This window comes from Faecalicatena contorta (genome assembly GCF_022835095.1).
Taxonomy (GTDB): Bacteria; Bacillota; Clostridia; order Lachnospirales; family Lachnospiraceae; genus Faecalicatena; species Faecalicatena contorta.
Genome location: NZ_BQNQ01000001.1, coordinates 1 through 57,671 on the forward strand (window position 1 = coordinate 1; position 57,671 = coordinate 57,671).

49 protein-coding genes, 8 tRNA genes and 3 rRNA genes (1 of these 60 running past the window's edge) are annotated in these 57,671 nt (G+C 42.9%); 55 read left to right on the plus strand and 5 right to left on the minus strand.

The genetic code is table 11. From position 1 onward, the window contains the following. The first annotated feature begins 100 nt into the window (after positions 1-100). The 28 genes from dnaA (at position 101) to MWG26_RS00140 (ending at position 25,912) form a co-directional block, all read left to right on the plus strand. On the plus strand, positions 101-1,471 hold the full coding sequence (gene dnaA / locus MWG26_RS00005; protein ID WP_025653884.1) for a chromosomal replication initiator protein DnaA: 1,371 nt from the start codon (positions 101-103) through the stop codon (positions 1,469-1,471). A 287-nt stretch (positions 1,472-1,758) separates the two neighbouring features. Beyond that, positions 1,759-2,865: a DNA polymerase III subunit beta gene (dnaN, locus tag MWG26_RS00010; protein WP_025653885.1), complete on the plus strand. Its 1,107-nt coding sequence runs from the start codon at positions 1,759-1,761 to the stop codon at positions 2,863-2,865. A gap of 150 nt (positions 2,866-3,015) precedes the next feature. Next, positions 3,016-3,231 (plus strand): RNA-binding S4 domain-containing protein, encoded by a 216-nt coding sequence (locus tag MWG26_RS00015; RefSeq protein ID WP_025653886.1) that lies wholly within the window; start codon positions 3,016-3,018, stop codon positions 3,229-3,231. A gap of 187 nt (positions 3,232-3,418) precedes the next feature. Continuing rightward, positions 3,419-4,504, plus strand: a complete 1,086-nt coding sequence (gene recF / locus MWG26_RS00020) for a DNA replication/repair protein RecF (protein ID WP_025653887.1) — start codon at positions 3,419-3,421, stop codon at positions 4,502-4,504. An 11-nt stretch (positions 4,505-4,515) separates the two neighbouring features. Continuing rightward, positions 4,516-6,453 carry a DNA topoisomerase (ATP-hydrolyzing) subunit B gene (gene gyrB / locus MWG26_RS00025; protein WP_025653888.1) on the plus strand — a complete coding sequence of 646 codons (1,938 nt, stop codon included), beginning with the start codon at positions 4,516-4,518 and terminating at the stop codon, positions 6,451-6,453. 109 nt (positions 6,454-6,562) lie between these two features. Next, a complete protein-coding gene (gyrA, locus tag MWG26_RS00030) occupies positions 6,563-9,064 on the plus strand; it encodes a DNA gyrase subunit A (protein ID WP_025653889.1) in 2,502 nt (833 codons plus the stop codon). A gap of 859 nt (positions 9,065-9,923) precedes the next feature. Beyond that, positions 9,924-10,424, plus strand: coding sequence for a hypothetical protein (locus MWG26_RS00035; RefSeq protein WP_025653891.1), 501 nt, complete (start codon positions 9,924-9,926; stop codon positions 10,422-10,424). A 242-nt stretch (positions 10,425-10,666) separates the two neighbouring features. Next, on the plus strand, positions 10,667-11,854 hold the full coding sequence (locus MWG26_RS00040; protein ID WP_025653892.1) for an iron-containing alcohol dehydrogenase: 1,188 nt from the start codon (positions 10,667-10,669) through the stop codon (positions 11,852-11,854). Positions 11,855-12,384: 530 nt separating this feature from the next. Continuing rightward, positions 12,385-12,837 carry a DUF2975 domain-containing protein gene (locus tag MWG26_RS00045; RefSeq protein WP_025653893.1) on the plus strand — a complete coding sequence of 151 codons (453 nt, stop codon included), beginning with the start codon at positions 12,385-12,387 and terminating at the stop codon, positions 12,835-12,837. Between the two features lie 26 nt (positions 12,838-12,863). Further along, positions 12,864-13,076: a helix-turn-helix domain-containing protein gene (locus MWG26_RS00050; RefSeq protein ID WP_025653894.1), complete on the plus strand. Its 213-nt coding sequence runs from the start codon at positions 12,864-12,866 to the stop codon at positions 13,074-13,076. 59 nt (positions 13,077-13,135) lie between these two features. Further along, entirely contained in the window at positions 13,136-14,581 is a 1,446-nt protein-coding gene (locus tag MWG26_RS00055) for a DUF4153 domain-containing protein (RefSeq protein WP_117440544.1), read from the plus strand. A gap of 265 nt (positions 14,582-14,846) precedes the next feature. After that, the gene (locus MWG26_RS00060) at positions 14,847-15,692 is read left to right on the plus strand and encodes a fumarate hydratase (protein ID WP_025653896.1); all 846 of its coding nucleotides are present in this window, start codon (positions 14,847-14,849) and stop codon (positions 15,690-15,692) included. Between the two features lie 68 nt (positions 15,693-15,760). Next, the gene (locus tag MWG26_RS00065; protein WP_025653897.1) at positions 15,761-16,315 is read left to right on the plus strand and encodes a Fe-S-containing hydro-lyase; all 555 of its coding nucleotides are present in this window, start codon (positions 15,761-15,763) and stop codon (positions 16,313-16,315) included. 57 nt (positions 16,316-16,372) lie between these two features. Continuing rightward, positions 16,373-17,089 carry a lysophospholipid acyltransferase family protein gene (locus tag MWG26_RS00070; RefSeq protein ID WP_025653898.1) on the plus strand — a complete coding sequence of 239 codons (717 nt, stop codon included), beginning with the start codon at positions 16,373-16,375 and terminating at the stop codon, positions 17,087-17,089. Between the two features lie 123 nt (positions 17,090-17,212). Beyond that, a tRNA-Ser gene (locus tag MWG26_RS00075) sits at positions 17,213-17,300 on the plus strand. Positions 17,301-17,690: 390 nt separating this feature from the next. Beyond that, a 16S ribosomal RNA gene (locus MWG26_RS00080) occupies positions 17,691-19,223 on the plus strand. Positions 19,224-19,310: 87 nt separating this feature from the next. Next, positions 19,311-19,428 (plus strand): 5S ribosomal RNA (gene rrf / locus MWG26_RS00085). 142 nt (positions 19,429-19,570) lie between these two features. After that, on the plus strand, positions 19,571-19,723 hold the full coding sequence (locus MWG26_RS00090) for a hypothetical protein (RefSeq protein ID WP_244062677.1): 153 nt from the start codon (positions 19,571-19,573) through the stop codon (positions 19,721-19,723). 180 nt (positions 19,724-19,903) lie between these two features. Further along, positions 19,904-22,800, plus strand: a 23S ribosomal RNA gene (locus MWG26_RS00095). Together the 16S, 23S and 5S rRNA genes with 8 tRNA genes alongside form the textbook arrangement of a ribosomal RNA operon. A 68-nt stretch (positions 22,801-22,868) precedes the next feature. Next, positions 22,869-22,942: transfer RNA gene (locus MWG26_RS00100), tRNA-Asp, on the plus strand. Positions 22,943-22,993: 51 nt separating this feature from the next. Next, positions 22,994-23,066 (plus strand) — tRNA-Val (locus MWG26_RS00105). 12 nt (positions 23,067-23,078) lie between these two features. Then, positions 23,079-23,160 (plus strand) — tRNA-Tyr (locus tag MWG26_RS00110). A gap of 125 nt (positions 23,161-23,285) precedes the next feature. Continuing rightward, positions 23,286-23,358: transfer RNA gene (locus MWG26_RS00115), tRNA-Thr, on the plus strand. A gap of 32 nt (positions 23,359-23,390) precedes the next feature. Continuing rightward, positions 23,391-23,464 (plus strand) — tRNA-Met (locus tag MWG26_RS00120). 21 nt (positions 23,465-23,485) lie between these two features. Beyond that, positions 23,486-23,558 (plus strand) — tRNA-Phe (locus MWG26_RS00125). Between the two features lie 33 nt (positions 23,559-23,591). Continuing rightward, positions 23,592-23,664: transfer RNA gene (locus MWG26_RS00130), tRNA-Lys, on the plus strand. A gap of 231 nt (positions 23,665-23,895) precedes the next feature. Beyond that, positions 23,896-25,326: an aminotransferase class I/II-fold pyridoxal phosphate-dependent enzyme gene (locus MWG26_RS00135; RefSeq protein WP_025653899.1), complete on the plus strand. Its 1,431-nt coding sequence runs from the start codon at positions 23,896-23,898 to the stop codon at positions 25,324-25,326. Continuing rightward, entirely contained in the window at positions 25,319-25,912 is a 594-nt protein-coding gene (locus tag MWG26_RS00140) for a nucleoside/nucleotide kinase family protein (protein ID WP_025653900.1), read from the plus strand. Before MWG26_RS00135 ends, MWG26_RS00140 begins: the two co-directional genes overlap by 8 nt. 28 nt (positions 25,913-25,940) lie before the next feature. On the opposite strand, the gene MWG26_RS00145 is transcribed toward MWG26_RS00140, so the two are convergent. After that, entirely contained in the window at positions 25,941-26,096 is a 156-nt protein-coding gene (locus MWG26_RS00145; RefSeq protein ID WP_025653901.1) for a hypothetical protein, read from the minus strand. A gap of 447 nt (positions 26,097-26,543) precedes the next feature. On the opposite strand from MWG26_RS00145, the gene holB reads away from it, so the two are divergent. The 4 genes from holB to rsmI all read left to right on the plus strand — a co-directional run bounded on the left by holB (position 26,544) and on the right by rsmI (position 30,050). After that, positions 26,544-27,539, plus strand: coding sequence for a DNA polymerase III subunit delta' (gene holB, locus MWG26_RS00150; RefSeq protein WP_025653902.1), 996 nt, complete (start codon positions 26,544-26,546; stop codon positions 27,537-27,539). A 4-nt stretch (positions 27,540-27,543) separates the two neighbouring features. Beyond that, positions 27,544-28,449, plus strand: coding sequence for a PSP1 domain-containing protein (locus MWG26_RS00155; protein WP_025653903.1), 906 nt, complete (start codon positions 27,544-27,546; stop codon positions 28,447-28,449). Further along, positions 28,439-29,134: a tRNA1(Val) (adenine(37)-N6)-methyltransferase gene (locus MWG26_RS00160; protein ID WP_025653904.1), complete on the plus strand. Its 696-nt coding sequence runs from the start codon at positions 28,439-28,441 to the stop codon at positions 29,132-29,134. Before MWG26_RS00155 ends, MWG26_RS00160 begins: the two co-directional genes overlap by 11 nt. 76 nt (positions 29,135-29,210) lie before the next feature. Beyond that, positions 29,211-30,050 carry a 16S rRNA (cytidine(1402)-2'-O)-methyltransferase gene (gene rsmI, locus MWG26_RS00165; protein ID WP_044926031.1) on the plus strand — a complete coding sequence of 280 codons (840 nt, stop codon included), beginning with the start codon at positions 29,211-29,213 and terminating at the stop codon, positions 30,048-30,050. A gap of 527 nt (positions 30,051-30,577) precedes the next feature. On the opposite strand, the gene MWG26_RS00170 is transcribed toward rsmI, so the two are convergent. Together MWG26_RS00170 and MWG26_RS00175 are read right to left on the minus strand one after the other, a co-directional pair. After that, positions 30,578-31,363: an SDR family NAD(P)-dependent oxidoreductase gene (locus tag MWG26_RS00170; RefSeq protein ID WP_117441060.1), complete on the minus strand. Its 786-nt coding sequence runs from the start codon at positions 31,361-31,363 to the stop codon at positions 30,578-30,580. Between the two features lie 52 nt (positions 31,364-31,415). Next, positions 31,416-32,216 (minus strand): GntR family transcriptional regulator, encoded by an 801-nt coding sequence (locus MWG26_RS00175; protein ID WP_081732978.1) that lies wholly within the window; start codon positions 32,214-32,216, stop codon positions 31,416-31,418. Between the two features lie 364 nt (positions 32,217-32,580). On the opposite strand from MWG26_RS00175, the gene MWG26_RS00180 reads away from it, so the two are divergent. The 22 genes from MWG26_RS00180 to MWG26_RS00285 all read left to right on the plus strand — a co-directional run bounded on the left by MWG26_RS00180 (position 32,581) and on the right by MWG26_RS00285 (position 54,844). After that, complete coding sequence (locus tag MWG26_RS00180) at positions 32,581-33,936, plus strand: MFS transporter (RefSeq protein WP_025653907.1); 1,356 nt, start codon at positions 32,581-32,583, stop codon at positions 33,934-33,936. Between the two features lie 40 nt (positions 33,937-33,976). Next, positions 33,977-34,987, plus strand: coding sequence for a zinc-dependent alcohol dehydrogenase (locus MWG26_RS00185; protein ID WP_025653908.1), 1,011 nt, complete (start codon positions 33,977-33,979; stop codon positions 34,985-34,987). 20 nt (positions 34,988-35,007) lie between these two features. Further along, the gene (locus MWG26_RS00190; protein WP_025653909.1) at positions 35,008-35,835 is read left to right on the plus strand and encodes a transketolase; all 828 of its coding nucleotides are present in this window, start codon (positions 35,008-35,010) and stop codon (positions 35,833-35,835) included. Between the two features lie 5 nt (positions 35,836-35,840). Then, a complete protein-coding gene (locus MWG26_RS00195; RefSeq protein WP_025653910.1) occupies positions 35,841-36,782 on the plus strand; it encodes a transketolase family protein in 942 nt (313 codons plus the stop codon). A gap of 88 nt (positions 36,783-36,870) precedes the next feature. Beyond that, complete coding sequence (locus MWG26_RS00200; protein ID WP_025653911.1) at positions 36,871-38,211, plus strand: MFS transporter; 1,341 nt, start codon at positions 36,871-36,873, stop codon at positions 38,209-38,211. 3 nt (positions 38,212-38,214) lie between these two features. Then, positions 38,215-38,586, plus strand: coding sequence for a RidA family protein (locus MWG26_RS00205; protein WP_025653912.1), 372 nt, complete (start codon positions 38,215-38,217; stop codon positions 38,584-38,586). 60 nt (positions 38,587-38,646) lie between these two features. Continuing rightward, positions 38,647-39,279 (plus strand): dihydroxyacetone kinase subunit DhaL, encoded by a 633-nt coding sequence (dhaL, locus tag MWG26_RS00210; RefSeq protein ID WP_025653913.1) that lies wholly within the window; start codon positions 38,647-38,649, stop codon positions 39,277-39,279. A 13-nt stretch (positions 39,280-39,292) separates the two neighbouring features. Continuing rightward, positions 39,293-40,285 carry a dihydroxyacetone kinase subunit DhaK gene (gene dhaK / locus MWG26_RS00215; protein ID WP_025653914.1) on the plus strand — a complete coding sequence of 331 codons (993 nt, stop codon included), beginning with the start codon at positions 39,293-39,295 and terminating at the stop codon, positions 40,283-40,285. A gap of 19 nt (positions 40,286-40,304) precedes the next feature. After that, positions 40,305-40,745: an RpiB/LacA/LacB family sugar-phosphate isomerase gene (locus tag MWG26_RS00220; RefSeq protein ID WP_025653915.1), complete on the plus strand. Its 441-nt coding sequence runs from the start codon at positions 40,305-40,307 to the stop codon at positions 40,743-40,745. Then, positions 40,745-41,614, plus strand: a complete 870-nt coding sequence (locus MWG26_RS00225; protein ID WP_025653916.1) for a transketolase — start codon at positions 40,745-40,747, stop codon at positions 41,612-41,614. Before MWG26_RS00220 ends, MWG26_RS00225 begins: the two co-directional genes overlap by 1 nt. Then, entirely contained in the window at positions 41,607-42,539 is a 933-nt protein-coding gene (locus MWG26_RS00230) for a transketolase family protein (protein ID WP_025653917.1), read from the plus strand. Before MWG26_RS00225 ends, MWG26_RS00230 begins: the two co-directional genes overlap by 8 nt. A 699-nt stretch (positions 42,540-43,238) precedes the next feature. Next, the gene (locus MWG26_RS00235; RefSeq protein WP_025653918.1) at positions 43,239-44,396 is read left to right on the plus strand and encodes a pyridoxal phosphate-dependent aminotransferase; all 1,158 of its coding nucleotides are present in this window, start codon (positions 43,239-43,241) and stop codon (positions 44,394-44,396) included. Between the two features lie 19 nt (positions 44,397-44,415). Continuing rightward, the gene (locus MWG26_RS00240) at positions 44,416-45,591 is read left to right on the plus strand and encodes a M20 family metallo-hydrolase (RefSeq protein ID WP_117441059.1); all 1,176 of its coding nucleotides are present in this window, start codon (positions 44,416-44,418) and stop codon (positions 45,589-45,591) included. Between the two features lie 15 nt (positions 45,592-45,606). Further along, on the plus strand, positions 45,607-46,371 hold the full coding sequence (locus tag MWG26_RS00245) for an aspartate/glutamate racemase family protein (RefSeq protein ID WP_025653921.1): 765 nt from the start codon (positions 45,607-45,609) through the stop codon (positions 46,369-46,371). A 12-nt stretch (positions 46,372-46,383) separates the two neighbouring features. Then, entirely contained in the window at positions 46,384-47,430 is a 1,047-nt protein-coding gene (locus MWG26_RS00250) for a sugar ABC transporter substrate-binding protein (RefSeq protein WP_025653922.1), read from the plus strand. Between the two features lie 72 nt (positions 47,431-47,502). After that, positions 47,503-49,002 (plus strand): sugar ABC transporter ATP-binding protein, encoded by a 1,500-nt coding sequence (locus tag MWG26_RS00255; RefSeq protein WP_025653923.1) that lies wholly within the window; start codon positions 47,503-47,505, stop codon positions 49,000-49,002. A gap of 1 nt (position 49,003) precedes the next feature. Then, positions 49,004-49,975, plus strand: coding sequence for an ABC transporter permease (locus MWG26_RS00260; RefSeq protein ID WP_117441058.1), 972 nt, complete (start codon positions 49,004-49,006; stop codon positions 49,973-49,975). Positions 49,976-49,993: 18 nt separating this feature from the next. Beyond that, complete coding sequence (hydA, locus tag MWG26_RS00265) at positions 49,994-51,400, plus strand: dihydropyrimidinase (RefSeq protein WP_117441057.1); 1,407 nt, start codon at positions 49,994-49,996, stop codon at positions 51,398-51,400. 15 nt (positions 51,401-51,415) lie between these two features. After that, on the plus strand, positions 51,416-52,372 hold the full coding sequence (locus MWG26_RS00270) for a bifunctional 4-hydroxy-2-oxoglutarate aldolase/2-dehydro-3-deoxy-phosphogluconate aldolase (RefSeq protein ID WP_025653925.1): 957 nt from the start codon (positions 51,416-51,418) through the stop codon (positions 52,370-52,372). Positions 52,373-52,392: 20 nt separating this feature from the next. Then, positions 52,393-53,151, plus strand: a complete 759-nt coding sequence (locus MWG26_RS00275; protein ID WP_025653926.1) for an IclR family transcriptional regulator — start codon at positions 52,393-52,395, stop codon at positions 53,149-53,151. Positions 53,152-53,433: 282 nt separating this feature from the next. Beyond that, positions 53,434-54,378, plus strand: a complete 945-nt coding sequence (locus MWG26_RS00280; protein WP_240285867.1) for a sugar kinase — start codon at positions 53,434-53,436, stop codon at positions 54,376-54,378. Between the two features lie 10 nt (positions 54,379-54,388). Continuing rightward, on the plus strand, positions 54,389-54,844 hold the full coding sequence (locus MWG26_RS00285) for an Lrp/AsnC family transcriptional regulator (RefSeq protein ID WP_025653928.1): 456 nt from the start codon (positions 54,389-54,391) through the stop codon (positions 54,842-54,844). A 23-nt stretch (positions 54,845-54,867) separates the two neighbouring features. On the opposite strand, the gene MWG26_RS00290 is transcribed toward MWG26_RS00285, so the two are convergent. Together MWG26_RS00290 and MWG26_RS00295 are read right to left on the minus strand one after the other, a co-directional pair. Next, positions 54,868-55,539, minus strand: a complete 672-nt coding sequence (locus tag MWG26_RS00290; RefSeq protein ID WP_025653929.1) for an ABC transporter ATP-binding protein — start codon at positions 55,537-55,539, stop codon at positions 54,868-54,870. 138 nt (positions 55,540-55,677) lie between these two features. After that, positions 55,678-56,202: a nucleoside recognition domain-containing protein gene (locus tag MWG26_RS00295; protein ID WP_025653930.1), complete on the minus strand. Its 525-nt coding sequence runs from the start codon at positions 56,200-56,202 to the stop codon at positions 55,678-55,680. Between the two features lie 215 nt (positions 56,203-56,417). On the opposite strand from MWG26_RS00295, the gene MWG26_RS00300 reads away from it, so the two are divergent. Further along, positions 56,418-57,671 carry the 5' portion of a DUF885 domain-containing protein gene (locus tag MWG26_RS00300; protein WP_025653931.1) on the plus strand. It continues 498 nt past the right edge of the window, so the window shows 1,254 of its 1,752 coding nt (coding positions 1-1,254); the start codon lies at positions 56,418-56,420; its stop codon lies beyond the right edge, outside the window.

A 57,671-nucleotide genomic window follows, 5' to 3' on the forward strand; every position in this document is an offset into this window, starting at 1 on the left:
CACATCATTTCTCATTGCTTCTCATACCGTTTTGATGTAAAATGTAATAGAGAGATTTTGCGTTCATATCTCTCTATTATATTGATTAGGAGTACTGTCGATGAACATTGTAGTTGAAAATTGGGAGCAGATTTTAAACAAAATGAAGGACGAATATTGCTCATCTAATATTTCATACAATACGTGGATTGCGCCGCTTACTGTATATGAAGTTACCGATGACACTGTCTATATTCTCGTAAAACTAAAAGCCAGCCTGGAACATATAGAAGAGAAATATCTCCTTCCTTTTAAAGTGTGTATTGCAGAAGTTACAGGCACTGAGTTTGAAATCTCTTTTGTTACTGAAGATAATGTCATCATCCAGGAAAAGAAAGAAAATGTCATAAAGAATAAAAAGTCAAATGCTATCTTTGAGAATGCGAATCTCAATGCCAAATATACATTTGATACTTTTGTTGTGGGCAGTAATAATAATTTCGCACATGCTGCGTCTCTTGCGGTTGCAGAATCACCCGGGGAGATTTACAACCCTCTTTTTATATATGGAGGTGTCGGACTGGGGAAGACTCATCTGATGCATTCGGTTGCACACTTTATACTTGAGAATGACCCTTCCAAGAAGGTCCTGTATGTGACAAGTGAGACATTTACAAATGAATTGATTGATGCCTTAAAAATAGGTAAAAACGGCAATGAACTTGCCATGACCACTTTCCGTGAAAAATACCGAAATAACGATGTGCTTCTGATTGATGATATTCAGTTTATAATAGGTAAGGAAAGTACACAGGAAGAATTCTTCCACACGTTTAACCATCTCCATGTGTCAGGGAAGCAGATTATTATCTCCAGTGATAAGCCTCCGAAGGATATCGAGACACTGGAAGCACGGCTCCGCACCCGTTTTGAATGGGGCCTGATTGCGGATATTTCCTCACCTGATTATGAGACCAGGATGGCCATTCTCAGAAAGAAAGAGGAACTGGACGGACTGGAACGTTATCACATTCCGGATGAAGTACTCCAATATATTGCAAATAATATTAAATCCAATATCAGGGAACTGGAAGGCTCCCTGAACAAGCTGATCGCCTTATCCAATCTGGAGAAGAAGCCGATCGACATTCCTCTGGCCGCAGAAGCACTGAAGGACATGATTTCGCCCGATGCAAACCGGACGATTACTCCTGAACTGATTATCGATGTTGTTTCCGAACATTTTAATGTCCCCATTTCTGAATTGAAGGGGAAGAAAAGAAATGCTGAGATTGTACTTCCACGTCAGATTGTAATGTACCTCTGCCGTGCCATGACGGATACCCCCCTTAAGACTGTAGGTATTATCCTGGGAGGCAAGGATCACGCTTCTGTCAGCCATGGAGTTAAGAAGATCGCACATGACCTTACAGTTGACGAGGCTCTGAACAACACTGTGAACATTATTAAGAAGAAGATAAATCCTATTTAATGTGGATAAATTGTGGATAACAATGTTAAAATGATGTGAATTATGAGGTTAATAAAAAAATTAAGGAGTTTGAGGAGTTTTTTATCCCCATCTTGTCCCAACACTTTCCAGTGGATGTCTACACAGTTTTCAGTATGGACAACCCCTTAATTTTAAAGGCTTTGAAGCACTTATGAACTTATTCACAGCCCCTATTACGAAGAAGACGGAATTGATTTATATATTTATCTATAAAAAACGCGGTGGAAAGTTTTTTCACCACAACCATCGAAAGGAGTTACCGACATATGAAAATCGTTTGTTCAAAATCTAACCTGGTTAAAGGTGTCAGCATTGTATCCAAAGCTGTACCATCCAAAACTACAATGCCTATTCTGGAATGTATTCTGATCGATGCATCTACAGATGTCATTAAGCTGACTGCAAATGATATGGAACTTGGAATTGAGACAAGCATCGAAGGTGATATCGTAGAGAGAGGAATTATAGCCCTGAATGCAAGAATATTTTCAGAGATCGTCAGGAAGCTTCCTGACAATGATGTAACCATTGAGACCGATACGGATAACCAGACAATGATCAACTGTGAAAAAGCGAAGTTCAATATTGCCGCACAGTCGGGAGAAGATTTTTCATACCTGCCCGTGATTGAAAAAGAGGATTACATTACCGTCTCTGAATTTACGTTGAAAGAAGTCATACGACAGACTATCTTTTCCATCGCAGATAACGATACAAATAAGATGATGACAGGCGAACTGTTCGAGATCGAAGAGAACATCCTGAAGGTGGTCTCTCTGGACGGCCACAGAATCTCGATCCGTAAGATTGAGTTAAAGGAAAACTATGCGCCGAAAAAGGTGATCGTACCGGGTAAGACACTGCAGGAGATCAGCAAGATTATTGGCGGAGAGGCAGAGGCGGATGTAGACATTTCGTTTACAAAGAACCACATTGTGTTTGAGTTTGATAAGACGGTGGTGGTATCCAGACTGATCGAAGGAGATTATTTTAAGATTGACCAGATGCTCTCCAGCGATTATGAGACAAAAGTAAGAATTAACAAGAAAGAGCTTCTGGACTGTATTGACAGAGCCACCCTTTTGATCAAGGAGGGAGACAAAAAGCCGATTATCATTGATATCCGGGACGAATCCATGGAACTTAAGATCAAGTCTCAGATTGGATCCATGGATGAGGAAATCTTTATCACAAAAGAAGGGAAGGATCTGATGATCGGGTTTAATCCTAAGTTCTTGATCGATGCCCTGAGAGTCATTGATGATGAGGAGGTTGACCTGTATTACATGAATGCAAAGGCGCCATGTTTTATCAAGGATGAAAAACAGAGTTATATTTATTTGATTCTTCCGGTTAACTTTAATGCGGTGTAATAGCTCAGGCCTGTCTGAAATGTTACAACGCGGTTGCATAATAAATGGGGACGTGGCCCTTTTATCCAGATATAAGGCACGGTGGTTTCAGGCCGGGATAAAAGGGCGGCGTCCCCAATGGGGTTATCGAAAGGACAGAAAGGACTTGGTATGGAGATTATAAAGTTACGTGAAAGCGATGAATTTATTAAGCTGGGGCAGGCACTGAAAGCGGCCGGGCTTGTGGATTCCGGAGTGGAGGCAAAAGAGGTTGTCCAGGACGGATTGGTAAAGGTGAACGGGGAGACGGACACCAGAAGAGGGCGCAAATTATACGTTGGGGACAGGGTGGAATTTGACGGCCAGGAAATAAAAATTGAAAAATAGTCTGAAAAAGTGTAAAATAATTGTGTCAGTTCAGATAGGTCTGCGCATTTACTGCGCAGACTGTACGGAAAAAATGGTGGTTGCAGGCATACAGCGCTTTGCCGCAGGTTAATTTCTATGGGCTGGATGCGTAACAGTTCAGGCAGGCCTCAACTGTTACTAATAATTACATGCTGATGGAGAAATTATGGTAATCAAATCTTTAAAACTAAAGAATTACAGGAATTACGAATTGTTGGATTTGACCTTTGATCCCAAGACGAATATTCTCTACGGCGACAATGCACAAGGCAAGACGAATGTACTGGAAGCCCTGTATTTATCCGGGACTACCAAATCTCACAGAGGTACAAAAGACAGAGATTTGATTCAGTTTGGACGTGATGAAGCACATCTGGAGACTATTGTTGAGAAAAGGGGATTAGAATATCAGATCGATATGCATCTGAAAAAGAACAGTCCCAAAGGGATTGCTATCAATAAGATTCCGATCCGCAAAGCAAGTGAATTGTTTGGAATTATTCATTTTGTATTTTTTTCTCCGGAAGACTTGAACATCATCAAGGACGGGCCTTCCGGAAGAAGAAGATTTATCGATCTGGAATTGTCGCAGCTTGATAAAGTATATCTCAGCAATCTTTCTAACTATAATCGAATTATTAATCAGAGAAATTCCTTACTCAAAGACATTTATAAACAGGAGAATCTTGTGGAAACGTTGGATATCTGGGATATGCAATTGGTTGAGTACGGGACAAAAGTAATGGAGAGCCGGAAGCGGTTTATAGAAGAAGTTAATGAAATCATCTCTGATATCCACTATAAATTAACTGGGGGGAAGGAGCACATTACTCTTTCCTACGAATGCAGCGTCGGAAACCTTAGCCTGGAACAGGCTCTGAAGAAAAACAGGGATAGGGACATGAGGCTGAAGAGCACCTCTGTGGGCCCACACAGGGATGATCTTTGTTTTATGGCGGGCAGCCTGGATATCCGCAGGTTTGGGTCGCAGGGACAGCAGCGGACGGCAGCTTTGTCGCTGAAGCTCTCCGAGATTGAACTGGTCAGGTCACTGATCAGGGATACGCCTGTGTTATTATTGGACGATGTATTGTCTGAACTGGATAAACACAGGCAAAACTATTTACTGGATAGTATTCATGATATACAAACGGTAATCACATGTACTGGATTAGATGAGTTTGTGAATCATCGATTTTCTATTAATAAAATTTTCCATGTAAAAAATGGACAGGTAGCAAAAGAAAATTAGGAGGTTTTTAAATGGGTGCAACAGGTACAGAATTTGATGCTGAATATGGAGCAGATCAGATCCAGATATTAGAGGGATTGGAAGCGGTAAGAAAAAGGCCGGGGATGTACATCGGAAGCACTTCGTCAAGAGGACTTCACCATCTGGTATATGAGATTGTAGACAACGCTGTGGATGAGGCGCTGGCAGGATATTGTGATACAATCTTTGTAAGTATAAATGAGGGAAACTCAATCACGGTTATTGATAACGGGCGTGGTATTCCTGTGGGGATCAATCATAAGGCCGGGCTTCCTGCGGTAGAAGTTGTATTTACAATTCTGCATGCTGGGGGAAAGTTTGGCGGCGGGGGTTACAAGGTATCGGGCGGCCTCCACGGTGTGGGAGCTTCGGTTGTAAACGCACTGTCGCAGTGGCTGGAGGTAGAGATCTACAATGAGGGTAAGATCTACAGGCAGAGATACGAGCGTGGAAAAGTTGTAGAAAAGCTGCGGGTGGTCGGGGAATGTGAGGCTGATAAGAGAGGTACTAAAGTAACATTTCTGCCGGATGATGAGATTTTTGAGGAAACGATTTTTGATTATGATACATTGAAGCAGCGTTTCCGCGAGATGGCTTTCCTGACAAGAGGACTGCGGATTGTACTTAGGGATGAGCGCGGGGAAGAGCTTGTGGAGAAGAATTTCCACTATGAGGGCGGAATCAAGGAGTTTGTCACTTATTTGAACCGCAGTAAAACAGCTCTTTACGACCAGATTATATACTGTGAGGGAATGAAGGATAATGTAGCCGTTGAGGTTGCCATGCAGCACAACGATTCCTACAGTGACAATACTTATGGCTTTGTAAATAATATTACTACGCCGGAGGGCGGTACTCATGTAGTGGGATTCCGCAACGCACTGACAAAAACTTTTAATGATTACGCGAGAAAAAATAAGCTGCTCAAAGACAGCGAGCCGAATCTATCCGGTGAGGATATCCGGGAAGGTCTGACTGCGATTATCAGTGTAAAGATTGAGGACCCCCAGTTTGAGGGACAGACAAAGCAGAAGCTGGGCAATAGTGAAGCGCGCGGCGCTGTGGATAGTATTGTGAGTACCCAGCTGGAGATTTTCCTGGAGCAGAACCCAAATGTTGCGAAAATGACTGTCGAAAAGTCAGTGATGGCGCAGCGTGCAAGGGAGGCAGCCAGAAAAGCAAGGGATCTTACCAGAAGAAAGTCTGCCCTGGAGGGAATGTCCCTGCCGGGTAAACTTGCCGACTGCTCGGACAAGGATCCGAAAAACTGCGAGATTTACATCGTAGAGGGTGATTCTGCCGGCGGTTCCGCGAAAACTGCCAGAGACAGATCCACTCAGGCTATCCTGCCGCTGAGGGGAAAGATTCTGAATGTGGAGAAGGCAAGGCTGGATAAGATTTATGGAAATGCAGAGATTAAAGCGATGATCACTGCATTTGGCACGGGAATACATGAGGATTTTGATATTACAAAGCTTCGGTATCATAAGATTATTATTATGACTGATGCCGACGTGGATGGGGCGCATATCAGCACCCTGTTATTGACATTTTTATATCGTTTTATGCCGGATCTGATCAAAGACGGTTATGTATATCTGGCGCAGCCGCCGCTGTACAAGCTGGAAAAGAACAAGAAGGTATGGTATGCATACAGTGATGAGGAACTGAGCCAAATTCTTTCAGAAGTGGGACGTGACGGAAACAACAAGATACAGCGCTATAAAGGTCTTGGAGAGATGGATGCGGAACAGCTGTGGGAGACCACCATGGATCCGGAACACAGAATACTGCTGAGGGTGACGATGGACGAGGAGACTTCTTCAGAGCTTGACCTGACTTTCACTACGCTGATGGGAGACAAAGTAGAGCCAAGGCGGGAATTTATCGAGGAGAATGCGAAGTATGTGCAGAATCTGGATATCTAATCGTACATTGTGGGGAAAGTACTGATTACTGACCAGCATCGAATAATTAAGGGTTTGGCCGAACGGACAATTTGTCTGCCGGGAAACCTTCAAAGGAAAGGATATAAAAATGGAAGATAATATTTTTGATAAAGTCCATGAAGTTGATTTGAAAAAGACCATGGAAAATTCTTATATCGATTATGCCATGAGTGTAATAGCTGCTCGTGCCCTGCCCGATGTAAGAGACGGCCTGAAGCCTGTACAGAGAAGAATTCTGTATTCTATGATTGAATTGAATAACGGGCCTGACAAGCCGCACCGTAAATGTGCGCGTATTGTCGGTGATACTATGGGTAAGTATCACCCGCACGGCGACAGTTCCATTTACGGGGCGCTGGTAAATTTGGCCCAGGAATGGTCCACCAGATATCCGCTTGTTGACGGCCACGGTAACTTTGGTTCTGTGGACGGTGACGGCGCGGCTGCCATGCGTTACACGGAGGCACGGCTCAGCAAGATTTCCATGGAGATGACTGCGGATATCAACAAGGATACTGTTGATTTTACACCGAATTTTGATGAGACGGAAAAAGAGCCGACCGTGCTGCCAGCCAGATTTCCGAATCTTCTTGTCAACGGAACATCCGGTATTGCAGTTGGTATGGCTACCAATATACCTCCCCACAATCTGAGAGAAGTTATCGGTGCAGTTGTGAAAATCATTGACGATCAGATTGAAGAGAACGGCGACACGGCCATTGAAGATATTTTAAAGATCATTAAGGGACCAGATTTTCCGACAGGTGCGGAGATTCTCGGAACAAGAGGGATCGAGGAAGCATACAGAACCGGACGCGGCAAGATCCGTGTGCGTGCAATTACGAATATTGAGCCTATGGCAAACGGAAAGAACCGGATCATTGTCACAGAGCTTCCCTATATGGTAAATAAAGCCAGATTAATTGAAAAGATTGCAGAGCTTGTGCGGGATAAGAAGATCGATGGAATTACAGACCTGAGCGACCAGTCGAACCGCGAAGGGATGAGGATTTGTATTGAACTGCGCCGGGATGTGAATCCAAATGTCATTCTGAATCAGCTGTACAAGCATACACAGCTGCAGGATACATTTGGCGTCATTATGCTTGCGCTTGTGAATAATGAGCCAAGGGTTATGAATATTCTGGATATGCTTCGGCTTTATCTGAAGCATCAGGAGGAAGTTGTAACCAGAAGGACAAAGTATGAACTAAACAAGGCAGAAGAGCGTGCACATATCTTAAAAGGCTTACTTATCGCGCTGGATCACATAGATGAAGTCATTAAGATCATCAGAGGGTCCAAGAACGTCCAGATTGCGAAAGAAGAATTAATCGCAAGATTTGACTTAACAGATGTGCAGGCACAGGCTATTGTGGATATGCGTCTCCGTGCGCTGACCGGTCTGGAAAGAGAGAAGCTGGAGAGTGAATTCGAAGAGCTGATGAAGAAAATCGGCGAATTAAAGGCAATTCTGGCTGATAGGAAGCTGCTTCTCGGCGTGATCCGGGAAGAGATTCTGCTTATTTCTGAAAAGTACGGGGATGAGAGAAGAACATCCATCGGCTTTGATGAATTTGATATATCCATGGAAGATCTGATTCCAAGGGAAAATATTGTTATTACCATGACCAGGCTCGGATACATCAAGCGTATGACCATGGATACCTTCAAGAGCCAGAACAGGGGCGGCAAGGGAATTAAGGGAATGCAGACGCTGGAAGAGGATTATATCAAGGAATTATTTATTACCTCCACCCATCACTATATTATGTTCTTCACCAATACAGGGCGTGTATACAGGATCAAGGGATACGAGATTCCGGAGGCCAGCAGGACCGCGAGAGGGACCGCTATTATTAATATCCTGCAGTTGATGCCGGATGAGAAGATTACGGCTATGATCCCGATACAGGAGTATGAGGACGGTAAGTTTTTGTTTATGGCAACAGAGAAGGGGCTTGTGAAAAAGACTCCGATTACCGATTATGCAAATGTTAGAAAGACAGGGCTTGCAGCGATCACGCTGCGCGAGGACGACAGGCTGATTGAAGTCAAGATTACGGACAATGAGGAAGATATTGTACTGGTAACCAAATATGGCCAGTGTATTAGATTTAATGAAAAGGATGTCCGGGCGACAGGAAGAACTTCTATGGGGGTCCGCGGCATGAACTTAAGCGACAGGGATGAAGTCATTGCAATGCAGATGAGCACTCAGGGCAGCGATCTCCTCATTGTATCGGAAAAGGGGATGGGCAAGCGCACCAGCCTGGAGGAATTTACAACACAGAACCGCGGCGGTAAGGGCGTGAAGTGCTATAAGATAACCGAGAAGACCGGAAATGTAGTGGGCATGAAGGCCGTGAATGAAGATAATGAAATTATGATTATCAATACAGAGGGAATTATTATTCGTATGCAGTGTGCGGATATATCAGTTCTCGGACGTGTGACATCGGGAGTAAAACTGATTAACCTTGCCGAGGGGGATACCGTGGCGAGTGTCGCTAAGGTAAGAAAGGCATCTGCTGAGATTGATGGAGAAAAGGTAGAAATCTCTGAAGATGATGAGGAGATTCAGGAATAAACTAATGGCTGAAGGGACGCTTTCCGGAGTCGTGAAAGGGATATCCTGGATGCGGCATTCGAAGATAACTGCCGCTAATCAAAAGAAAAGCCAGCATGATGAACACCGCCGACAAACACGGGAATGCAGGATGCATTCCCGTATAAGTTGGCTTACAAGCAGGACTTGTGGTCCTGCTTGTAGTTCATATGCTGGCTTTTCTTTTGATGAAGCGGCAGTAATCTCCGAATGAAGCATCCGGGATATCCCTTTCACGACTCCGGAAAGCTGGTGCATCAGGACGGGAGAGTTGAATTCCTGGGATGGCTCTCTGCGCCGGCAGGGGCGGGGGAGGCGGATTGTTAATGGATTCATGGATCGATTCGTTATTGGTAATAATGTTTATTGAGTGAGATTATATTCAGTTATATATTTTTAGTGTGGGGTTTGGTATACTTAAGAAAATTGGAATAGTATTTGTGGGTTTTAGTTTATTGGTGAGGGATAATGAAGAAAATAATTATGTTCGTGTTTCTAGTAATAACAATAATTCTTTTTTCTGGCTGCAGTAAATATGATGATAATCCGAAAAATTCTGCGGCAGGGGCGCTGTCTGAGGAAAACGTAATCAATCGAATTTTGGGAAAGGTTATGGATATCAGGTTGGGGTACAGGAGGGGCAGATAGATTTATTTATTGATGACAAATGGATCGTGTTTGAATTATTAGAAAATGGAACAGATTATACAAGGCAGGATTAATCTGTGTTTGATATATTATTTTGTGTGAAAAAGTGTATAATTAGTAAATGAGCTTCCTGATGTTGATGCTTTTAGAATCATATTATGAGAGTACTCATTTAGGGAAAGGAGGAAACGTCATGCGTTTAAGCCTAAAAAAGCGAGGGTTGTTTAGTGGGAAGATTCTTTTTGAAAAGGTGATTATGTTTTTTCTGTATCGTGGAATGAAGACTTTATATAAGTATGATAGCAGAGTCTACAAAGAAATTGAGAGCTGGCCGATGGGAAGGACGATTGTTCTGACTGCATCAAAAAGGGGGCCAAAGCTTTGTTTAGTAAGAGTATCCAGTGGTATAGTGCGTTCCGGAAATATTGAGGATCCGGATATTCTAATTTCATTTAAAAGTATTGACGGTGCATTTCTGGTATTTTCCGGACAGATGGGGATTACAGAGGCTTATGCTCAGCATCGTTTTATGGTGAAGGGGGATATTGCCGAGATTATGTCTATTGTAAGGTGTATTGAATTGGCCGAAGTATATTTGTTTCCTAAAATAATTACAAAAAGAATACTGCGTAGAGTACCTGGTAAACAACTGGGAAGTTTTCGGGTATATTGCCATTTATTATTGGAATTTTAGAATAAAGACTCAAGTAAACTTTTTGAGTATTCATGGCGGGCTGTCATTATGCTTCGTATGACTGATTTCTTTGGCGCACCGATTCGATCTGGGGGTATATATATCTTATTGTAAAATAAAAGTTATCAACAGTTATATTACTAAAAAACGGAGTAATTCACATAAAGTATGTGGAAAACACTGGAAAAATGTGGAAAAGTCTATTTTATTTGAAATTTTGATGAGATTTAGGAGGAAAACTTGTGCTGCCAACGTATTATGAATTTCAGAATTCAACAAAAATTTTATCAGGAAAGTATGCGCTTGAAAACATTACCTACGAACTAAAGGGACTGGGGGCGTGCAGGCCGATTTTGTTATCCGGCAGGATTCTCGAGAAAGTGGGATCTCTAAAAAAGGTGATCAACGCAATTGTTTCCACAGGAATGGAGCCGGGGGCTATTTTTACAGATATTCCTGCAGATTCTTCGGTCGAGGTTGTGAATAGAATCGGGAAAACATATAAAAAAGCGGCCTGTGACAGTATCATAGCTGTAGGAGGAGGTTCTATTATAGATACTGCAAAGGGCCTAGAAATGCTGATATCCCAGGAGGCAGAGGATTTGCTGGAGCTGCAGGGCTGCGAGTCCATGATTCGAGGAAAACATATCCCCTTTATTGCAGTGCCGACCACATCGGGGACCGGTTCAGAGACAACACTTGTAGCTGTGATTAAAAATATAGAAAAGTCCGTAAAAATGGAGTTTATATCAAACTATCTGTTACCGGATGCAGCGGTACTGGATCCCCGAATGACAGAAACGCTTCCACCGAAAACGGCAGCTTCGACAGGTTTTGATGCATTATGCCATGCAATAGAAGCATTCAGCTGTACTCAAAAAAATCCACTGAGCGATGCCTATGCCGCCACTGCAATAAAACTGATTTCAGAGAATCTGGTGACCACCATAAAAAATGGGAAAAATATTGAGGCAAGACTTGCAATGGCAAACGCATCCACTATGGCTGGTGCAGCATTTTCCAATTCCATGGTAGGAGTAGTTCATGCAATCGGACATGCACTGGGTGGAGTCTGTAAAGTACCCCATGGAAATGCCATGTTCATATTGCTTCCATATTGTATGTTATATAATTATAAACAATTGGGAGATATATACGGAGAATTACTTTTATATCTGGAGGGGCCGGAAGTGTACGCCAGAACTTCTGCAGAAAAGCGAAGTGAAGAGGCCATAAAATCCGTTAGAAAACTCGAACGCAGACTTCATAAGTTATGTGGACTGCCCATGACACTAAAAGAAGTAAACGTGGAGAAAAAAGATTTTGATGCAGTGGCAAAAACAGCACTGAATGATGGGGCTATGCTTTTAAATCCGGCTGCAGTGGATTATGAGGACGTCATAATGATATTAAACCAGGCTTACGAGTAAAGGGGTCTGACCCCTTTGCTTACCATTTTCAGAATATTCTTAAAATTCATTTGTTTTTAGAAACGTGCAATAGAAATGCAATTAATAGACGGGTACGAAATGCTTTATTGAAATAAGGCAGGAAGTATTCGTTTTTTTTATCTTATAGGAAAGTTCGCCTATAAGATAAACAGGCCCTCCTGCGGGGATGCGCACTGCGGCGTAAGAGGCAGATGTCGCGATGCGGCCGCCGCAGGCGCGAGTTTTGCAAGCGAAACTCTATTTTATTTTAAATTTATAATCAATTTACTCCTGTTATAAGCAATTACCTAAGTATTAATAAGTAAGCTGTAAGTAAACAGTATTCTTCAGGGATTTAGATCTCCGAGTTTCATAGCCTTCTTAGTCTACAACTTAGCTATATATACTTTAAATTAATAAAAATATATCGTTATTCAATAAAAATATATTGAAATACAGTTTCGGTAATGATATAATCCATTAAAAGAACTATTGGAAAATTACACAGAATTTGGAAAGGATTGAATTTTATGAAGCAGGAAAAGCTGATCAGATTTACAAGTGGTTTTTTAGGTTTTATGTTTTATGCAGGAATTATCGTACTGTTGGGTCTCCCATTTATATTAAAAGTGGCAGGCAGGTATTATTATGCAGAAATAGAAGTACAATTTTGGCCTATGTTAATTACTGTTGCTCTTGCAGGTGTCTGTGGCCTTACCATTGTGCACCAGCTGAGAAGGATGATAAAGACAGTGATTAAAAAAGACTGTTTTGTGGATAACAATGTAAAAAGCCTGAGTATGATGGGAAAAGTAAGTTTTATTATTTCTGTGCTATTTGTAATAAAGTTATTTTTTCTGCCCACTCCTGCAACGTATGTCGTTATTCTGACCTTTTTTATAGCCGGACTGTTCAGCCATGTTCTGGCCTGTGTTTTTAAAGAAGCTGTACGTTTTAAAAACGAAAATGATCTGACCATTTAAGTGGAATATATTACAGGAGGAAAAGGATGTCAATTATAGTGAATTTGGATGTTATGATGGCAAAAAGAAAAATAAGCGTGACCGAGCTGGCGCAGGAGATCGATATTACAATGGCCAATCTTTCGATATTAAAAAATAATAAAGCAAAGGCCGTCAGATTTACCACTTTGGACGCTATATGCAAGGCTTTAAAATGTCAGCCCGGAGATATTCTGGAATATGTAGAGGAGGAAGATTAGCCGGAGCGGGATCTGATGTTGACGAAAACTTTCAGTAAATCAGGAAAGGAGCATTTACTATGGGAACATTATCAGTCAGTAAAATAGAAGAGAATTATCTCTATACAGGATGTATGTGTGGGATCTACGGTTTTATATTTACTTTCTGTCTGTATAAGAATCTGTCAGGAGTTACATTCCCTGTCATTGTTGCAGTAACAATTGCTACAGCGTTTATGTTTTTGAAAAGAATGGGAATAACAATAAAGAAAAATTTTTATATTTACGCAGCTGGGATGCTGCTGCTGGGAATTTCTACTCCGCTGACAATGAGTAAATTTTTTCATTTTTTTAACTGGATTGGAATTATACTGCTTTTTATGTCTGGAATGATTCAACAGGTAAACGAGCAGGGAAACTGGAGCTTTCAGAAGTATATAGTATCTATTCTGATGCTGGCGGGAAAGACGATTGCTTCTGTGTGTGATCCCTTAATTCATGGAATCAGATACAGGAAAAAGAGGGGAAAAAAAGAAAGCAGATATTTTAAACCTATTATTCTTGGGTGTGCGTGTGCAGCCGGGCTGTTAGTAATTGTCCTTCCGCTTCTTGTAAATTCAGACAAAATTTTTGCGGTGTTTTTCGGCCGTTTTACGGGATGGTTTAGATTTGGGGCTGAGCTGGGAGTAATTCTGACATTTCTGGCGGGCTATATTCTGATGTATGCATTTCTTTCAGGAATATCAGCACTGAATATAAAAGAGAAAGAAAATGTAAAACAGCTTTCTTTAAATTCTGTTGGGATTACATTTTCAGGGATACTTGCCGTTATATATGTATTTTACTCTGCGATTCAGATATTATTTTTGTTTTTACGGTTTGAAAGTGGTCTGCCAGAGAGCGTCACATATTCACAGTATGCGCATGCGGGATTCTGGCAGCTACTGGCGGTCAGCATTATTAATTTCATCACTGTGTTAATCTGTGTTAGTATTTTTGAAGAAAATAAAATTTTGAAAATTATTCTTATGATAATTTCAGTATGCACATGTATTATGACTCTTTCCGCAGCTTACAGGATGATTCTTTATGTAAGAGCCTACCATCTTACTTTTTTAAGAGTTCTGGTTCTTTGGTTCCTGGGGGTGCTTCTGCTGATTATGGTGGGGGTTATGCTGAGTATTATACGAAAGAAGTTTCAATTATTCAAATATATCATGGTCGTGCTAGCAGTCTGCTATATTGCGCTGTCATTTGCAAAAGTGGATAAACTGACCGCACAATATAATGTCAGACACTGGGATCAGATTTCGGAGGTAGATATGATGCACCTTATGTTTGCCAACTCTCTGGATACCGCGCCAGTTGTGGTTCAGGCTGCTGAAAAGGCAGTGGGTGATCCGGAATACTGGGATGGGAGGCTGAAACAGTATTTTCAGTGGATTCAAGAACAGGATATGTCCCTGAGAACCTGGAATTTTTCAAAAGCCAGCGCTAAGGAAGCAGCAGAAGAATATCTGCGTTGACGTTGAACTGCCTTTAAAATACCTTATTTTGCGTCTTTACTGAAGGTCTGCCCTTCTTCCATATCAATATTTTTATTTACAACAGCCAGTCTATTTAAATTCATGAAAATCTGTAACAGTTCAGGCAGGCCTGAACTGTTACGAAATCCTCCCAATTTTGAGATAAGTTTATTACACCACTATTTTCTTTTTTATAAAATTATATTATAATAAGAAAAGTTGTGAATTAAAATAAATGAAATAATTAAATAGTACAGGAGGAGTCATGGTACGGTCAATTAATGTTGAGGAAATCGCTAAAAATATAAAAGAAATGTGTATTGAAGCAAATCACTATCTGTCACCAGACATGGATGCGGCGATGAAGCTTGCAGAACAGACAGAAAAATCCCCTCTTGGTAAACAAATACTGGGACAGCTTCAGGAGAATCTGGAGATAGCTGCGCAGGATATGATTCCAATCTGCCAGGATACAGGCATGGCAGTGATATTTCTGGAGATTGGCCAGGACGTGCATCTGGAGGGCGGGCTTCTGGAAGATGCAGTCAATGAAGGTGTGCGTCAGGGATACACAGAAGGTTTTCTGAGAAAGTCCGTGGTAAATGATCCCTTAATCCGTGAAAATACAAAAGATAATACACCTGCTATTATCCATATAAAAATAACAGCAGGAGACAAAGTAAAAATAAAAGTAGCACCGAAAGGATTCGGAAGTGAAAACATGAGCCGAGTCTTCATGTTGAAACCCGCTGAAGGAATAGAAGGTGTTAAAAAAGCCGTGTTAACAGCTGTAAAAGATGCAGGTCCTAACGCCTGCCCTCCAATGGTAGTTGGTGTAGGTATCGGCGGAACATTCGAAAAATGCGCATTAATGGCAAAAGAAGCCCTCACCAGGGAAGTAGGAACACATTCCGATATCCCATATGTAAAAGAATTGGAAGACGAATTATTAAAGAAGATAAACGGGCTGGGAATTGGGCCGGGCGGGCTAGGAGGAACCACCACAGCACTCGGGGTTCATATCAATACCTATGCAACACATATTGCCGGGCTGCCGGTTGGAGTTAATATCTGCTGTCATGTGAACAGACATGTAGTCCGGGAGCTGTAAAGGGGTCTGACCCCTTTGCTTACCGTTTTCAGAATATTCTTAAGATTTACCAGGGAGGGATATATATTATGGATAAACATATCACAGCGCCGATTACGAAGGAAGTATCAAAATCTCTGCATGCAGGCGACTATGTATACATAACGGGGACAATCTATACGGCCCGAGATGCAGCTCATAAAAGAATGTATGAGATACTGGGAGAGGGAAAGTCTCTTCCTATAAATATTGAGAATCAGGTGATTTACTATATGGGACCTTCACCTGCAAGGGAAGGACGCCCTATCGGTTCGGCAGGTCCTACAACTGCAAGCCGGATGGATAAATACGCACCTCAGCTTCTGGATCTGGGGCTCGGTGCTATGATTGGAAAAGGGAAAAGGAGCCAGGAAGTGATTGACGCTGTTATAAGAAATGATTCCGTTTACTTTGCAGCAGTAGGAGGGGCAGGTGCACTTCTTTCAAAATGTATTACCAGCTCTGAAGTAGTTGCCTATGATGATCTGGGGACTGAGGCAATCCGCAGACTGACTGTAGAAAATTTTCCTGTTATCGTTGTAATTGATAGTGAAGGCAGTAATTTGTATGAAACTGCTATTAAAGAATATTGTATAGAAGACTAACTATTGTGTTTAATTTAGAATAATTATGGAAAAACTAAGAGCTGAGAGGAAAATGTAATGAAACGTATATTGCTGATGGTGTTCCGAAATATCATCCTGGTTCCATATATGTGGTGCCGTCTGTGTTATCACGCGTCACATACTGAAAAGTACACGGAGGAGGAACAGTACAGTCTTCTAAAGTTTATTGTGCTGCGTGCAAATAAAGGGGGAAATGTACGGATAGAACCTTACGGCACAGAAAATATTCCTAAAGAAAGTGGATTCATGTTTTTTCCAAACCATCAGGGTCTTTACGATGTGCTTGCCGTCCTGGAGGCCTGCCCAATGCCCTTTTCAGTGGTCGCAAAGAAGGAAATTCAGAACATTCAGTTTCTAAAACAGGTTTTTGCATGTATGAAAGCATATATGCTGGACAGGGATAATGTACGCCAGGCAATGCAGGTTATTATCGATGTATCAAATGAAGTGAAAAATGGGAGAAATTATCTGATCTTTGCAGAGGGTACCCGTTCAAAGAACGGAAACCGTATAGGGGAATTTAAGGGGGGCAGCTTCAAAGCTGCAACAAAGGCAAAATGTCCAATTGTCCCCATAGCGCTGATTGATTCATTCCGCCCATTCGATACAAATACAATCAGTAAGGTTACCGTACAGGTTCATTTCCTGAAACCATTGTACTATGATGATTATAAAAATATGAAAACAACGGAAATAGCATCTATTGTCCATGACAGAATACAGGATACAATTGACAAAAATGAGAAAAAATGAAAAAGTTGCGATTTAGCCGTTGACATAAAACAATCTGTTTAGTATAATAACTTTTGCACTGTTGGGTGTATAATTGTATATTGCCCTGCTGATATATAGAAAGCAGGTATTATTTCAGAATCAGGAGAAATACTCAAGAGGCTGAAGAGGCGCCCCTGCTAAGGGTGTAGGTCGGGTAACCGGCGCGAGGGTTCAAATCCCTCTTTCTCCGTTTTGATGTTTTCCAGAACTACTGGGCCAAGCCAGTAGTTTTTGCATGTAAGTTCTACAGATGTTATTGTGGGAAAGCATTACTAAAAACACTAAATCTAGTATGTAAAATGTGTGTTTGAAAAAAGTTGGAAAAAAGTTAAATAAACTCTTGACAGATGCATACGATTAATGATACTATGTTTAGGCTGACCCGTGAGGGACAGCAAACGACAAAAAGCACCTTGATAATTAAACAATAGACAACAAACCCTTGAAAATTTCTTATAGAAAAAATTTTTAAGAACAGCATCATAATGATGCACCCATCACTGAGATTAATCTCGGTGGTAAGAACAGTAAAAAGGGATAGAATTAGCTAGTAGTTAATTCTGACCCGGATACAAACACTTTTAACGAGAGTTTGATCCTGGCTCAGGATGAACGCTGGCGGCGTGCTTAACACATGCAAGTCGAGCGAAGCGCTTTACTTAGATTTCTTCGGATTGAAAAGTTTTGCGACTGAGCGGCGGACGGGTGAGTAACGCGTGGGTAACCTGCCTCATACAGGGGGATAACAGTTAGAAATGACTGCTAATACCGCATAAGACCACAGTACCGCATGGTACAGTGGGAAAAACTCCGGTGGTATGAGATGGACCCGCGTCTGATTAGCTAGTTGGTAAGGTAACGGCTTACCAAGGCGACGATCAGTAGCCGACCTGAGAGGGTGACCGGCCACATTGGGACTGAGACACGGCCCAAACTCCTACGGGAGGCAGCAGTGGGGAATATTGCACAATGGGGGAAACCCTGATGCAGCGACGCCGCGTGAAGGATGAAGTATTTCGGTATGTAAACTTCTATCAGCAGGGAAGAAAATGACGGTACCTGACTAAGAAGCCCCGGCTAACTACGTGCCAGCAGCCGCGGTAATACGTAGGGGGCAAGCGTTATCCGGATTTACTGGGTGTAAAGGGAGCGTAGACGGTTATGTAAGTCTGATGTGAAAACCCGGGGCTCAACCCCGGGACTGCATTGGAAACTATGTAACTAGAGTGTCGGAGAGGTAAGTGGAATTCCTAGTGTAGCGGTGAAATGCGTAGATATTAGGAGGAACACCAGTGGCGAAGGCGGCTTACTGGACGATGACTGACGTTGAGGCTCGAAAGCGTGGGGAGCAAACAGGATTAGATACCCTGGTAGTCCACGCCGTAAACGATGCATACTAGGTGTCGGGTGGCAAAGCCATTCGGTGCCGCAGCAAACGCAATAAGTATGCCACCTGGGGAGTACGTTCGCAAGAATGAAACTCAAAGGAATTGACGGGGACCCGCACAAGCGGTGGAGCATGTGGTTTAATTCGAAGCAACGCGAAGAACCTTACCTGCTCTTGACATCCCCCTGACCGGCGCGTAATGGTGCCTTTCCTTCGGGACAGGGGAGACAGGTGGTGCATGGTTGTCGTCAGCTCGTGTCGTGAGATGTTGGGTTAAGTCCCGCAACGAGCGCAACCCTTATCTTTAGTAGCCAGCGGTTTGGCCGGGCACTCTAGAGAGACTGCCAGGGATAACCTGGAGGAAGGTGGGGATGACGTCAAATCATCATGCCCCTTATGAGCAGGGCTACACACGTGCTACAATGGCGTAAACAAAGGGAGGCGAAGCCGCGAGGTGGAGCAAATCCCAAAAATAACGTCTCAGTTCGGATTGTAGTCTGCAACTCGACTACATGAAGCTGGAATCGCTAGTAATCGCGAATCAGAATGTCGCGGTGAATACGTTCCCGGGTCTTGTACACACCGCCCGTCACACCATGGGAGTTGGTAACGCCCGAAGTCAGTGACCCAACCGTAAGGAGGGAGCTGCCGAAGGTGGGACCGATAACTGGGGTGAAGTCGTAACAAGGTAGCCGTATCGGAAGGTGCGGCTGGATCACCTCCTTTCTAAGGAAGAAAGAAGTAAAGAGTATGTTGTCTATTGTTTAGTTATCAAGAGAGTGCCTGAAAGGGCATGCTCACATAACAAAATATTTTGGTGGCGATGCGCCTGGGGGAAACACCCGTTCCCATCCCGAACACGATGGTTAAGACCCAGACGGCCGATGGTACTGCATTGGAGACGATGTGGGAGAGTAGGTGGCCGCCAAATCTAAAAAAGAATAACAGGATGACGGATGCGCCGTCAGTATTATATAAATGTTGATTATATAGATACCGGCAAGGATAAGCAACAACTTATCAACGCCAACCCAATCAGCAGGGCAGTGCTGTTATGATAGCTGGTTTTACCAGTGATTAGATATACGAAACAATTCGTGTATGTAATGACTGATAAAGCAGTCAGCAGGTGGGAAGCGGAAGCGGAACATCTGGATATGTACCTTGAAAATTGCATACAAAGAGAAGTTGTATTATTACTGATAAGCGATAATACGACAGATTAAATATCTTATTTAATCAAGACATCCGAGGTAATGTTAACAACATTAACTAGTTCGAAAAAAACGAACGGAAAAAATTGAATTTTATTGAACATTAGCAGTTCAATAAGAGGAACCTATTGCCAACGCATATCACGCTAGATATGTGTCGCCCGATCTCCAACCCGTGAGAGAAGGCAAGTTGGTTATGCTAATAAGAGCGTATGGTGGATGCCTTGGCACTAAGAGCCGATGAAAGACGTGATAAGCTGCGATAAGCTTCGGGGAGGGGCAAATACCCATCGATCCGGAGATTTCTGAATGGGGAAACCCACTGGAGCAGACCTCCAGTATCCTTAACCCAATCCATAAGTTAAGGAAGGGAACCCGGTGAACTGAAACATCTAAGTAGCCGGAGGAAGAGAAAACAACATGTGATTCCGGAAGTAGCGGCGAGCGAAACCGGAAGAGCCCAAACCAGGGTGCGTGCACCCTGGGGTTCGGACCGCATAATTGATTCATGGAAGATAGCAGAACAGTTTTGGGAAAGCTGGCCAGAGAGGGTGAAAGCCCCGTAAGCAAAATCCAACATGACATGGCGGTATCCAGAGTACCACGAGACACGAGAAACCTTGTGGGAAGAAGCGGGGACCACCCCGTAAGGCTAAATACTCCTTAGTGACCGATAGCGCATAGTACTGTGAAGGAAAGGTGAAAAGGACCCCGGGAGGGGAGTGAAAGAGAACCTGAAACCATATGTTTACAAACTGTGGGAGCACTTTATATGTGCAACCGCGTACTTTTTGTAGAACGGTCCGGCGAGTTACGCTGGCTGGCGAGGTTAAGGGCCGAAGGCCCGGAGCCGAAGGGAAACCAAGTCTGAATAGGGCGAATATAGTCAGTCGGAGTAGACCCGAAACCGGGTGATCTATCCATGTCCAGGTTGAAGTTGCCGTAAAAGGCAATGGAGGACCGAACCCACATCCGTTGAAAAGGGTGGGGATGAGGTGTGGATAGGGGAGAAATTCCAATCGAACCCGGAGATAGCTGGTTCTCCTCGAAATAGCTTTAGGGCTAGCCTCATACTCAAGTCTTGCGGAGGTAGAGCACTGAATTTCCTAGGGGGCGTCAAAGCTTACCAAAGAATATCAAACTCCGAATGCCGTGTAGATGATGTATGGGAGTCAGACTGTCCGAGATAAGTTGGATGGTCAAAAGGGAAAGAGCCCAGACCTACAGCTAAGGTCCCAAAATGTGTGTTAAGTGGAAAAGGATGTGGGATTTCGAAGACAACTAGGATGTTGGCTCAGAAGCAGCCATCCATTGAAAGAGTGCGTAATAGCTCACTAGTCGAGAGGTCCTGCGCCGAAAATGTCCGGGGCTGAAACACACTGCCGAAGCTTAGGAATTGATGAATGTCAATTGGTAGAGGAGCATTCTTAACTGCGGCGAAGCTGTACCGTAAGGAGCAGTGGAGTGTTAAGAAGAGAGAATGCCGGAATGAGTAGCGAGAGGAAGGTGGGAATCCTTCCGGCCGAATATCTAAGGTTTCCAGAGTAAAGCTGATCTGCTCTGGGTAAGTCGGGGCCTAAGGCGAGGTCGAAAGACGTAGTCGATGGACAACAGGTTGAAATTCCTGTACTTTTAACTGACAGAACTGTGGGGACGCAGAGAGAAAGCGCAAGCCGGAAGTGGAAAATCCGGTGCAAGCGTGGTAGGAGCATATCAGGCAAATCCGGTATGCAATCCGAAGACGTGATGCGGAGCGAACTAAAGTAGCGAAGTGCGTGAGCTAGCTGCCAAGAAAAGCCGCTATTGTTCAGTTAAAACCCGTACCGTAAACCGACACAGGTGGATGAGGAGAGAATCCTAAGGCCGACGGGAGAAGCATTGTTAAGGAACTCGGCAAAATGACCCCGTAACTTCGGGAGAAGGGGTGCCTCGCGAGAGGCCGCAGAGAATTGGCCCAAGCAACTGTTTAGCAAAAACACAGGTCTATGCAAAACCGAAAGGTGAGGTATATGGGCTGACGCCTGCCCGGTGCTGGAAGGTTAAGGGGAGAGGTTAGCGCAAGCGAAGCTTTGAACTTAAGCCCCAGTAAACGGCGGCCGTAACTATAACGGTCCTAAGGTAGCGAAATTCCTTGTCGGGTAAGTTCCGACCCGCACGAAAGGCGTAATGATTTGGGCACTGTCTCAACAATGCACCCGGTGAAATTGAAGTACCAGTGAAGATGCTGGTTACCTGCGCCAGGACGGAAAGACCCCATGGAGCTTTACTCCAGCTTGATACTGGGATTCGGTATTGCATGTACAGGATAGGTGGGAGGCTGAGAACTTATGACGCCAGTCGTAAGGGAGCCGCTGTTGGGATACCACCCTTGCAGTATTGGGTTTCTAACCATCAGCCGTGATCCGGCTGGGGGACAATGTCAGGTGGGGAGTTTGACTGGGGCGGTCGCCTCCGAAAGGGTATCGGAGGCGCTCAAAGGTCTTCTCAGAATGGTTGGAAACCATTCGCAGAGTGCAAAGGCAGAAGAAGGCTTGACTGCGACACCGACGGGTGGAGCAGGTACGAAAGTAGGACTTAGTGATCCGGTGGTATAAAGTGGGATTGCCATCGCTCAACGGATAAAAGCTACCCTGGGGATAACAGGCTTATCACTCCCAAGAGTTCACATCGACGGAGTGGTTTGGCACCTCGATGTCGGCTCATCGCATCCTGGGGCTGAAGTAGGTCCCAAGGGTTGGGCTGTTCGCCCATTAAAGCGGTACGCGAGCTGGGTTCAGAACGTCGTGAGACAGTTCGGTCCCTATCCGGCGTGGGCGTAGGATATTTGAGAGGAGCTGACCTTAGTACGAGAGGACCGGGTTGGACTGGCCGCTGGTGTATCTGTTGTTCTGCCAAGAGCATAGCAGAGTAGCCAAGCCGGGAAGGGATAAACGCTGAAGGCATCTAAGCGTGAAGCCCCCCTCAAGATGAGATATCCCATAACGTCAAGTTAGTAAGACCCCTTGAAGACGACGAGGTAGATAGGGCAGAGGTGGAAGTGTGGCAACACATGGAGCTGACTGTTACTAATAGGTCGAGGGCATAACCAAGCAGGGTGATAGGATAATGGATGGATTTAATTCTTTGTATGCAGTTTTGAAGATACATATCTTCATATGGCCCAGTGGCTCAGTTGGTTAGAGCGCCGCCCTGTCACGGCGGAGGTCGAGAGTTCGAGTCTCTTCTGGGTCGTTGCTTATTTACCGTATAGGCTTTTAATCTGGTAAATAGCATTAATTTTGTGGGATCTTAGCTCAGCTGGGAGAGCATCTGCCTTACAAGCAGAGGGTCATAGGTTCGAGCCCTATAGGTCCCACTTAACAAGAATGGATGGATTCCCGAGTGGCCAAAGGGGGCAGACTGTAAATCTGTTGGCGACGCCTTCGAAGGTTCGAATCCTTCTCCATCCACTTGAGAAGTAATTCTCATAAGCCGTAAGGTTTGTGCTGATGTGGCTCAATTCATTAAGATTGACTAAGTCAATCACAAGCAGAGTGCTGATTACAAATCAGTCGCTTTGAGAAGATGTAATTATGCCGATGTGGCTCAATTGGCAGAGCAGCTGATTTGTAATCAGCAGGTTATCGGTTCGAGTCCGATCATCGGCTTTATCTCATTAGAGATAAGAAAAATTTAATAGCGCGGGGTGGAGCAGTCTGGAAGCTCGTCGGGCTCATAACCCGAAGGTCGTAGGTTCAAATCCTGCCCCCGCAACTCAGACTTTTTAAGTCTAATGCCCAGATAGCTCAGTTGGTAGAGCAGAGGACTGAAAATCCTCGTGTCGCTGGTTCGATTCCGGCTCTGGGCATTTTCTTTGCAAAAAAGAAAGACAACCTAATATGGGCGTGTAGCTCAGGTGGTAGAGCACTTGACTTTTAATCAAGTTGTCCGGGGTTCGAATCCCCGCACGCTCATGACAGAGAAATGCCGTAAATCCTTAAATACAGAGGGTTTGCGGTATTTTAATTTTTATGCAAATTGTGATTATTTGCACTCTGCAGGCGCACATCTGTCCCATTTGCCCAAGACAGCTAAAAAGATTGTGGTAATCACTTAATTTATGGTACCATATAAGAGAGGGAATGGACGGAAAAATAGGACGTAGAAATGTAATTTACGGCGTTAGCTGAAGTATAGGAGCATGAATGGATAATTTATATAAGAAATTGCGGGATTACAGCCGTTCGGATTATTATGGATTTCATATGCCGGGGCACAAGCGGAGAGGAATCCTGACGGGTTGTGACCTGCCTTATTCAATTGATATTACAGAGATAGAAGGTTTTGATGATCTGCACCATGCAAGAGGTATACTAAAGGAGGCTGAAGAGCGTGCTGCTGCATTGTATCATTCTTTGGAGACACATTACCTGATTAATGGAAGCACAACAGGGATATTGAGTGCTGTAATGGGTTGTACGGCAAAAGGGGACAGAATATTAATGGCAAGAAACTGCCATAAATCAGTTTACCATGCAGTTTTAATGCATGAACTGAGACCAGTCTATATTTATCCGGAATTTTATGCAGATGTGGAATTAAACGGGCCTGTTAAACCAAAAGATATAGAAAATGCCTTGGATAAGTATGAGGATATCAAGGCGGTGGTAATCACCTCTCCAACATATGACGGAGTTATATCGGATATAAAATCTATTGCGGCTGTGGTTCACAGGAAAGGAATTCCTTTGATTGTCGATGAGGCTCATGGAGCCCATCTGGGGTTTCATCCGTATTTTGCGAAAAATTCAGTGTCCCTTGGGGCGGATGTGGTTATACACAGCCTTCATAAAACTCTTCCTGCGCTGACGCAGACAGCCTTAATCCATATCAATAAAAATAAGAATTTAAAAGAAAATCTGGATATCAGCGGGGAGATTACGCAGTATCTGCATATGCTGCAGACAAGCAGTCCTTCCTATGTACTGATGGCAGGTATAGATGAATGTATTGAGATGATGTCCTATGGAGGACATATGTATCTTGATAAATATGCAGTATTATTACAGCAGACACGTGAATCGCTGCAGAAACTGAACTGTTTAAAACTACTTGAAACAGAATTATATGATAAATCTAAGATAGTGATTTCAGTAAAAGGGACTGGTATAACGGGTCGGCAGCTCTATATGACTCTTTTGGAGCGATACCATCTTCAGATGGAGATGGCGGCCGGGTCTTATGTGATTGCCATGACCTCAATGGCAGACACGAAAGAGGGCATGAAGCGCCTGACGGATGCGCTGCTGGAAATTGACGCGGGCCTGTCATCTGAAAAAAAGTTGTCTGTAGAATTTTTACTTCCTCCGCTTAGGCAGATATATACGAGTGCAGAGACCAAAGAAGCTGTGGGAAGAGGAAGCGGACGAAGAACTCAAAGCCTGGAATGGGGGAAATCTGTTGGAAAAGTTTCATCAGAATATGCTTATGTTTATCCTCCTGGGATTCCCTTAATTGTTCCCGGGGAAGAGATTTCTGAAGAAGCAGCAGCTTTACTTGAAAAATACCGGGATCAGGGATTTTCTGTGGAAGGTATGAAAGAAGAAGGTAAAATTGAGGTGTTGATAAATGGGTAAGATATGTTACATTATGGGCAAAAGTTCCTCCGGAAAAGATACTATTTTTAAAAAATTGAAGGAAATTCTGCCTCAGTTCAGAACAATTATTCTATATACGACAAGGCCGATCCGGGCAGGGGAAACGAATGGGGTGGAGTATTATTTCACTGATGAGGCAAAGCTGAAAATTTTGGAAAAGCAGGGGGCTGTAATTGAAATGCGAGCCTATCATACAAAATGCGGGGTATGGAAGTATTTTACGGCAGACGACGGGCAGATTGATCTGGAAAAATATCACTATATTGTTATTGGGACGCTGCAGTCTTATGAGGAAATGCGCCGGTATTTTGGGGAGGACAGGCTGGTACCTGTTTATATAGAAGTGGAGGACGGGGAAAGGCTCTCAAGGGCGCTTATGAGAGAGAGGCAGCAAAGTGAGCCTAAGTATTCCGAGATGTGCAGACGGTTTCTGGCAGACCAGGAGGATTTTTCAGAAGAAAACCTGGAGAATGCAGGAATTATGAAGCGGTTTCAAAATAATAATATGGAAGAATGTATTCAGGAAATACAGATGTATCTGGAGAGAGAGATGGAGGAGGGATAGTTTATTTAAAGAAAGAGGGAGAAACAGATTACTCTGCTTCTCCCTCTGCTACTATATCCTCGAGTACACGAATCAGGTCGTGAATGTTCTTTAATTGGACATTTCTTTCGAGTATACAGTCTTTCAAGTTGATCGGTAATGATTCAAACTTGTCCCGGAGTTCCGGTGCTATATAAGATGCCATATTCTCACCTCGGTATAGGATGTCCGGATCGGGGATAAATTATGAGTTAATAATAAAAAAATGAGTGACAGTTTAAAAAACATTTCATGCCTTATTTGGGACAATACAGATGTTAGACGGAGAAAATCTCCTTTCCCTTTATTTTTTTGATTTTGGCGCGTTTTAAGGACATTGAAAAGTGTTTTATGGACTCAGTGTGATAAAAGTTGTTTCTTAAAAAATAATTCGTTAATAAATTATTTTACTGTGATAGGCCAGTGATAAATTCTCGAAGAAATCCCGTATTTATGGGCTATATCTTCATGAAAATTTATGATATACTTAATGAGTAGTTCACAACTTTGTAAGAAACCTATAGTACAATAAACGTAACTGTTCATACTTTGAACAAATGCAGTAACCAGATGGTAAATTACAAAGGAATACGGAGAGGCAGCAGGTGATGTAATGAGCGGTTTTAAGGATGTAGTTGGACACAAAAATATCATACAATATATAGGCAATGCAGTGAAGACGGACAAGGTATCACATGCATATATAATGAATGGGGAAAAAGGGGCAGGCAAAAAGCTGCTTGCTAATTTATTTGCAATGAGCCTGCAGTGCCAGAACCGGGAGGAAGACGGAGATGCCTGCGGCAAATGTCAGTCCTGTAAACAGGCGATGAATCATAATCAGCCGGATATCATTAAGGTTACGCATGAGAAACCGAATACGATCAGTATCGACGATATCCGTGAACAGGTAAATAATGATATTGTGATCAAACCATACAGCAGCAGATATAAGATATACATTATAGCAGATGCGGATATGATGAGTGTACAGGCCCAGAACGCGATTCTTAAGACTATTGAAGAGCCGCCGGAATATGCGGTTATTATGCTGCTTACGGAGAATGCGGAGACGCTGCTTCCCACAATCAGGTCCAGATGTGTGATGCTCAAGCTGCGGAATATTAAGGACCAGCTTGTAAAAAAGTATTTGATGGAACAGATGCAGGTGCCGGATTATAAAGCAGATGTCTGTGTGGCGTTTGCTCAGGGCAATATGGGAAAGGCCATTATGCTGGCTACTTCGGAACATTTTAATGAGATTAAGGAAGAAGCGGTTCATCTGCTGAGAAATATCAATGATTTGGATCTGAATGAACTGATTGAGGCAGTGAAGAGATGCATGTCCTATAAGCTGGAGATCACGGATTACATGGATGTGATCGCAGTATGGTACAGGGATGTGCTCATTTATAAGGCAACCAGAAATGTGGACAGGGTTGTATTTTCGGATCAGCTGAAGTATATTAAAGAACGGGCGAGCAAGAGTTCTTATGAGGGAATTGAGATTATTCTGGATGCACTGGAAAAGGCAAAGTCCCGCCTGAAGGCGAATGTAAACTTTGAATTGACTATGGAATTGCTTTTATTGACAATAAAGGAGAATTAACGGGATGACGAAAGTAATAGGTGTGAGATTCCGCACTGCAGGAAAGATATACTTCTTTGCACCGGGGAAGTTTGAGATCACACAGGGTGACAATGTAATTGTTGAGACAGCGAGAGGCGTAGAATACGGGCGTGTTGTAAGCGGGCCAAAAGAGGTGAAGGACGAGGAAGTTGTGCAGCCGCTGAAGTCGGTGATCCGTGTGGCTACTGAGCAGGACCGCAAAGTAGAGGAGAAGAACCGTGAGAAGGAAAAGGATGCCTTTAAGATCTGTCTGGAGAAGATCCGCAAGCATGGCCTGGATATGAAGCTTATTGATGCAGAATATACATTTGACAATAATAAGGTGCTGTTTTACTTTACGGCGGATGGCAGGATCGATTTCAGAGAACTGGTAAAGGATCTGGCAGCAGTATTCAGAACCAGGATTGAACTCCGTCAGATTGGTGTGAGGGATGAGACAAAGATCCGCGGAGGAATCGGGATATGCGGGAGACCTCTGTGCTGCAATACTTATTTATCTGAATTTGCTGCAGTTTCTATAAAGATGGCGAAGGAACAGAATCTGTCCCTGAATCCGACGAAGATATCGGGAGTTTGCGGCCGTTTGATGTGCTGTCTGACTAACGAGGAAGAGACATACGAGGAGCTGAACAGCCAGCTCCCTACTTTGGGAGATACCGTGACAACGCCAGAGGGGCTTTCAGGAACGGTTCATTCACTGAGCGTACTGCGGAAGCTTGTAAAGGTAATTGTGGTTCTGGAAAACGATGAAAAAGAGATACGCGAATACAGAGCTGAGGAACTGAAGTTCAGGCCGCGGCGTAAAAAGGCAAAAGTGTCCAAGGAAGAGATGAAGAAACTGGCCGCGCTGGAAAAAGGTGAAGGAGCATCGAAGTTAGATGACAACTAAGTTAAGACCGGGAGAGAGGCTGGATGATCTCCAGCTGGACGGATATGAGATTATTCAGAATCCGGAGAGGTTCTGTTTTGGGATCGATGCCGTTTTGCTCTCCGATTTTGTAAGAGTAAAAAAAGAGGAGACGGTTCTGGATCTGGGAACTGGGACGGGTATCCTGCCCATTCTCCTCGCTGCAAAGACGCGGGGAAAGCATTTTACGGGGCTGGAGATACAGACGGAAAGCGCGGATATGGCGGTGAGAAGTGTGGAGCACAACCGGCTGGGAGAACGGATTGATATTGTAACAGGAGATATCAAAGAGGCAGCGGAGATATTTCGGCCTGCCTTTTTTGATGTTATCGTGACAAATCCTCCGTATATGCTGGCGGAGCACGGACTTCAGAATCCCAGGGATGCCAAAGCCATTGCCAGGCATGAGGTACTCTGTACGCTGGATGATATACTGCGGGAGAGCGGAAAGCTGCTGCAGGAGAGCAAAGGCAGATTTTATATGATTCACAAACCGTTTCGTCTTGCGGAGATTATTATTAAGATGAATCAGTATAAGATCGAACCGAAGCGTATCCAGTTTATCCACCCGTATGTGGATAAAGAGCCGACGATGGTTCTGCTTGAAGGAATCAAGGGCGGAAAGTCCAGGGTAAAAATTGAACCTCCTGTTATTATGTACAAATAGATGTAACCGTTCAGACTTGCCCGAACGGTTACCAATAGATAGCGGGTGAGACATCTGGGGCTGATAAGGAGGATTTATGTCAGGAATATTATACTTATGCGCTACCCCGATCGGGAATCTTGAGGACATGACGTTTCGGGTGATACGGACTCTGAAGGAGGCTGATCTGATTGCGGCGGAGGATACGCGCAATAGTATCAGGCTGCTGAATCATTTTGAGATACGTACTCCTATGACAAGCTACCATGAATATAATAAGTTTGAGAAGGGCCGAAAACTTGTGGAAAAACTGCTGGAGGGCCAGAATATTGCGCTGATTACTGATGCGGGAACACCCGGGATCTCAGATCCGGGAGAGGAACTGGTCCGAATGTGCTGCGAAGCGGGAATCACGGTGACCTCTCTTCCGGGTGCGTCGGCTTGCATTACGGCGCTGACAATATCCGGTCTGTCCACCAGGAGGTTTGCTTTTGAAGCCTTTCTTCCCACGGACAAGAAGGAGCGGGAGTGGGTGCTGGAAGAACTGGAGGGAGAGTTTCGGACAATCATTTTGTATGAGGCGCCCCACAGGCTTGTGAAAACGTTGAAGCTGCTTCTGGAACGTTTGGGGAACAGACGGATTACCGTCTGCAGAGAGCTGACGAAAAAGTATGAGACTGTATTTACCTCGACCCTTGAGGAGGCGGCTTTGTTTTATGGGGAGCATGAGCCAAAGGGGGAATGTGTGCTTGTGGTTGAAGGCCGCAGCCGCAGTGAGGCTGTCCGAGAAGAACAGGAAAAATGGGAAGCGATGAGCATTGAGGCACATATGGAATATTATACTTCCAGGGGAATGGCAAAAAAAGAGGCCATGAGGATGGTAGCAAAAGACCGTGGAGTTCAGAAACGGGAGATTTACAATTATTTGGAACGTTAGAGATAACTATATTGTTAAGAATTTGCAACAGTTCAAACCTAGCTTAACGGTTACGAGAATTAGTCAACATAGACAGAGAGATTAAAAATTTGCATTGGAATTTTAGAAAATTGTAACATTGACGATTTGGGAAGGAAAGTATAGAATAAATTACAAGTTCAAGAAGACCAGGCAGACGAAGGCGTCTCATTTAAAGGAGGCCCTTTTTCTTTTAAGATTTCCGGACAGGACATTTTGGACAGACATCGGGTAAGACAGCAGGACAGACATCAGGTACAGTCAGCAGGTAAGGCATCTTGAAGAAACATCGGATCAGGCATCCATGCAGAGCATGATAGGAGTTCCGGAACATACAGCATCAGACTTGGATTGAACTATGTTAGGGCGTATTACATTTTATGTAATGCGCCTTTTCATGTGGTGTGCGTGTTTACTATACAAAAAAATCACCTTTCCGTTATAATAAGCCTGTTCAAGCCGAGTTATAACGGAAAAGTGGTTATTTATGTTTTTGTAAGTAGTGAAACTTATTTTGGCATATAACGTCCGCCGTCTACGCCAATTACCTGACCACACTGATGACGTCCAGTAATATCAGAGGCAAGGAAGAGAACTGCATACGCTACATCCCAGGGAGTTCCAACCTGCCCTAAGGGGCTAAAAGTCTTCCAATACTCTAAAGTTTCTGGATTTGAAGTGAATGCCGGCCACGGTGAACCTGATGTGAAATGTCCATCAATTGGAGGAGTTGCACCTGGAGCAACGCAGTTGATACGGATGCCGTCTTTTGCAACATCCTGTGCAATTGTCTGAGCTAAGTGGATGACAGCACTCTTTAATGCACCGTATACACACTCATCAGAGTCGTGAACACGTCCACAAGTAGAAGCGTTATTTACAAAATTGCCATGTCCTTGTTTTTGCATGATTGGTAAAATATATTTCCAAGCATTCATACATGATAAAAAATTAATTTCGTAAATTTTTTGCCATAAGTTTCTATCGAGTTCGAGGAATTTTCCAAGAGAATCCCAGCCAACACCGTGATAAACACTGTCGATAGCACCATGCAGTAAAGCAGATTCTGCAGCATGAGCTGTATCTTCGTAACTTGTTGCATCGCATTTAACGATTTCGGCCCATGGAGCACCTGCCTCAAGAGCCTCTAAAGCAACTTTTTCACAAGATTCTAAATCTCTTCCAGCAATTGTTACACCAGCACCTTCCTGAGCAAATGCGAGAGTAACACATCTTCCAATATTAGAATGTCCCCCAAATAATAAAATATTTTTGTTTTTTAAACCTAAATCCATATAGGTACCACCTTTCATAATTTAGACGATATGTGGCGGTACACAAGGTTAATTAACGCTGATGTGAGAGCATTGGAACGGGCTTAAAGTCAAAATAAACATTGTTATTATTGTTTTCGCTGAAACAATCAACGCTAAAACAAACAGAATATAAATCCTCATCAGGTCTGTGATGAGTAATTCCCCACCATAGAGGAATATGATCTTTGATATAACCAATACTTTCAATGATGGAATAAGGGGTTCCAATAGGTCTTTCTAAGATAGAAGACTCTTTTTCATCAAGAACACCATGAAGAAATCTTTCTTCATAAAAAGTGATATCAATTGAAAAATCGTTTGTAAAAAAATCATTATAATTATCAATTGTAAGTCCAGGGCAATGTTTGCATACGATATAACGCAATTCATGAAGAAACGGAATATCGTGGTGAACATAACGGAGACTGTCAAGTACAAGAATTGTATCATCATCTTCAACCGCTAATACACGTTTTAAGTGACGGCTTAAATCTTTTCCTGTCCGCTGTTCGATTGAGCGAAATCTTGAACGGAAAGAAATTCCCTGTGCTTTTGCGGATGCAGTTAAGCTGGTCATTGTAAAATAATCATTTAAAGTCTGTTTTGAACGAACAAAGGTACCGACTCCTTTTCGAAACTCTAAGTATCCTGCGCTAATCAGATTACTAATCGCTTTATTGGAAGTTGAACGACTAACGCCATATTGCTGGCAGATCGCACGTTCTGCTAAAAATTTATCGCCAGGCTGATATTCATCCGAAAGTATACGATCACGCAAAAGTATATATAGCTGTTCATATAAACTAGTCGTATTTAATACATTTGATGTCATAGGAAAAATGTCCTTTTCTTTAAATTATTTGTGAGCATGTGACCCTACCACATAATTTTATTCTGAAAAGACGAAGAAGTCAAGAGGTTCATTTAAGTATGCAAAAAAAAGAATTATATAATATAAACAAAAAAATGTAGTAAAAAATATGAAAAATAGAGAAAATGATGATTAATATATTGACAAATAAAACAAAGCCGAGTATTATAATTCTAAAGACGATATGTGGACAGACCACATAGTGGCTACACAAAAAAGTGGACGGATTAATGTAATTAAAAAAAAGAAGGGAGGTTTGGTAAAAAAAGGGAAAAATATTGGACAGGCCACATAACAACTAAAGAAAAGGAGATGAGAAAACGTAATGGGTAATTCAGTTGATTTCAAAGAAGACATTAAATTACGAGAAAAATTGTGTTACACCTCAGGTAACGTAGCAGCTGTATTAGTTAATACAACATTATCCAGTTACTTGATGTATTTTTACACGGACATCTTAGGAATCGCAGCATCAGCAGCGGCAGCAATCTTTTTATTCTCGCGTATTTGGGATGCTTTTAATGATCCATTAATGGGAATGGTTGCGGATCGCACCAGAAGCAGATGGGGTACATATCGGCCATGGATATTATGGGTTGCTTTACCAATGACAATTTGCGGAATCTTATGTTTCACTGCACCTGATTTTTCCTATACAGGGAAATTAATATGGGCATGGGTAACCTACATAGCATGTGGTATGTGTTACACAGGGATTTATATTCCATATGGTGTTATGAATAACGTTATGACGAGGGATATGAATCAAAGATTAACATTAGCTACATTCAGAGAGACAGGTTCAGATATTGCTTCTATGATCATTGGTTTCACAACAATGCCGCTCGTACTTGCAATTGGTCATGGAAATGAAGCAAAAGGATTTCAGGGAACAATGACTGTTTATTCTTTAATCGGATTAGCTTGTTTAGTAATCTGCTTCCTTGGAATTCGAGAAAGACGTACTCCTGAAATCAGTAAACTTACATTAAAAGAATCTATTGGATCTTTGAAGGGGAACAAACCTGCATTAGTAATCATGTTAGCTATGATAGTGATGAACGGAATCGTAATGTATGAATTTAGCTGGTTCGTTTACTATATTAAATATTTCTTACATAGAATGGATTTACAGCCAATTATCATGACAATGATTCCCGGTGTTGCTCTTATTTGTAAATTTATTATTAATCCCATTGCACAGAGGGTTGGAAAGAAACCGATGTTAATCGTTGGCAGCTGCATTTATTTGTTAGATGGAATATTGTTCTTAGCTGCCGGATCAAATCTAGTATTAGCGATTATAGCATGTGCAGGATTTGGGGCAGGACTTACTTTCTTCTTTGTAATGGTATGGGGGAGCGTTCCTGATATTGTAGAGTACGGGGAGTGGAAGACAGGAGTCAGAGCACCTGGTTTCCTTTATTCTATGGGAACATTATCAAATAAACTTGGCTTAGGATTTTCTGGTTTATTAGCTGGATGGATGCTTACAGTAATTAACTATGTTCCAGGTGCTGAACAAACAGCGGCAGTACAGCACGGAATTTACCTTTCAACAGGTATTCCATTAGTAGTTGCAGGAATTCTTTGTGTCATCCTTTTCTTATTCTATGATTTAACACAGGAAAAATATAACGAGATTCTTACAGAACTTGCAGAAAGAAATGCACAAAAATAAATCCCTTAAAGGGAAATAAATAAATAAAAGGAGAAACAAAATGAAAATGAAATCAGCATTATGGGACAAAATCGGACATATGTCTGTAGTTGAAATGGATGTTCCAGAACCAAAGAGAAATGAAGTAAAAATTAAGATCGCATATTGTGGTATCTGTGATAATGATCCTCAGATCATTAACGGGGGATATCCAATCCTTCAGCCACCCATGACTATGGGTCATGAGTACACGGGAACAATCGTTGAAGTTGGAGAAGATGTAACTACATGTAAAATAGGAGATCGAGTTGTAGCCAATATGCATGCTTTCTGTGGAGCCTGCCATTACTGCCATAACGGTATGGAGCACTTCTGCGAGAATATGACTTTCGCTACAGGTGCGTTTGCTGATTATGCTACAGTTGCAGCAACAGCAGTTACAAAAATTCCAGATTCAATGACATTTGAGCAGGCTGCATTGGCAGAGCCACTGAGTGCAGCAATTCACGGTATGGACATTCTGCAGATGTCTGCTGGAAAATCAGTAATCATCTATGGCGGAGCAGCTATCGCCCAGATGTACATTATGCTTGCCCACCGTGCAGGAGCCAGTAAAATATTCATGGTAGATCCAGTAGAAGAGAAGAGAAAAATGGCACTCAAATGTGGCGCAAACTTGGTAATTGACCCAGCATCTCAGAGCGTAAAAGAAGTCGTCGCAGAAGAGACAAATGGATATGGCGTAGATTATTGTATCGATGTAAGCGGATCTGTAGAGAATGCAGAAGAGTGTGTTGAGATTGTAGCAAAATGTGGACGTATCTTATATGCTGCATCTTACGACTTTGGTGACAGACCAATGAATTTGAACTTATTCACTGCAAGATGTGAGAAAGAATTAAGTATTGTAACATCGCAGCAGTCTCCATACTCATTTGATCGAGCAGTAGCTTTAATGGAAAACATGGACATGAGACATTTAATCACAGGAATTTATGATTTAGATTGTCTTGATGAGGCATTAGAAAATGTATTTACAGGAAAAACAATCCGTGTATTAATCCGCCCTTAGTATGTTGGAGGTAAAAAAGAATGACTAGAGAAGAACTAATCAAACAGTTGACTGGAAAGTCAAAAGAAATGAGATTAAATATTTTGGATATTGCAGGGAAATGTGAGAACACACATGTTCCATCTGCAAGTTCATGTTGTGATATCGTAACAGCACTATATTTCCACTTTATGAACTATGATCCAAAGAACCCGTTGGATAAGAACAGAGATCGTTTCATTTTAAGCGCAGGACATAAGAGTATGGTCCAATACGCCGCATTGAATTTACTTGGTGTTATTCCAGATGAAATGATTGATACAATCGAACAATATAATAGTCCATTAGCTGGGCATCCTGTATATAAAAAATGCCCAGGAGTAGAAGCATCTACGGGTTCATTGGGACATGGCTTATCTATTGCAGCAGGAATGGCCCAGGCTGCAAAAATGGATGGTGAAGATTACAAAGTATATTGTATAGTTGGAGATGGCGAGAGCAATGAGGGATCAATTTGGGAAGCCGCGATGTCAGCTGCTAAATACAAATTAGATAATCTCGTTATGATTCTTGACAGAAATAGGATGAGTGCAACATATCCAATATCCATGCCAATGACAGACTATAAAGCTGCATTAGAGTCTTTTGGATTTGCCTGCAGAGAAATCAACGGAAACAATATGGCAGAAGTTGTTGAAGCGTTAGAAACACTTCCATACGCAGAGGGAAAACCAAACGCAATTATAGCAAACACTATTAAAGGTTATGGAATTCCATTTGCAATAAATAATTCAAAATGGCATGCTGCATATTGGTCTCCTGAGAAAGTAGCAGAAGCAAAAAAACTTATTGAAGAAATGGAAGGATAGGTCTTATGGAACGAAAATCAGAAAATATCCAGCGTGCGATTGTACAGGAATTAAATAATATCATGGTTGAAAACGATCAGGTCGTTGTTGTTAATGCAGATATAGCACTTTTATTTAAAGATGGACCAGACTCAATCTCTTGTCCGGACAGGGTGCTTGATGTAGGTATTGCAGAGCAGAATATGATTGGTTTTGCATCAGGATTGGCTTACTCAGGAAAAACAGTATTTACAACAACAATTGCTGAAATGGCAGTAGCAAGAGTTATAGAGCAGATTCGATTAGATGGATGTTATCCAGATCTCAACATCAACATGTTTGGACAGGGCAGAGGATTTGCTTATGGTATTGGTGGAAACTCACATATTATTACCGAGGACTTTGCAATGCTGCGCGGTATTCCTAATATTAAAATTATTATTCCAGCAGATGCAAGAGAAGCAAGAAAAGTTATGCATGAAGCATTGAGTGTAAATGGAACAAAATATATCGCTATTTCCAGAGGAAATACGCCAAATGTATATGAAGATGACTACGAGTTCCACATAGGAAAAGCAGTAACAATGAGAGATGGAATGGATGTAACAATCATTGCTGTTGGTGATATGGTTGCTCCGGCACTTGACGCAGTAGAAATCCTTAAAGAAAAAGGAATCAATGCAAGAATGATTAATATGCATACATTGAAACCGTTGGATCATGAAGCAGTGATAAAAGCAGCTAAAGAGACAGGCGCAATATTAACAGTAGAGACACACAATGTTTTAGGCGGTCTTGGATCAGCTGTTTCAGAAGTTGTTTGTGAGGAATGCCCTATTCCAATGAAAAAAATGGGCGCTCCAGACCAGTTCTCTAAAGTTGGACCAATGAATGAATTAATAGCACACCTTGGTCTTGATGCAGAGCACATTGCTGCTGAAACAGAAAAACTCATTCAGAGAAAATAAAAATTAAAATATCGCCGTCTTATTTATTTTTGCCATAAGTGGAAAGTCCACATGTCAACATTTATCATGTGAACAAAAAGGAGTTTATATGGAAAATCACAAAATCCCATTAAAAGAAAAATTATGTTATACATCAGGCAACTTATCACAATGTTTAATTAACAACACAATGTCAAGCTTCCTGCTGTTCTTTTTTACAGATATCTCAAAAATTCCGGCAGCTTCTGCAAGTTTGATTTTTATGATCGGTACAATCCTTAACATTATTATTGGACCAGTAGTCGGAACACTTTCTGACCAGACTAGAACAAAATTAGGATGTTATAGACCATGGGTAATGTATGGTGGATTTGCCGTATCCATTATTTCTGCATTATGTTTTGTTGCTCCCCCATTCGGAACATCAGGACGTGTTATTTGGGCGGGTATTGCTTACGTATGCTGGATCATTGCTTTCTCTGCAGCATATACACCATACGGTGTTATGAATAATGTTATGACAGAAGATACGATCGAAAGAGGAACACTGGCTACATTTAGAGAAACAGGTTCTGATATTGCCGGAATGGTAGTAGGCAGTTTAACACTGGCTTTGATCGGTTTCTACGGACATGGTCAGGATACAAAAGGTTACACACCAATGATGATTACTTATGCAGTATGCTCTATTATTTTGATCATTATCTGTGTAAAGGGAACAAAAGAGAGACTTCTTCCGGTAGAGGAGAAATCATCTATAGCATCTTCTTTTGGAACATTAAAAGGAAACCGTCCGGCAATTATCATTTACATTGCAATGATCGTTATGAACCTTGCAGTTATGATGCAGTTTAGCTGGGTTATGTACTATTGTACATACTGTTTAGGAAATGGAGAATTAACAGGTTCTTTCATTAGTATGTGGTGTTTTGTAGCATTCCTCTGCAAATTTATTATTATGCCGATTATCAAAAAAATGGGTAAGAGAAACGCTATGATTATAGGAAGCGCAGCATATCTTATCGATGGAATTCTCTTTTTGGCTGCAAAAGATAATATGATTTTGAACTATGCGGCTGTAGTATTCTTCGGTATTGGATTAACGGTATTCTTTACAACAATTTGGGGGGCTTTACCAGATGTAGTAGAGTATGGCGAGTACGTAAGCGGTATCAGGGCTCCAGGTTTCTTATATTCCTTGGGCGCAATGTTCAACAAAGTAGGGAATGGACTTAGTGGCGTAGTCGCTGGTCTGGTGCTTACATTTATTGGATACAATGCAGCCGGAGAACAGACAGCAAGTACAATTGCGGGTATTCGCATGGCAGCCGGTGTACCTCTAATTATAGCAGGTCTCGTATGTATCATCTTATTTGTGTTCTATAACTTAAGCACAAAAGAATACAACGAAGTGGTTGAAGAACTTAATAAACGCAGAGAGAAGCAGTAAATTATGGGAAGGTTTGAATATTTAGAAGGAGAAGTTCCAGATATACCTTGTGCAGCCGCCGTAAAAACATCAACACATGTGTATGTTTCTGGTACAGCAGTGTTTCAGGATGAACAGGGAAATGTCATTTCTGATGTTAAGGATCAGACATGTAAGTGTTTGAATAAGATTGAACAGATTTTGTCAAAATGGGACTTAACTCGTAAAGATATTGTAATGGTAACTGTATTTGTTCGCGGGAAAGAAAATTTTATGGGTATGAATGAAGCATACAGAGGATTCTTTGGTGATGTATTTCCATCAAGAACAGCATGTGTGTCTGATCTTGGCCATCCAGATATGTTAGTTGAAATTTCCTGTGTAGCTTGTTTATAAGTAAATTTAGATAGCCGGAGGGGCATTTGAGATGATCAAATGCCCAATATAGGAGGATATATGGAAAAAATTACACTTCAGCAAGTGCAGACAATTGTTAGAACAATGGCAAAAACAGCAGAAGATAATGAAGAATACTTCTCAGAATTAGATGGCGTAATGGGGGATGCAGATTTTGGAGTGTCATTAGCTGCTGGTTTTAGGAGCGTAATGTCAAAATGGGACAGCTATGATATGACATCTATCGGAAGTTTTCTTTTAAATGTAACTTCTGTAATTACAAGTAGCACAGGTGGATGTTCAGGTCCAGTCTGGGGGACACTTTTCATGAGATGCGGGATGGCATTTCGTGATAAAACAGAAATTACTCTTGAAGAGGCTTCGGCAGGATTAAAGAGTTCTATTGAAGGGATTATGAAAAGAGGTGGCGCACACCTCGGTGATAAAACTTTATTAGATGCTTTTCAGGCAATCGTTGAATCTTTTGATAAAGCGGATAAAAACGGAACATTGATGGAAGCTCTCGAGGCAGCAGCAGACGCAGCTTATGAAACAAGAGAAATTACAAAATCATGGATTGCAAAACGAGGACGCCAGTCATTTACCGGAGAGCGTAGTATTGGAACCTATGACCCAGGCATTGTAGCAGTCGGTGATATGGCTAAAGCAATCGTAGAAGCGTTAAAAGCATAAGGAGGAGCTCATTATGAAGAAAATTATGAATGATGCAAATGATTTTGTAAAAGAAATGATCGAAGGTGTATACCTTGCCAATAAAGATAAATTAGAGTGGGTACCTGAAATTAACACATTATATCGTAAAAATATTCCGGAAGGAAAAGTTACTATAATGCAGGGATCAGGATCAGGACATGAGCCGGCACATATTATGTGTGTAGGCAAAGGTATGTTGGATGCCTCTTGTCCTGGAAATGTATTTGCTGCCCCACCAATGGATTTTGTATATCAATGTACAAAGAAAATTGCTTCTGATGCAGGTGTTCTTCACATTATCAATAACTATCAGGGAGACCGTATGTCATGGGATATGGGTCGGGAGATGGCTGAGATGGATGGCATCAAAGTTGGTGTAGTAGTAGTAAATGATGACGTTTCTGTAGAAGATAGTTTATACACCGTTGGACGTCGTGGCGTTGCTGGTAACTTCTTTGTAATCAAATGCTGCGGAGCTGCTTCAGAGAAAGGTGCTTCATTAGAAGAATTGGTAGCATTAGGAAATAAAGTAAATGCAAATGTCCGTACAATGGGAATGGCCTTATCATCATGTACACCTCCTTCAAAAGGAACAGCAATCTTTGAAATTGAAGATGATGAAATCGAGATGGGCGTTGGTATTCATGGGGAACCAGGACGTCGTAGAGATAAAATCAAATCTGCACATGAAATCGTAGAAGAAATGTTCAAAGCAGTTTCTGAAGATCTTCCATTCAAAAAAGGTGACCGTGTAGCATTAATGATTAATGGTATGGGCGGAACTCCTATCAGTGAATTATATATTACATACAGAGAAGCAGCTTTAATGTGCGAAGAAAAAGGTCTTACTATTGTTAAAAATTATGTTGGCAACTACTGTACATCGCTAGAAATGGCAGGATTCTCGTTAACATTACTTAAATTAGATGATGAGATGGAAGCTTTACTTGATGAACCGGCAGAGATTCCTGTTCGTATTTTTTAATCACTAGGAGGCGTATAAATTGAAAATAGCGGTTGGTTGTGATCCTAATGCAGAAAACTTTAAAAAAGAACTGATTACCTATATTCAGAAATTAGGACATGAGGTAGAAGATTTTGGAAGTACAGATCCAATTTATGCAAATGTAGCAATTGCTGTTGGAGAGGCAGTAGCTTCAAAACAGTATGACAGAGGCATATTGATTTGTGGAACTGGTATCGGAGTCTGCATTGCAGCAAACAAAGTAAAAGGAGCATATGCAGCATTAGTTAATAATGTTTATCAGGCACAGAGAGCTGAATTAAGTAATCACGCAAACATTATGACAATGGGTGCTCAGGTAATAGGTATTGAATTAGGAAAATGCCTGGTGAAAGAGTATCTTGGCCGTACATTTGATCCAAATAGCCGATCGGTACCAAAAATCAAGAGAATTTATGATTATGAGGGGGCAGAAGGCTAATGCAGAATCAGAAAAGAATTAAGCAATTAGAACTTTATGCAGCAAAATGCAGACAAAATGTTATGCATATGATTCGTGCAGGTGGCCACGGTCATGTAGGTGGAGCATTGTCAGCTATTGATGTAGTAACCGCGCTCTATTTTGATAAGATGAATGTTGATCCAAAAAATCCAAAAATGGAGAACAGAGACCGTTTTTTATTATCTGCAGGACATAAATGCTTATCTCAGTATGCAGTTTTAGCTGAAAAAGGTTATTTTGACAAAGCTATCCTTAAAAGTTATGGGTCATTTAAGTCGCTGATACCAGGACATCCGGATATGCACAAATTACCAGGTATAGAAGCTAATACAGGGGCACTTGGACATGGAATGTCTATTGCTGCAGGTATGGCAATGGCTGCAAAACAAAACGGCAGCAGCTTTAACGTTTATGTTGTTACAGGAGATGGCGAATTGCCAGAAGGATCAAACTGGGAAGCAGCTGCAGCAGCAGCAAAGTTTGGTGTAGATAATTTAACTGTTTTTGTCGATAATAATGGACTTCAAATCAGCGGGAAAGTAACTGATGTAATGAATATGGAGGATATAAGTGGAAAATTCAAATCATTTGGATGGTCTGCAATTGAGATTGATGGCAATAACATGGAAGAACTAGTTAACACATTGGATAAATTACCAATTCAGGAGGGAAAACCGACAGCTGTTATCATGCATACAACAAAAGCAAAAGGTCTTTATGCAGGAGAAAATAAACCGGAGTATCATTTCTGGAATCCAACAGAAGAAGACTTAGATAAAGCAGATAAAGATTTAGAGATGCTCGTTGCAAAACTGGAAAAAGAACTGGAGGAAAAGAGGAATGACTGAAAAATTTGATCCAAGAAAAGTGTTTGGACAGGCTGTAACAGAAGTTGCAGAACAAAATAAAAATGTTGTTGTTCTTTCTGCCGATAGTGGAAAAAGTTCAGGATTTGGCGACTTTATGAAAAAATATCCAGAACGTTACTATGAATGTGGGATTATGGAGCAAGGTGTTGTAGGAATTGCAGCTGGAATGGCAACTGTAGGGATGATTCCCGTATTCTGTGCAATCGCTCCATTTGTAACATGCCGTCCATATGAAATGGTAAGAAATGATATAGGTTATATGCGTCAAAATGTAAAACTAGTAGGGCGTAACTGTGGATTTACTTATTCAGACCTCGGAGCAACACACCAGAGTTTGGATGATTTTGCAATTATGCGGATGATTCCTGGTATGACAATACTTGCACCACAGGATCCAAATGAGATTAAAGCAGCTGTACGAGCTATGATAGAACATGAAGGTCCGGTATATATGAGAGTTGGAAATCCAAAGATTTCAAATATCTTACCAGAGAAAGAATTTGTAATTGGAAAAGGAACAGTTCTTGAAGATGGTGAAGATATTACAATTATTTCTACTGGATCAACAACAGAAGCAGCTTTAACAGCTGCAAAAGAGTTAAAGGAAAGAGGAATTTCTGTACGTGTAATTGGTATGCCGACAGTTTATCCGTTAGATACCAAACTTGTTGAAGAGTCTGCTAAGAAAACTGGTGTTATTCTTACCGTTGAAGAGCATTATGCAGAAGGTGGACTGGGAACACTTGTAACGGAGGCATGTAGTGCATTTTCTGATATTAAAGTATATCGTTTAGGTGTACCTGCAATATATGCAGCTACAGGTAGCTATCCAGAGTTACTTCATTACTATCATATCGATGCGGAGGGTATCGCAGGTGAAGTAAAAAAAGTGTTAAGTAAATAGTAAAAGAGCTGTCGTGCGGAAAATTTTTATTACCGGTGAAGCTGCAGCCGCAGCAGAATAAAGTATCCATCCACATAAAAACCTACCCTATAGTGTGCTGTTAAAAACGGCACACTTTTTTTTGAGATAATGAAAGTATCAAAGGGCTGCGGGATGTTTCTATGATGACTCAGAATACGAATGAAAGCCGGGCTTACATTTGCCTGCAAGAATTTTAAAAAGCTGGCGAGGAGGGCGTATTACATTCTATGTAATGCGCCTTTTTATTTGCAGATTTATTGAAAAAAATAGAATAGCTGCGGAAAAAGAAAAAGGGGGCTGCCCCTTTTTTATTCGTTTTTACGAAGATAAGGCTGTTTAGTAAATATTTCAGTCTATCTCTTTTATTGGACTTAAAAAACGCAAGATAAAATAAGGAGAAATAAAAAAAGTTCGTCAAAATGAACATAATAATAGTTTTAAACAGAATAAATAATGGTAATAATGCACTAGATGATTTCGCTAAATAATAAAAGTTAGTATAAAAATATAATAAAAACGAAATAAAACAGAAAATAAATGTTGAATATGCACAACTGCAATGCTAGAATGTTAAAAAATGAAATCGCGATTCATTATATGAAATGCAAGTCCTGCATTTTTCACTTATTACCTAAAAATGAAATGGTGTTTCACAATGTGGGACAAAGGAGGAATCATATGGAAATATCCAGAAATACGCAAGGTATAAAACCATCCTCCATACGGAAGATGTTTAATAAAGCATTGCAGTATGATGATGTAATTAGTTTTACATTGGGGGAGCCGGATTTTACAGCTTCCGAAAATGTCGTAGAAGCAGGATGCCGGGCCATCCGGCAGGGATATACAAAATATTCCGCGAATGCAGGGCTGCTTCCGCTTAGAAAAGCGATTGGTGAAGCCCTAAATAAAGAGACTGGGCAGAACTATGATGCGGATCGTGAGATTACGGTAACAGTAGGGGCCATGGGGGCTTTGTATCTTTCACTGAAAGTACTCATCAATCCGGGGGATGAAGTCATTATATGTGAGCCTTACTGGACGAATTATGTACAGCAGGTAAAGATGTGTGATGGGGTTCCTGTATTCGTCATATGCAGAGAAGAAAATAACTTTATACTGGATGTAAATGATCTGGAGAAGGCGATTACGGAGAAGACAAAAGCGGTTATATTAAACTCCCCTTCCAATCCGACCGGAGGAGTGCTTGATATGCAGAGCCTGGAAGCAATTGCACAGACAGCCAAAAAGCACGGGCTTGCGGTGATCTCGGATGAGGTATACAAAACCATTGTTTATGATGGAACGAAAGCTCCCTCCATTGCATCCGTGGAAGGAATGAAAGAACGTACCATTGTGATTAACAGTTTCTCAAAAGGGTATGCCATGACAGGGTGGAGAGTGGGATATGCCGCAGGACCGGAAGAGGTGATAAGCAATATCACGAAACTGCAGGAAAATGTGGCGGCATGCGCAGCTATGCCCAGCCAGTATGCGGCCCTGGAAGCTTTGAACGGCCCGCAGGATTACAAGGAATATATGGTGGGGAAGTATAAGGAAAGGCGCGATGTGATGGTGGCAAGGCTGAATGCAATTCCCGGCATATCCTGCAGGGCGCCAAAAGGTACCTTCTATGCGTTTGTGAATATCAGGAATCTTCCTTTGACATCAGAAGAGTTTGCAGACAGGCTTTTAGAAGAAAAACAGGTGGTGGTAGTTCCGGGAACTGCTTTTGGCGAAGGCGGAGAAGGATATATCAGGCTGTCTTATGCAACTTCTCTGGAAGCGATTGAAAGAGGCATGGATTTAATCGAAGAATTTGTAAAAACCCTTTAACAGCCGGGAGGTAACCTGAATGGACATTAATGGCGACAGGCTCCTCAGGGAGCTCACAGAACTTGGGAATATAGGATATAAAGAGGGCGTTGGAACCAGCCGAATGGCATACTCCGAAACATTCAACCAGGGTCGGGATTATGTGAAGCAGCTGATGGAAAGTACCGGGATGTCAGCAAGGGTTGATGAAGTCGGTAATCTTACCGGTGTGCTGAAAGGGGAAACCGAAAAAATTATATCCATAGGCTCCCATATTGATACAGTACCGGGAGGCGGAATCTATGATGGAGCCCTGGGAGTTCTGGCCGGGATTGAAGCAGTAAGGGCATTAAAATCAGCCGGATACCGCAGCAGACACAGCATAGAAGTGATTGCATTTACCGAGGAAGAGGGGAATGTGGTTGGCGGCACATTTGGAAGTAAGGCGTTCACCGGACAGCCGCAGGAAACAGATTCACTGCGAAAGGCAGTCGGGTACAATATTACGGAAACGGATATCCTAAATGCCAGGCGGAATCCGGAAGATTACAGATGCTATCTGGAATTACATATTGAACAGGGAGGTCGGCTGGAGCAAGAGCAGATACCCATTGGGATTGTACAGGGCATCGTAGGGATTGCCCGATACAGGGTGACTGTTGCAGGTAAAACCAATCATGCCGGCAGTACTCCGATGAATCTGCGCGATGATGCTCTGGTAAAAGCAGCCCCGATGATTACGGGAATGATGGATATCGCCCGGGATATAAACTCCGATATGACATGCACCATAGGGCAAATCCGGGTGGAACCCGGCGCAGTCAATGTAATCCCCGGGCTGGCGGAATTTATGATTGAACTGAGATGTATGGATACACAGGATATCAATAAAGCCATCCATAGATTTGAATCAGAGTTTCAGAGTGAGGGTATTACAATTGAGAACTTTCTGTGGCAGGAAGCCACAAACATGGATGGAGAATTGATGAATGTTTTTCAAAAGTGCTGCCTTGGAAGAAAAACAAACTTCTGCCATATGCCAAGTGGTGCGGGGCATGATGGGATAAACATGGCATTATTCACACCTTCAGCAATGATCTTTATCCCGAGTATGGGCGGAATCAGCCATAATATCAGGGAAGAAAGTAGGCCGGAAGATATCATAAAAGGAAGTAATATACTGCTGGATGCGATTCAAATGATTGACCGGCAGTAATGAGGGAGATGCAGTATGAAAATAAAACTGATCAATCCAAATACGACAGCTGCTATGACTCAGAGCATTCAAAGTTGCGCAGAAAAGTATGTGCGCAAAGATACTGAAATATATGCGGTCAACCCAACTGTCGGTGTAAACAGTATTGAGTGTTATGTAGACGAATATCTGGCGATCCCCGGAGTATTGCGGGAAGTCCAGAAAGGGGAGCAGGAAGGGGCCGATGCGTATGTAATTGCATGCTTTGGAGATCCCGGTCTTCAGGCAGCAAGGGAAATCACAGACAAACCGGTGGTAGGAATTGCAGAATCTGCCATTGCCGCTGCCAAAGTAATTGCGCCGTATTTTTCAATTGTATCTGTTCTGGACCGTTCGATTAAGGTGACTGAGGATGTGGTTGTCAATTATGGAGCAGAAAAATTCTGCAGATCCATCCGCTCCACCGGACTCAGTGTTCTGGAATTTGGAGAAAGCCCACAAAGAGGACTAGATGCGCTTCTGCATCAGAGCAGACTTGCAGTGAGTGAGGATAAGGCGGAGTGTATTCTTCTCGGATGTGCAGGGTTTGTTGATTTTGTAGAAAAGATAAAGAAGGAACTGGGGGTTCCGGTGCTAGACGGGGTTATGCCGGCCGTAAAATTTGCAGAAACATTTGTGGAAATGGGGCTCTGCACCAGCAAAACAAATACATGGAGTTATCCCGAGAAGAAAGAATATGCAGGTTATGATCTTGAAACGGTAACATGGATGCCAGGGAAACCGATGATATGTGGTAAATAGGAGGAAATATGTATGAGAAAGAAAAGATTGTTAGCATTTGTACTTAGTTGTGTAATGGTATGTTCCGCACTTCTTGCAGGATGTTCCGGGGGAAGCAAAGAAGAAAAACAGCCCGAACCTAAAGCAGAACAGACAGAGGAGACAAAAGAAGAATCCGGTGAGCCGGCTAAGGTATTGGATTCCGGTGATGTTAAGGTCGGTATCAGCATCAATGCGCTGGATGCGATTAATAACCGCCAGGTATTTGAAATGATGCAGAATAAGGCAGAGGCAGCCGGTTATGAATACGTTGCCACCAATGCAAACGGCACGGCAACCCAGCAGTCCACGGATATTGAGAACCTGGTTCAGCAGGGATGCAATGTGATTGTTGTTTTGAACGGCGATACAGAAGGGCTGACCAATGCGGTAAAAGAGGCATCTGAAAAGGGTGTCTACGTAATCAGTGTAGAATCAGGATATATCCCGGGTATTTCTGCTTACTTTGCAAAAAACGATTTTGCCCTGGCATCCGCAATGTATATGATGCTGGCAGGAGAGATGGGGTATGAGGGTGAAATTATAGCAACCGGGCATAACGACCATCCAGCTATCCGGGCAAGAGTAAATGTCCAGGAAGCAATGCTGAAAGAATACGCGAATATCAAGCTGGTAAACCGCGTAACAACGGGTTACCCGGGAACGACGGAACTTGCTTATAACGGCGTGGAAAGCGCACTGCAGCAGAATCCGGACGTTAAGACAATTTGGTGCACCTTTGACCTGGAGGCACTGGGAGCGGCGCAGGCATGCGAAGCGCTGGGCAAGAAGGATATCAAAATTGTAGGAGCCGACGGAGAAATTGATGTGCTCCGTATGATAAAAGACGGAAAATATATTATTGCGACATCCGTAGCTGATTTGGAGGCAACGACCGATGATGTCATTCAGACAGTGGCTGATTTATCTTCCGGAGCGGAAGTAAAGATGTTCCATGAGATGCCATTTATTATGATTACAGAGGAAAATGTAGATGAATGGATTGAAAGAACAGAGTCCTATCTGAAAGAAAGCGAATAAAAATTGTAAAGGGCGCTTGCAGGCGCCCAATACTTAAATACAAAAACTGTTTCAAGCCGGAAAGGAGTAAATATGGCAGAGCAGGAAATGGCAGTAGAAATGAGAAATATCAGTAAATATTTCAATGGCATATGCGCACTCCATAACGTAAACCTGCAGATAAAAAAGGGGACGATCCATGCCCTGCTTGGCGAGAACGGGGCGGGAAAATCTACCTTAATGAAGATACTTTGCGGAATTATTAAGAAAGAACAGGGGTCCGTTTATCTGTTCGGAAAAGAAATGAACATAAGGTCTGTGATAGAAGCCCAGGAACATAAGCTTGCGATTGTGCCTCAGGAACTGGCATTAGTAGATTATTTTACCGTAGCCGAAAACATTTATCTGGGGCGTGAGCAGGTAAAAGGGCCGGGCCTGGTATCACGCAGCAAAATGTTTGAAGAAGCAGAAACTATTCTGAAAGAACTCAAGATTCATCTGGATCCAAGAACGGCTGCCGGTAAATTGAGTGTTTCAGATAAACAAATGCTTGTAATTGCAAAAGTGCTGTCGCTGGATGCGGAAGTGATTATTATGGATGAACCTACCGCAAGGCTGGGCGTTAAGGAAATCAAGGAATTTCTGGAGTACATGAAATACTTGAGAAGCATTGGAAAAACCATTATTTACATATCCCATAAATTAGAAGAGATTTTTGAAATCTGTGACGAAATCACGGTATTGCGCGACGGTCAGACGATCGGAACCCATCGGACCGCCGATATCACGGTTGACCAGCTGATTAAAGAGATGGTAAACAGATCCTCGGAAAGCCTGGATATCAAAAAGAACCATAAAGAATTTGGGGAAGATATCCTGAAGGTAGAGGGACTGTCATGTGAAAAAATGGTGGCGGACGTTCATTTTTCTTTGAAAAAAGGAGAAATCCTGGGCTTTTATGGACTAGTTGGTTCTGGGCGTACAGAGATGATACGCGCGGTGCTTGGCATTGATCCTATAAAGAGCGGTGAAGTTACCTATAAAGGAAACCGGGTCAGGTTTAAAAATATCCGTGAATCCATGGCGGCAGGGCTGGTCTTAATCCCGGAAGAGAGGAGAAAGCAGGGGCTTGTCATGAATCTGTCTATCCGTCAGAATGCGTCGCTTACGAAGCTGAAAAGATTCAGTAAAGCCGGATTTATGAATAAGAGTAAAGAAGTGGAAAGCGCGGAAAAACTGCGGGAGGAGCTACAGCTCTCCTGCCCCGGCATTGAAAGCCCGGCCGGTGCATTAAGCGGCGGGAACCAGCAGAAGGTTGTCCTGGCAAAATTTGTAGACATGCCGGTGGATATCTTTATATTTGATGAACCGACCAGAGGGATAGATGTGGGGGCAAAAAGTGAGATTTATACATTGATAGAGAAAATTTCAGAACGGGGAGCATCTGTCATTATTATTTCATCCGAAATACCGGAACTGCAGTCAATCTGCGACAGGGTTGCAGTCATGCGGGAGGGCCGGGTTACGGGCGTATTGGGCAGTGAAGAGTTCCAGGATGCGGAGACCATTCTGAAATATTCTATAGGAGGCTAATATGACAGGACAGGTGCAAATGAAAAAGAAAGTGCATTTTTCAGAATTTGTGATGAAATACGGGACATTGATGTTTTTGGTGCTTCTGTGCATCGCATTTTCGGTATTACGGCCAAGCATATTTTTAAGTGTGGGCAATCTATTGACCGTATTGAGGCAGATTGTAATCTTGAGCATACTGGGCGGAGGCCTTACGGTTGTTATGATCACAAACCGTATCGACCTGACGATAGGCTATACGACCAGTTTTCTTGGAATTGTTGCAGGTGCGCTGATGGTAGACTTCGGAATTCCTGTTCTGCCTGCCGCAATCCTGACTTTGATAGCGGGGGCCATACTGGGGAGCCTGAGCGGTATTGCTGTGGCATTGATTGGGATTCCTGATTTTATTGCGACTTTATCATTGGGATTTTTGATTTCAGGCTTTAACCAGTCCTATACAAAAGGACATCCAATCTCAGGGCTCCCGGCGGAGTTCAGCATATTCGGCGCTAAGTTTGTTAAAGGAATACCGACTTCCATATTCTTTATGATCGTATTTCTGGTTATTATTTTTATACTGCTTAACTTCACAAGATTCGGAAGGCATGTTTATGCAATCGGCGGCAATGAAGAGGCATCCCTGATGTCCGGTGTAAATGTAAAGGCGAATTTGATCTGGGCTTATGTTGTCAGCGGCGTTGGCGCAGGACTGGCCGCATTGATCCTGGCGTCTAAGCTTGGAACCGCACATCCTACGGCGGGAGATAATTACCTGATGGAAGCGCTGGCCACCGTCTATGTGGGGGGAACCGCATTTAAGAGCGGGGAGCCTAATATTGCAGGAACCTTTGTGGGCGCTATGATTATCGGAGTCCTTACAAATGGGCTGACCCTCTGCAATGTTCAGTATTACAACCAGGACATTGCGAAAGGGCTTGTCATTTTTCTGGCGGTCACCATAACATCCATCCAGAGAATGAAAAAGAAATAAGAAGGAAGGGGCATACATATGAGTATTTTAATAAAGAATGGAACCGTATTGACAGCGGAAAACGAGGTAAAAGCCGATGTTTTGATCATTGATGAGAAAATCGCTGCGGTCGGGCAGAATATAGTGCAAGATGTTCATGAGGTGATCGATGCAGAGGGGAAATATGTATTTCCGGGAGGAATCGACCAGCACACTCATTTTTCTGCGCTTTGTAATTCCGGGGATAAGGATACCGCGGGATACGAGACAACGAAAGCAGTTATTGTAGGGGGGACTACTACAATCATAGATTACGCGCCCCAGGATCCGGGCTGCGGGCTGATTGAATCCGCACAGTACCGCATCAACACGAGGGCAAAGGGAAAGACATGCGTTGATTTTGCTCTGCATTCTCTGGTAACCGAAGTGACGGACGCTATGTTTGACGAGATAAAACAGCTGCCGGACTATGGCATTGCAAGTATCAAGGTGTTTATGGCATATATCGGTTCCCCGCTCCATGTAGGGGACGATACCTTATATAAGGTGCTCCAGGAAAGTAAAAAGGTGGGGGTAACCGTATTTGTGCATGCGGAAAATGGAGAGATCATTGATATGCTGCAGAAGGAGTGTGTAAAAGCCGGGAATGTGACGCCCGAATTCCATGCGGTATCCCGCCCGCCGCTTGTTGAGACAGAGGCTGCTCAGAGAGCTATCTACATAGCGGATCAGTTAGACGCCCCGCTCTTTATCGTACATGTCTCCTGTAAGGGGGCGTCGGATGCCATTGCAGAGGCAAGGTATAAAAAACAGAGAGTATATGGCGAGACCTGTACACAGTATCTTACGACGACAAAGGATCGCCTGAAAAATCCGGACTTTAATATTGCCGCCCAATTCGTATGTTCGCCGGCACTCCGTGATGAGAGTGATATTGACGCCATGTGGCAGGCATTATATGATGGTGTATTAAGCGCCGTGGTATCGGATCACTGCGGAATTGACCTTGCAGAAATGAAGCAGACGGGAAGGGATAATTTTGTGGATATACCAAACGGGGCGCCGGGGGCGGCCGACCGCATTCATATGATCTGGACAAATGGCGTGGCTAAAAACAGGATTTCCAGACAGAAGTTTGTGGAGGTATGTTCGGAAATGCCTGCAAAGATTAATGGCATATATCCAAGAAAAGGTACCATAGCAGTTGGCTCAGATGCGGATATTGTAATTTTCAATCCGGACTACAGAGGTGTTGTACAGCTTGCGGATAACCCGAATGGCGTAGACTACAATATTTATGAAGGAAGGGAGCAGATCGGACAGGTAGAAACCGTACTGCTGCGCGGTAAAAAAGTAGTTGAACATGCCCAATTTGTGGGCGAAATGGGACAGGGAGAGTTCATACCAAGTAAACCATATGCTTATTGCTTTGAAGGAAGAGAATAGTCAGGAGGCTGTTTTATGGACAAGATATTAGAAAAAATCCGCGAGTACGGAGTGATGCCTCTTGTTACGCTGGATGATCCGCAGGATGCGTATGTACTTGGCAGAGCGCTGACGGATTGCAGCCTGCCCATTGTAGAGATTACGTTTCGGTCCGGCGCGGCGGAGGAAGCAATCCGTATTCTCAGAAGCACCTATCCGGATATGTTAGTCGGAGCAGGAACGGTGCTGGATGCGGATACGGCGGAGCGGGCGATCAAAGCGGGGGCACAGTTCGTACTGGCGCCTGGTATGAATCCCGGCATGATAGAATTTTGTCTTGCGGAGGGAATTCCCGTATTTCCGGGATGTATGACTCCGACAGATCTGGGACTGGCGCAGAACCTGGGGCTAAAGGTTGTGAAGATATTTCCGTTCATGCAGATGGGCGGGATCCCGATGCTCAAAGCCATCTCAGCTCCCTACGGTAAAATGGAATTTTTGGCAACCGGAGGGATCAATGACGAGAATTTGGCCTCGACCCTTGCATTTCCAAGAATGGCTGCATGCGGAGGCAGCTGGCTGATTAAAAAAGAAAAGCTTAGAAAAGGCGACCTGGAAGGCTTGAAAAGCGATATTAACCGGACTTTAACGGCAATGCTCGGGCTGCGGTTTGCACATCTTGGGATCAATCATGGGATGGAGGCAGCAAAAAAATTGGAGCAGATTCTGAATGTACAGACTCTCTGGGGGCAGGCGTCCGGCTTTATCGGAGATTATGTTGAGGCTGTAAAAACCGCAGGGCAGGGGAAAAATGGGCATATAGCGGTTGGAACCAGTGATATCGGGCGGGCAATATTCTATCTGCAAAGGAAGGGGTTTGGTATTCAAGCGGAATCTGTCAAAAAAAATGAAGCAGGTCATATCTTAGCTGCTTACCTGAAAGTAGATGCGGGCGGTTTTGCAGTCCATCTTCTTCAGGAAACATTAGGCTGAGAAATCTGGAAAGGGTTACTATGTCAACAGCAACGGTACAATCAATTGATAGGGCATTTGAAATTCTGGAGGCGTTGGGAAACTGCCCGAATGGGATGCAGGTCAAAGAACTGTCAGCCGCGCTTGCACTGAATAAAAGCACGGTGAGCCGTATTCTTTTGACTTTGGCCAGTAAAGGCTATGTGGTTAAAAATAAAGATAATTATTATCGGCTGGGAATGCGTCTGGTGGATTTGTGCAGCTTCTATTTAAACAGTCTCCAGCTTAAAACGGAGGCGCTTCCGTTTTTAGAAGAGCTTAGAAACCAGACGGGACTCATCGTGCATCTGGGAAGTTTGGATGAAAATGAAGTAGTTTATTTGGATAAAATCAGTTCATTTAATAATATACGTATGTATTCCCAGATAGGGAAACGTGCCTATGTTCATTGCACAGGGCTTGGAAAGGCAATGCTCTCCCGGATGAGCCGGGAAGAAGTGGAGGAGATCCTGGCCGCGAAAGGACTTCCGATGATGACACAATATACCTGTACGGACCAAAAAAAATTTTTTGCTGAACTGGATCAGACACGTGCCAGGGGCTATGCCGTAGATGAGCAGGAAAATGAGGCGGGAATCAGGTGCGTGGCGGCTCCTGTTTTCGACTACAGAGGCAATGTGATAGCCGCTGTAAGCGCAACGGGATTTATTGATATGTTTCCAAAAGAACGGATAGAAGCAATGTCTGTGTATGTGAAGAAATGTGCGGAGAGTATTTCAAGAAGCATGGGGTATCGCTGAAAATCCGCGCGTGTTATTATTTAGATACCCCACTTATTCCGAAAATCGGATGAGCACGGAAAGCAATACCCAAAGGGCACCCCGTAACTCATGCCCTGCGGGCGGGTCTGCAGCAAAGCTGCAGAATAAGGTATACCCAAAGGGCACCCCGTAATGCATGCCCTTTGGGTATAGGAATGGGATATATTTATTAAGGGATACTCCCGGGAAGACACCGCCCATTTAAGCGTCTGTATTTCCGGGAGTAGTCTGAAGAAAAGCGAGGTGAGACATTTGGCGGAAGTGATTACATTTGGTGAGGCAATGGTTGTCTTTATTTCTGAGGAAACAGGGGAGTTTAAAGATGTTTCTGACTTTACAAAAGGCCTTGCCGGTGCGGAATTGAACGTTGCGGTTGGAATCACCAGGCTTGGACACAATGTAAAATACATAACCAGGCTAGGCACGGATCCATATGGTGATTATATTTTTGACTTTATTAAAAAAGAAGGCATTGATACAAGCGGGGTAATATTTGACAAGGACCATTTGACAGGTTCTTATATCAAGTCGAAAGTCCATCAGGGGGATCCGCAGGTTTTTTATTATAGAAAGAATTCGGCGGCATCCTGTGTGAGCAGGAAGGATATAGATCAGGTGGACTTTGAAGGCGCAGGGGTATTACATCTCAGTGGAATTACGGCGGCTATCTCTGAAAGTTGTCTGGATGCATGTTATTATGCGTTGGAGAAAGCAAGACAATGCGGAATGAAGGTAGTATTTGATCCGAATATCAGACGGAGGCTTTGGAACAGCGAGGAAGAAATGATTTCGACTTTGAATGACCTTGCAGGCAAATGTGATGTTGTATTACCCGGGATCGAGGAAGGCAGAGTGCTGGCGGGCACAAAGGATGAAAAAGAAATCGCCAGGTTTTATTTGTCACTGGGGGCCAAAACGGTAGTTGTTAAGTTAGGGTCATCCGGAGCATTTTATCAGGAATATACTGGAAGAAACGGTTATGTGAAAGGTTTTAAGGTGGACAATGTTGTAGATACAGTCGGTGCGGGGGATGCTTTTGCATCCGGCTTTATCAGCGGTATTCTGGAGGGAATGCCGGTTGAAGATGCGGTTGTCAGGGGGAATGCAATGGGGGCTATTATTATTACCTCCAAGACCGATAATGAGATATTGCCGACAAAAGAGGAATTAGAAAAGTATTTGCAGGAACACTTGATGCTGGGATGAGGAAAACAGGATGAACGAATTAGACAAAATTGACATTCAGCTTCTGAAAGCACTACAGGAGAATGCGCGGACTTCGATCAAGGAACTGGCCAGTCAGGTATACCTTTCTTCGCCGGCTACAGCATCCCGGATATCCAGAATGGAGAAGATGGGGTATATCAAGGGATACACTGTTATCGAAGGAGAAAGCGAACTGGGGTATCCAATCAAAGCAATCATTAATATTCAAACGGATAGAAAAGGCAGAGAAAGTCTGTTTTCTTTTATCTATAGATGCCCGAATGTTACAGAATGCGCTTTTGTTTCGGGAATATATTCCATAGTGATATCTGTCTTTTTTGAAAACACACAAAAACTGGATAAGTTTATTAATGAAATCCAGAAACGTGGGGCTGATACGATGACACAGATCGTGCTGTCAACACCTATACTGCACAGAGGCATAGGTGGAATTATGGAGGATTAAAAAAAGGGGTCTGACCCCTTTTTTTAATCTCTGCCGATGTGCTCTCTGATCTCGGTGATCTTCCCTTCCTTCATGAATATTACCCGGTTCCCCAGCGTAACAGCTTCGTCGTAATCATTTGTCACGTATAATACGGTAATTCCAAGCACTTTATTGATCTTCTGAATATCTTCGATCATCTCCATCCGCCGCTGTTCATTCTGCCTTGCAAAATCTTCATCAACAAGAAGAACCTTGGGGTGGCAGACAACAGCACGTCCAAGTGCAACTTTCTGTCTGGCTTCATCTGAGATCGACTTAATCTTTTTATCAAGCTTATCTGCGATGCCGAGAAATTCAGCAGCCGTCTTCACACGGGTATCGATCACTCCGCGCGGAAGATTCCGAAGCCTTAGGCCAAGTGCCATATTATCATAAACATTAAAATAGGAATACAGTACATAGTTCTGAAAAGCCATTGCGAGGCTTCTGTCCCTGGGAAGTATGTCATTGAGGAGATCATCTCCCAGGTATATCTCTCCTGAGGTAATATCCTCCAGGCCTCCAATCATGCGGAGAATGGTGGACTTTCCGCAGCCGCTGGGGCCGTGAAAGGCAACGAATTCTCCATCTTTAATATGGAGAGATACGTTCTTTACGGATATAAATCCGTTAGGATATGTCTTATTTAAGTTCTTAAATGTCACGCTTGCCATAGAAACACCTCCGCTTATTCTTATCACAATTTTAGCACATACCGTATATCAATGCAAAGGGGGGCAAGGTTTTTTAAGGGAGTTTTTATTAAAAGTTCAGAATATTCAGAAAACGGTGAGCAAAGGGGTCAGAACCCTTTACATCATTCCTGCGATCAGTACGCTTGCGGCAAGTCCGGCTAAGGTTGCCAGCAGAGCTCCGGTGAGTGTATAGCGCGTTTTTTTAATTTTTGCGGTCATGAAATATACGCTCATCGTATAGAAAATTGTTTCTGTGCAGGCCATGGATATGGAGGCGATAAGCCCCAGCCGGGAATCGGTGCCATATTCTTTGAAGATGTCCAGGAGGAGGCCGGTGGCAGCGGAGGAGGAGAACATTTTTACAATGGTGAGTGGGACGAGTTCTCCGGGGAAGCCTATGTATGCGGTAAAATGGCCGATGATTGACGACAGGAAATCAAGGAAGCCAGAGGCGCGCAGGATTCCGACTGCAACCATGAGGCCGATGAGGGTGGGCATGATTTTTATGACGGTGAAGAAACCGCTTTTTGCCCCTTTAATAAAGTTGTCGTATACATTGGTTCTCATAAGTATGCCGTAAGTAACGATAGCCAGAATAATAAACGGAACTATAAAATCCGTAATATACAGAAAAAACTGCATAAACATCCCTCGGCAATCTGTAATATCATTGCTTTATTTATATGCTTATCCGGAGAAAACGATACCTTATTTTGCAGCTGGGCTGCAAATCCGCCCGTCAGGGCGTGAGCTTACGGGGTATCATTGGGTATGAATTAAAAGGATGGAATGTCTGGCGTTAGCATAACAGGGGATTTTTACTCATAATATGAAACAAAGACTTTGGGGGAGTTCCTATGCCATCTCTAATTCCCAAACATATCAGAAAACGGCTTCTTGCCGCGTGTCTTACCGTCAGCACAACAGCGGCCCTTTTGTTTACAGGGTGCAGCGTCAGTACAAATACCAACCAGAATAAAACATTCCAGTCATTTACAAAAGAGGTGTTCTGCCAGGAGGTTTCCTCGAATTCGATCAGTCTGCATTATTCACTGAAGGAGCCGGAAAAGTATGGAATCAAGGAAGCACCGGTTACTTTTGGCGGTTTTACTGCGGATTCGAAAGAAGCGGCGGCCTCATTGGAAAATCTTCGTGCGGCACTTGATAGGTTTTCTTATGACAGCCTGTCGGTGGAAAATCAATTGACCTATGACGTCCTGGACTATTACCTGAATATGGCAGAAAAGAATACAGATTATCTGCTGTACGATGAGCCTCTCGGCCTGGTCAGCGGAATCCAGACGCAGCTGCCGGTGCTTTTATCGGAATACCAGTTCTATGACGAGAAAGATGTGGATACATATTTAAAATTGATGCAGTCAACGCCGGAATATTTTGAGTCACTTATTGCATTCGAAAAGCAAAAATCGGCAGCAGGCCTGTTTATGGCGGATTATGCAGCGGATACGGTGATTTCCCAGTGTACGGCTTTTATGGAAATGGGTGAAAGCAATTATTTGATTTCTACCTTCGTGGAGCGGATCAAACAGCTTGGACTATCGTCTGAGACTCAAAGCCGCTATATTAAGAGAAATGCACAGATGCTCCAAAGTTATGTCCTGCCTGCTTATAATCAGCTGATTTCAGCCGTACAGTCTTTAAAAGGTACTGGAAAAAACGAGGAGGGGCTCTGCCACCTTCCCGACGGAAAGACCTATTATGAACAGATCGTGGCTGAATCAACAGGGTCAGAAAAGACTGTTCCAGAGCTGGAGGATCTGACCAGGAGACAGATTATATCTGACCTTGAGGCCATGGAGGAAGTGCTCAATATAACCGGAAACCAGGCAAAAGAGACAGCAGCCATGGAGGAGAGTAATCCGGTTACTATACTGAATGAACTGGAGCGCAAAACGGGCGGGGCATTCCCAGAGCCGCCTGAAACGGTGACACAGGTCAAATACGTGCCGGAGGCTATGGAAGAACACCTGAGCCCCGCATTTTATATGATTCCCGCCATTGATAATACGGCGGAAAATGTAATCTATGTGAACCAATCTCATATGAGCAACAACCTGACACTCTATACCACACTTGCACATGAAGGGTAT

Coding starts and splice junctions, on each gene's coding strand:
- MWG26_RS00205 (WP_025653912.1), top strand. CDS start 38,215: ATGGGAAGGTTTGAATATTTAGAAGGAGAAGTTCCAGATATACCTTGT.
- MWG26_RS00060 (WP_025653896.1), top strand. CDS start 14,847: ATGGTACGGTCAATTAATGTTGAGGAAATCGCTAAAAATATAAAAGAA.
- MWG26_RS00140 (WP_025653900.1), top strand. CDS start 25,319: ATGGGTAAGATATGTTACATTATGGGCAAAAGTTCCTCCGGAAAAGAT.
- MWG26_RS00035 (WP_025653891.1), top strand. CDS start 9,924: ATGCGTTTAAGCCTAAAAAAGCGAGGGTTGTTTAGTGGGAAGATTCTT.
- MWG26_RS00190 (WP_025653909.1), top strand. CDS start 35,008: ATGACTAGAGAAGAACTAATCAAACAGTTGACTGGAAAGTCAAAAGAA.
- MWG26_RS00055 (WP_117440544.1), top strand. CDS start 13,136: ATGGGAACATTATCAGTCAGTAAAATAGAAGAGAATTATCTCTATACA.
- MWG26_RS00045 (WP_025653893.1), top strand. CDS start 12,385: ATGAAGCAGGAAAAGCTGATCAGATTTACAAGTGGTTTTTTAGGTTTT.
- MWG26_RS00050 (WP_025653894.1), top strand. CDS start 12,864: ATGTCAATTATAGTGAATTTGGATGTTATGATGGCAAAAAGAAAAATA.
- MWG26_RS00230 (WP_025653917.1), top strand. CDS start 41,607: ATGACTGAAAAATTTGATCCAAGAAAAGTGTTTGGACAGGCTGTAACA.
- dnaA (WP_025653884.1), top strand. CDS start 101: ATGAACATTGTAGTTGAAAATTGGGAGCAGATTTTAAACAAAATGAAG.
- dhaL (WP_025653913.1), top strand. CDS start 38,647: ATGGAAAAAATTACACTTCAGCAAGTGCAGACAATTGTTAGAACAATG.
- MWG26_RS00180 (WP_025653907.1), top strand. CDS start 32,581: ATGGGTAATTCAGTTGATTTCAAAGAAGACATTAAATTACGAGAAAAA.
- dnaN (WP_025653885.1), top strand. CDS start 1,759: ATGAAAATCGTTTGTTCAAAATCTAACCTGGTTAAAGGTGTCAGCATT.
- MWG26_RS00235 (WP_025653918.1), top strand. CDS start 43,239: ATGGAAATATCCAGAAATACGCAAGGTATAAAACCATCCTCCATACGG.
- MWG26_RS00070 (WP_025653898.1), top strand. CDS start 16,373: ATGAAACGTATATTGCTGATGGTGTTCCGAAATATCATCCTGGTTCCA.
- MWG26_RS00245 (WP_025653921.1), top strand. CDS start 45,607: ATGAAAATAAAACTGATCAATCCAAATACGACAGCTGCTATGACTCAG.
- MWG26_RS00270 (WP_025653925.1), top strand. CDS start 51,416: ATGGACAAGATATTAGAAAAAATCCGCGAGTACGGAGTGATGCCTCTT.
- MWG26_RS00145 (WP_025653901.1), bottom strand. CDS start 26,096: ATGGCATCTTATATAGCACCGGAACTCCGGGACAAGTTTGAATCATTA.
- MWG26_RS00065 (WP_025653897.1), top strand. CDS start 15,761: ATGGATAAACATATCACAGCGCCGATTACGAAGGAAGTATCAAAATCT.
- rsmI (WP_044926031.1), top strand. CDS start 29,211: ATGTCAGGAATATTATACTTATGCGCTACCCCGATCGGGAATCTTGAG.
- dhaK (WP_025653914.1), top strand. CDS start 39,293: ATGAAGAAAATTATGAATGATGCAAATGATTTTGTAAAAGAAATGATC.
- MWG26_RS00155 (WP_025653903.1), top strand. CDS start 27,544: ATGACGAAAGTAATAGGTGTGAGATTCCGCACTGCAGGAAAGATATAC.
- gyrB (WP_025653888.1), top strand. CDS start 4,516: ATGGGTGCAACAGGTACAGAATTTGATGCTGAATATGGAGCAGATCAG.
- MWG26_RS00255 (WP_025653923.1), top strand. CDS start 47,503: ATGGCAGAGCAGGAAATGGCAGTAGAAATGAGAAATATCAGTAAATAT.
- MWG26_RS00160 (WP_025653904.1), top strand. CDS start 28,439: ATGACAACTAAGTTAAGACCGGGAGAGAGGCTGGATGATCTCCAGCTG.
- hydA (WP_117441057.1), top strand. CDS start 49,994: ATGAGTATTTTAATAAAGAATGGAACCGTATTGACAGCGGAAAACGAG.
- MWG26_RS00250 (WP_025653922.1), top strand. CDS start 46,384: ATGAGAAAGAAAAGATTGTTAGCATTTGTACTTAGTTGTGTAATGGTA.
- MWG26_RS00240 (WP_117441059.1), top strand. CDS start 44,416: ATGGACATTAATGGCGACAGGCTCCTCAGGGAGCTCACAGAACTTGGG.
- MWG26_RS00225 (WP_025653916.1), top strand. CDS start 40,745: ATGCAGAATCAGAAAAGAATTAAGCAATTAGAACTTTATGCAGCAAAA.
- MWG26_RS00195 (WP_025653910.1), top strand. CDS start 35,841: ATGGAACGAAAATCAGAAAATATCCAGCGTGCGATTGTACAGGAATTA.
- MWG26_RS00185 (WP_025653908.1), top strand. CDS start 33,977: ATGAAAATGAAATCAGCATTATGGGACAAAATCGGACATATGTCTGTA.
- MWG26_RS00285 (WP_025653928.1), top strand. CDS start 54,389: ATGAACGAATTAGACAAAATTGACATTCAGCTTCTGAAAGCACTACAG.
- MWG26_RS00275 (WP_025653926.1), top strand. CDS start 52,393: ATGTCAACAGCAACGGTACAATCAATTGATAGGGCATTTGAAATTCTG.
- MWG26_RS00015 (WP_025653886.1), top strand. CDS start 3,016: ATGGAGATTATAAAGTTACGTGAAAGCGATGAATTTATTAAGCTGGGG.
- holB (WP_025653902.1), top strand. CDS start 26,544: ATGAGCGGTTTTAAGGATGTAGTTGGACACAAAAATATCATACAATAT.
- MWG26_RS00135 (WP_025653899.1), top strand. CDS start 23,896: ATGGATAATTTATATAAGAAATTGCGGGATTACAGCCGTTCGGATTAT.
- MWG26_RS00260 (WP_117441058.1), top strand. CDS start 49,004: ATGACAGGACAGGTGCAAATGAAAAAGAAAGTGCATTTTTCAGAATTT.
- recF (WP_025653887.1), top strand. CDS start 3,419: ATGGTAATCAAATCTTTAAAACTAAAGAATTACAGGAATTACGAATTG.
- gyrA (WP_025653889.1), top strand. CDS start 6,563: ATGGAAGATAATATTTTTGATAAAGTCCATGAAGTTGATTTGAAAAAG.
- MWG26_RS00200 (WP_025653911.1), top strand. CDS start 36,871: ATGGAAAATCACAAAATCCCATTAAAAGAAAAATTATGTTATACATCA.
- MWG26_RS00175 (WP_081732978.1), bottom strand. CDS start 32,216: ATGACATCAAATGTATTAAATACGACTAGTTTATATGAACAGCTATAT.
- MWG26_RS00290 (WP_025653929.1), bottom strand. CDS start 55,539: ATGGCAAGCGTGACATTTAAGAACTTAAATAAGACATATCCTAACGGA.
- MWG26_RS00170 (WP_117441060.1), bottom strand. CDS start 31,363: ATGGATTTAGGTTTAAAAAACAAAAATATTTTATTATTTGGGGGACAT.
- MWG26_RS00295 (WP_025653930.1), bottom strand. CDS start 56,202: ATGCAGTTTTTTCTGTATATTACGGATTTTATAGTTCCGTTTATTATT.